Raw genomic sequence first — 47,666 nt, 5'->3', positions numbered from 1 at the left:
AGACCGACCGGCAAATGGTGCGGACGGGCGGCGGCCTACAGCTCAGATGCAAGGCAGGCACGGGCCTGAGTGATCATGGAGTTCTCTACGCTCAGTGATCACCGGAGGGCCCGTGCCTGCTGTCCCATCTTGCCTGCTCGAACCCCTGTGGGACCAGTTCGCCGCTCTCCTGCCCGCACGGGACGAGTACGCGCCGACCCACCCGCTGGGCTGCCACCGACGCCGGATTGCCGACCGCATCGTCTTCGAACATGTCGTCCAAGCCCTGGTCCACGGCTCCGGATACGAGCGGCTCTCCAGCCCCGGGTGCTCGGACCGCACGATCCGGCGCCGCGTCAAAGAGTGGGCCCAGATGGGGATATCGGAGCAGGTCCACGCCCTGGCGCTGGAGGCGTACGACCGAATGATCGGCCTCGGACTGGCTGAGATCTCCGTGGACGGCTGCATCACCAAGGCTCCCTCCGGCGGTGAGAAGGCCGGCCGCTCCCCGGTCGACCGCGGCAAGCAGGGACTGAAGCGCTCGGTTTCCTCCGACGAGGCCGGGGTACCGCTGGGGATCGTCTCGGCTGGCGCCAACCGGCACGACTCACCCCTGCTCGGCCCCACCCTGCAAGCCACGAAGGATCAAGTCGGCGTCCTGCCAGACATCGTGAACGTCAATCTGGACCGCGGCTACGACAGCACCAAGACCCGCGAACTGCTGGGTGAATTCGGCTTCACAGGCGAGATCGCCCGCAAAGGGATACCCGTCCCGATCCAAGCGGGGAAGCGGTGGGTCGTCGAGCGCACCCACTCGTGGATGAACGGCTACGGCAAGCTGCGGCGCTGCACCGAACGGGACGGCAAGGCCGTGGACTTCTACCTCTACCTCGCCGCAGCCCTCGTAACGCTCCGCATGCTCATCCGCCGCGCGACCAGCCGCTACCGCTGGGACGACCGCCCCACCACCCGACGCCTCAAGTGATCCATTCGCCGGTCGGTCTAAGCGTCCTCACCCTCTCGGCATCACATGATCAAACCGAACGAGTCAGGCAAACGCCGGGGCCCTGCGGATTCCGGTACGAGGCCCATGCCGATCTCCGCAGATGCAGCAGCCCGCGAAGCGTCCCGCTGGGGCGGGTCGAACCCGCAATCCGGCGGAACCACCGTCCCCGACCTGCGGATTCCGGTGCCTTGTTCGGCTACACCACCCGGCGGGATGTCATCCGTACGACCTCATCTGTCCAACCACGTACGACCTAACGTGTCCACTTCGTAGCGTGTCGGCTGCTGATTTTGCGCGGCTGATCGGCAGGCTGTCGTGCGACCGGTCGGGGTGGCACCCGAAGAGGGCTGTTCGTGATGCGTGGCGGACGCGGCGAGCGTCGGGGCGGCCGGAATCGAACCGGGCAGTCGACCAACACGGGTTGGAAGGTGCTCCGAACTGCACACGCCCCGTCTGTTCACGCCCCGGTGCCGGGGCCGTTTGGTGAGGAGTCCAAGGGATCCCGCAGGTTCCCCCGTCCGGATCTCGACAGCTGTGCGCAGTAGACCCCAACGAGGATCAGACAGCCACCGATGACCTGCCAGCGGTTCGGTACCTGGCTGAGCAGAGCCCAAGCTGTCAATGTCGCGAAGACGACTTCGAGGATTCCCATGAGTGAGCCGCGGGTCGCCCCGAGGACGGAGATCGCGGCGACACCGCTGAGGTAGGCCAGAAAGGTGGAAACCAGAATCAGTACGGCCGCGGGCACCAGCCAGCTCACGTTCTGCCCGGCCACGAGGATGCCACCAGGAGAGAAGTCGACTGTCATCGGCAGCGCCCCCAGGGCTCCCAACACGGCCACGATGAGCGCCCCGACCGCGGTTCCCGCGGCAAGGAGGGCGACCGGGTGAGTCCTGGTGTCCGCGCTGTCCGAGATGAGGAAGTATCCGGCCTGGCTGACCGCGGCCATCAGCCCCCAGACCACCCCCTCCCATTTCAGATCGACGCCGAACCACACTTCAACCACCACGGTGAGACCGAAGAGCGCGGTGACTCCGCCCATGAGGCTCATCACGGTGGGGCGTTGGCCTCTGACGAGCCAGGCCCAGAGAACCACGAGCAGTGGTGCGACGTACTGCAACAGGAGAGCGACGCCGACCGGGAGGAAACGCACTGCATTGAAGTAGCACGCCTGCGCGCCGGCCATCGCCAGCAGGCCGTAGAGCAGCACCCTCCGTGCGTCGTCGCGAACCATTCGCCACAGCGCCCCACGCAACATGACCAGGGCGAGGACGCCCAGCAGAAGGGCGGCGCCGGCGAGACGGACGAGAACCACGGAGCCGGCTGTCCAGCCCGAGTCGAAGAGCGCCTTGGCGAACGGCCCGGAAACTCCCAGCGATCCGGCGGACACGAGCGACAGGAAGATCCCTCTCCCCACCGGCTGGTCCGGTTTCGCGGCCGTAATGCCTGTGGTGTCGTCAACAGCTGACGAGGACATGCAGTAAGCCCTTCTCAGGCAAGGACGAGGGATTCGCGACCAACCGTGCACAACAGGGACCTGCTGCGAGCACCGCGGGCGATACCGCTGAAGCGTAGAGAACTTCCCAATGACGTTGTCAAGCCGTTGCCGTGACTGGTGGTGTGGCTTGGTAGCACGCTCCGTCGCGGATCATGGCCCACAGGACGTTGGCCCGGCGGTGGGCGAGTGCCAGCAGCGCCTGTTTGTGCCCCTTGCCCTCGGCCCGCTTGCGCTCATAGAACTGTTTCGAGGCGGGACAGTTCCGCAGGCTGGCGAAGGCCGAGAGGTAGAAGGCGCGGAGCAGGCCGCGGTGGTAGCGGCGTGGGCGGTGGAGGTTGCCGCTGACGCGTCCGGAGTCGCGGGGGACGGGTGCGAGGCCGGCGTAGCCGGCCAGGCGGTCGGCGGTGCCAAAGGTGTCCATGTCGCCGCCGGTCGCAGAGAGGAACTCCGCGCTCAGCATGGTGCCCATGCCAGGCAGGCTCTGAATCACCTCGGCGTGCGGGTGCTCGCGAAACCGGGCCTCTATCAGGGCTTCGAGCTCGGTGATCTCCTCACCGAGGGCCATCACCCCCTTCGCCAGGCGGGCCACCATGGTGGCCGCGAGTTTCTCGCCGGGCAGTGCGGTGAACTGGGCCTCGGCGGCCTCCACAACGGTCCGGGCCAGGGCCGCGCTGTTGCGGACCTTGCGGTTCTTCAGCCACGTCGCGATCCGGGAGGCGCCGGCGCGACGGATCGCGGCCGGGGTCTGGTAGCCGGTCAGCAACAGGACCGGCCCCTTCTTCGTCAGGTCCAACGAGCGTTCCAACACAGGGAAGATTTCCAAGAGTTGGGCGCGCAGGCGGTTGATCTGCCGAATCCGGTCGCAGACCAGATCGGTGCGGCGGGTAACCAGCGTGCGCAGGTCGACCGATATCTCGTCGCCGGGCCGCAGGACACCGAGGTCGGTGCGCATGCGGGCCTGGTCGGCGATGACGAAGGCGTCCTTCGCGTCGGTCTTGGCCTGGCCCCGGTAGCCGGCCGATGCACGGTGGATGGCCAGGCCGGTGATGTAGGTGATGTGCTGGTCGTGGCTGACCAGCAGACCAAGCAGGAGTGCGGCCCCGCCGTGGTTCCACCGCCCATAGCACATCCCGCGACAGCTCCAGTACGTCAGCGATGAGCTGGAGCAGCTCAGCCTCGTCGTTCAGGATCCGGCGCGACAGCAGTCGCTTGCCCTGGGCGTCGATCACCACGCAGTGGTGATGTTCCTTGCCGATGTCCACTCCGGCCCAGATCTCGGGCACAGCCACCTCCGTCAGCTCGTCGTACACCAACCCAGCAGACGACCTCGCCGACGTTGTCCTACAAAGCGATCGCGTCGCGTCTCCCAATTAGCGGTCGAGTCGTCGCGGGGTTCCGGGCGGCCAAGTTCTCTGAGCCATCCAGCGGCGACTCCATGACAGCCATATCCGGAACCCCTGGGCCTCGCCGATCTTACGAATGACCAGCTCAGACCCACATCAAGAAAGTAGGACCACCATGCCGTTCGCCAACTTCAAGGTCCCTGCCGGCACCCTCGACGAGAAGCAGAAGGAGAAGACCGTCACCCGCACCACCGAGCTCTACGTCGAGATGTACGGCGAACGGGCCCGCGCCAACGCCATGGTCATCGTCGAGGAGGTCGCCGACGGCGGCTGGGGCATCGGCGGCAACGTCCTGACCCGCGCGATGCTCGAGCAGTCACCCGAGAGCTGACGCCTCCGCCCGGCAGCCGCCTCAGCGGTGATCATGACCACTGGTTGAGCACTTTATGAACACCGCAACACCTGTACGCGGCTCCGCGATACCCCGATGCTTTGAGGGGTCATGCACTGTCTGCACTACGTCGGGTTCCGGTCATGCTCATCCCTCAGACCCTTGACGAGCCGATGGATTTATCGTCGGCCGGCCCAGGAATGCCAGGCCCGGTCGACGCGGTCTTCTCGATGCAGCGGGACGCAACAGCAGCCTTGCTGCGCGAGATGAGGAGCCAGCACATCATGCCGACGTTCCCCCAGCCCTGGGGATCGATCGGCGCCTACCTCTCCCTGCTGCGCCGGCCGCGCCCCCTGGCACTTCTCGAGGTGCCCGACCTGAGCCAGGTCCCTGACCTGCCGCAGCGTGTTCACGTACTCAGCAGGCTGTCCGCGGTCGTCGTCCTGGTACCCGACGGCACCGACTCGGTCGCCCTGCTGCGGGCCGGCGCCGCCAACGTGCTGTCTCGAAGCATCTCGCCCAAGGAGCTGGCCAGCCGCATAGCCGCCGAGCGTCGCTGGCTGGCAGTGCTGTCCCCGCTTCATGCCACGGACGACACCCATGAATTCCCGAAGCTCGGACCGAACGTGAAGCACGGCTCCCAGAAGATTCTCCTGGAGCTCATCCAAGCCGTGAGGCACTCCTGGTGCTGCCACGACCTGTGCCTGCTTCTCGGCGACGCGCGGCATCCGCTCAGCCGGCGTGCGCTGCAAGCTCGAATGACGCGACTGACCCGTCGTATGGCGGAGTGCGGTACGTCGTTCACCCTCACCCATCAGTGGGGCCGCACCACCTTCAGCCGGGCTCGCCCGGACTCGGACAGGTCGGCACCCGCGGAATAAGGAGCTCCAGCTCGGGCCGGTCCCACGCCACAGCGGGCGGGTTCGCGGACGCGGTCCCGGTGTGCACCGCGCCCACGCTGCGGTAGAAGCCCTCGGCGGGAGGGTGCGACACCACCCGGACCCGGTCGAGCCCGGCGGTGCGGGCCTCGGACTTCATGTGCGCGACGAGCAGCCGCCCGATGCCGCGTCCCTGTGCTCCGTCGGCGACGAACAGCAGGTCGAGCTCCGGCGGGGCGAGGACGAGTGAGTAGAACCCGAGGACACGGCTTTCGTGCTCGTCGGCGGCGACGGCCACGAAGACACGGTGGGTCTCGATGTAGTCGGGACCGATCCGGTAGTCCGCGACCATGGCCGCGTACTGCCCTTCGTAGGCGCGTGAGCCCCGCACGAGCCGCGTGAGCCGCTTGGCGTCCCGCGCCACGGCACGCCGTACCGTGGTCGGCCCGCCCCAGGGCGTAATGCCTGACTTCATAGGAAGAGTATTACGCACTGGCGGATGCACTCATGCGGCGGGTGCGGCTGAGCAGGTCTGCCCAGGAACGCCCTGCGCCCTCGGCCCGGCGGATGTCGGACGACCCCACCGCTCAGCCACGCGCCGCGAAGGGCGACTGACGGACATCTGCCCTGGTCAGCCGCCCCTCAACGAGGTGAGTAGCCGTTAATCGCGGCCCGACGGGGAAACGCCCTGGGCGGGCTCCAGCTTCACCCACTTCGCGACGCTCGGCACGCCCCGCTTGTCCAGCAGGAACAGCATGTGCCACCCGGGCGGGGCGTCGGCGGCCGTTTCCGGGGTCTGCAGGCTCAGCTGGTTGCCGTCACGGCTGTTGATCTTCAGCTTCAGGTGGCGCTGGCTGGGGTTCGTCGAGTGCGTGGCGGTCGTCGGCGCCACCAGGACGGCGCTGTCCACCCGTCCCGGCGTGGAGGTCTGCACGGTGAAGGCGGAGTCGTAGCGCAGCGCACCGGCCGGGGCCCTGTTCAGCTGGGGCCGGTCGCCGACGTGCAGGTACCACGGCTCGAACATCTCGATGCTGCCGTGCATGTCGTCCTTGATGTCCGGGTCGTTGGCGATCTGCTGGGCCTCGTCCCCGGTGACCAGGATCCGCCCGTCGGGCATGAGGACCGCGTTGGAGTGGTAGCCGCGCGGCAGCCGCTGTACCGGGCCGAGCGTCCAGCTGCCGTTCTCGTCGCGCGCCTCGGTGTGGCGGTACTTCGGCAGGGCGTTCGGGTTGTACAGGCCGTTGCCGTAGTTGCGGATGTGGAAGGAGCCGTTGACCGTGAACAGTTTGCCGTCCGGCAGCATGAGCGTGCTGTCGTTCGCCCGGCCGAAGGCTCGGGCCTCGCGTTTGTTCCAGGACTTCCCCTTGGTCAGCTCGTAGGTGTTTGCGTCGTCCCGGTTGCCGCCGAGGAGCAGGACCGAGTCCGGGCCCTGGAAACCGTTGGGCAGCGGCACCGCGGAGCCGTAGATGCGCTCGGGGTTGCAGCCCTCGCCGTTGCCGTCCCTCGTGTCCTTGCAGGGAATGTTGGGCCGGTCCGGCAGCTTCGCGCGTGACTCCGTGTTCAGGTCGAAGACGTACTGCTCGTCGAGCTGCCGGCCGAGGCCGTAGACCTTGCCGTCGCGCAGCGTGAACAGCTGTGGATAGTCCTTGGTGAAGGGCGCCTTTGCACGGAACGTGTCGACCGGTACGTTCGCGGGCACGTCGCCCTTCTGCCACGGCACCGGGTGCGACTTGGCGGGGAAGCGCTCGACGATGGAGGTGGGGGTGCCCCAGCCGAGCTCCGACTGGCCCGACATGATGAGCAGCCGGCCGTCGGGCCCCTCCACGACGCCGGGATACCACCGGCCGACCGACATGTCCGCGTTGCGGTGCCAGGTCTCGGTCCAGGGGTCGAAGACGAGCGACAGCTTGGCTCCGCTGCCCCCGTTGCCGCCGAGGTTGCCGCCGAACACCCCGAGCATGCCGTTGGGCAGGAACGCGTGGCCGGCACAGAAGAACGGTGCCGGCCGCGCCTCGTTCTTGCCGTCGGGCATCACCACCATGGGCGGAGCCACGTTCTTGAAGGCGTCGCGTCCCGTGCCCTTGGCCGGGTCCCACAGATACGCGCGGCCGGCGTTCTCCTTGCCGATGACGTCGGTGGGGGCGGTCTCCTTCTGGGGGTTGTCCTCGATCGGCTCGAAGGAGAAGAGCAGCACCTTGCCGGTGGGCAGCATGGCGATGTGGTCGCCGTAGTCCGGTGAGGGGAAGTACTCCGCGAACCGGCCGAACTTCTCGGGCGCGTACTGCTTGTTGGTCTCCGCCTGGGTCTTCGTCAGCTCCTTGAGCCTCGCCGTGCGGGTCGACTGCGGGTACTCGGCCAGGGCCTTGGCCGTGGCCCGCAGGCCGGCATGCTCCTTGGCGTGCGCCTCGCCCAGGACGGCGGCCTCGTCGTCTCTCATCTCCTTCTTGATCTGCCGGTCGGTCACATGGACCTTTTCGGAGTCGTCCGCGTCGGCGACTTCGCTGTGATGGGCCCCGTCGTGCGCGTATGCGGAAGGCGCGGTGAAGACCGTCGTGGCGGTCACCGCAGAGACGAGTGCGCACGCCAAAAAGGCCGCGGAAATCTTTTGTGGGGACATGGCTCTCCTAGCCGTCCGAGGACATGAGGGAGGGGGAAAGCGGTGAAGGGAAAGCAGGCAGCAGAAAGGGAAGGAAAAAGCGAACGAGGGTCGCGGCGGATGCGCCTGAAGGGGTATTCCCAACCTTTCCATCAATCGATCCGTTGTAACATCCGAAAACACATACGAGCTGTCACTCACTCCTTGCGCAGCGGTACGTCACGCCGGCGCAACTGGTAGTGAATTGGGTCATCGGGGCAGGTAGACGAGCTCGTTAAAGACGTGCGCTCCGCCAACCGGGTGAACACTACGGCTTTTTATGTATCCCCATCAGGCGCGTCCCTATGGTCAATTACGACGGGGTAGCAGGAGCCGACACCATTCCGCCGCATCCTCCGGAGGAACCGCACGCATGGCCACAGCAACGACCGACCCCCACAACCTTTTCCTGCGCGAGGACGCCGAGACTCAGGGAGACGTGCTCGCCGGGTTCAAGAAAGACCACATGCAGCTGCTTTTCCTGCGGTTCGAGGACCAGCAGCTGGCGCGCACGTGGTTGAAACAGTTGCGGCCGCTCATCGCCACGACCAAACAAGTGGCGACCTTCAACAAGGAATTCTCCCGGGCCCGCTCGTATTCGGGCGGAGACGACCCGAAGAACCTGAACGCGCTGTGGTACGGCATCAGCCTCACCTTCGAAGGGCTGACGTTCCTCGCCGGCCACAGCCCGCTGCCCGGCGTCGACAGCAACAGCACCGACGGCCCGCTCAAAGCCTTCTTCGAAGGCCCGGCCAAGCGGGCGCCGGCACTCGGCGACGCGGGTCAGAACGCCCCGCAGAACTGGCTCTTCGGCAACTTCGGCGACGGACGGGTCCACGCGGTGCTCACCCTCGCGGCCGACCAGCCGCACGCACTGCGGGCCACCCTCGGAGACGTCCGGCAGGATCTCGCCCGCGCCAAGATCGTCACCGTCTACGAGCAGGAGGGCGCCACCCTCGAGGGCCCCCGCCGGGGCAGGGAGCACTTCGGCTTCAAGGACGGCGTCAGCGAGCCGGCGATCAAGCACCTTGACGAGCCCGATCCCAAGAACCCGGTCTACGAGAAGGGCCATCCCGGCACCATCCTCGTCAAGCCCGGCGAGTTCGTCGTCGGGCTGGAGCGGGAGCGCCCGCACCCCCTGCCCTACCCGGAGTGGGCGCAGCACGGCTCGTTCCAGGTGGTACGCCGACTGGCCCAGGACGTCCCCGGCTGGTGGGCCGGCGTGGCCGCGCAGCTGAAGGTGCTGAAGGAGGCGAAGGCCGCGCCTCCGGAGGCGACGACCGAATGGCTGGCGGCCCGGCTCGTCGGACGCTGGCGCTCCGGCACTCCGGTGGCGAAGTGTCCGCACGCGGACATGTCGTACAACGCGGAGTCGTCGAACGACAACCTGATCTCGTTCCGGGACGACCCGAAGGGGACGACCACCCCGCTCTGGTCCCACCTGCGCAAGACCAACCCCCGCGACGGCTTCCCCGTCAGGGACAAAGAGGGGGAGTTCCACCCGGACACGAAGTTCAACCACCGCCGGATCATGCGCCGCGGCATCCCGTACGGCCTGCCGTTCGACCCGTCCGCCTCGGCGCTCAACGGTCCGGACGCGCCGCGCGGCCTGGTGTTCGTCTGCTATCAGGCCGATCTCTTCCGGCAGTTCGAGTTCATCCAGCGGGACTGGATGAACGACGAGACGTTCCCCAAGCCCAACCCCGACACCCATCACGAGCACGTGGACCCGGGCCCGTTCCCCACCGGCTCCGACCCCGTGGCGGGCGAGGAGACCGTGGTCCGCTGGGAGCGCCCCCAGGGCGGCGAGCCGGTCGCGCTGAACTTCGCGCAGTTCGTACGGACCGAGGGGGCGGTGTACGCCTTCGCGCCGTCGGTCTCGGTGATCGACCAGCTGGCCGAGGGCCGGATGAACACCAACATGGTCGTCTCGGGCTTGACGATCTTCACGGTCAACAGCTTCGACAACACCGAGCGCGACACCGTCGACTCGGGCACGGTGCGGCTGTTCCTCCGGCCCGACGGCAACCTCGTGGTCATCGACAACAGCAACGAGAGGATTCTCTGGGCCGCGAACACCGCCAACCCGGCCGGTGCGAAGACGCAGGCGAGGTTCGCCGACGGTGAGCTCTTCGTCTGCACCGTGAAGGAGGGCAACCAGATCGACCAGAAGCTCTGGACCTCCGGCACCGCGGGCAAACCCGAGGCCAAGCTCGTCGTCCAGATGGACGGGAACGTGGTGATCTACCACCGCGGCGAGGCGATCTGGCACACCGACACCGCACTGCGCTGATGCCCCACCGCGCGCCTCGCCCCCTTCAGCCCACCCGCCTCCCCAAGGGCGGGTGGGCTGCGCAGGTCCGCCGGGATGCGCGAAGACGCCCAGCCGGACGGCCCGGTGCCGCCCCGTGCCCGTCAGTCCTTCGGGCCGATGAGACAGCAGTGCTGCCGCTCCGGCGCGACCGGCGGGCGTACCTCGGCGGCCGGGAAGAGCGATCTCGCGTGGTCCGGGCTCCACAGCACGTCGTACCGCCCGCACGGGCCGACCGGGGCGCGGGCGTCGAACAGCAGGGTGTGGTCCACGACCGCGCACCAGCGCGCCTCGCGCGCCTGCTCGACAACGGCGTCCAGGCGCGCCGGAACCGGGAGCGGCTCCGGCGCGTTCCCCAAGGAGCGGCTGCGCAGCCGCCAGCGCACGTTGGACTCGTGTCCCTCACCCCGCGGCGCCCAGTCCGGGGCGATGAAGGTGAAGGCGAGCACCCCGTCCTCGGTCAGAAGCGACCGCAGTGCGTGCACCAGTTCCACGGTCTCGTCGTCCGGCGTGTGGGTGAAGACCGAGTAGGCGAGGACGTAGTCGAAACGCGTGTCCAGGTCGGGCAGTCGGAGCCCGGGGACACCGCCGGGATTGAACTGCGGGTTGTACCGGTCGTAGAAGATCCAGTGGGCCCGCGGGCTGCGCCGCCGTCCCTCCTCGATCGCGGGCCGCGACACGTCCACACACCAGTACAGCGACGGCTGGACGCGTCCCGCTGCCTCCTCCAGGAACGTGCCGACGTTCCCGCCGAAGTCCAGCACCCGGCGCCCGGACCAGTCCGGTCGGCCGAGTTGGAAGTCGAAGTAGGCGAACTGACCGGTCTTCGTGGAGATGTAGGACGCCTGCCGGGGCGAGGCGTCACGGTGGGCCGGAGACGGAATGGTGCTCACCAGGTGACGGGAAGGGCGGCGATGGCCTGGATGCGCTGGTGCCCCTTCCAGTCGGCGGACGCTTCGGGGGCCGCCGGCCGAAGCGTGGGAAAGCGGGTGAGCAGCGACGCGAGGGCGATCCGGAGCTCGGCCCGCGCCAGGTGGGAGGCGAGGCAGCGGTGGATGCCGTGGCCGAAGGCCACATGTGGATTGGGGTCACGGCCCAGATCGAGGCGCTCGGCGTCGGGGAAGACCTCCGGGTCGTGGTTCGCGGAGTTGATCGAGACGACAACGGACTCTCCGGCGCGGACGCTGACCCCGGCGATGTCCACGTCCTCGGTGGCCACCCGGATCTGACCGTCCCTCAGCACCAGGTGGTACCGCAGCAGTTCCTCCACCGCGCTCTCCGCGAACGCCGGGTCGTCCCGCAGCCGTGCGAGATCGGCGGGCCGGTGCAGCAGGGTGCGCAGGGCGGAGGTCAGGACGGCGGTGACGACCGTGTGGCCGGCGAACAGCAGACTGACGCCGATGCCGGTCAACTCTGCGTCGGAGAGCGCGCCTTGCTCGTCGTGAGCGGTGACGAGGGCGCTGAACAGGTCGTCGCCGGGGGCCGCGCGCCGGGCGTCCATCAGGGCGGCCAGGTAGTCGCACATCTCCCGCTGAGCCGCCGTGATCCGCTCCAGGGGGCCCTTGCCGTTCATCGTGTCCGCCAAGGCCAGGATCCGGTCGCTGTCCCCGGCCGGAACGCCCAGCCAGGCGCAGATCACCGCCACGGGCAGCGGGCGTGCGAAGCCGGCGACCAGGTCGGCGGGCGGGCCGGCCTCGGCCAGGGTGGCGAGCAGACCGTCAGTGATCTTCTGGATCACCGTCAGTGACCGGTGGACCTGCCGCGCCCTGAACTCCGGCATGACCAGCCGCCGCAGCCGGGCGTGGTCCGGCGGCTCGGTGTCCCGGATGAGGGTGACACCGGACGGGAACGGGGTGGTGAACAGCCGGGGCGTGTCGGGACCGCTGTGGGCCGTGACACTGAAACGCCGGTCGCGCAGCACCTGACGTACGTCCTCGTACCGGGTCACCAGCCACACCTCGTGGCCGCTGGCGACGACCACACGGGTCGCGGGTTCGTTCTCACGCAGCCGGGCCAGCCTCTCGAACACCTCGGCGTGGTCACGGGTGTCGAAAGGGAAGGCCACGGGCGGGCTCGGGACGGGCATCGAAGCCACTCCTCACGCGACTCAGGGTTTGTGGAAGGACGGGTCGTGGTCGTCGCCGAGTGCGGCGCGGCCGATGGTGGCGAGGATGTGGTCGTCGTTGTCGTGGCGCTGGTAGAAGGTCAGGTCGCGCAGGATCCGCTCCACCGGGCTGGGGCGCACCAGGCTGCGGGCGCCGCAGGCACGGATGCAGTGGTGCACGGTCTCCTCCGCCAGGTGCTCGATGACATGCCGGGCCTTGCTGCCGGCGATCCTGGCCTCGTCCACCCGGCCCTCGTCCCACAGCGCGGCGACATGGCGCAGCCACAGGCGGGCGGTGTCCACGTTGACCGCCATGCTGCCCGCCCGCTGCCGCACGTACGGGTCGGCCCCCTTGTCCTGCTTCTTGATGTACGCCAGCCCGTAGGCGCACGCGGCCTGGGCGGCGCCCAGGAAGCTGGAGGCGTAGTGGGGGACGAACGCGGACTGCCACTGCCCGCTGAGATAGCTGCCGGGTGCGCCGATGAGGTGGTCCCGGGGAATGAACGTGTCGTCGAACCGCACCAGGTGGCTGACCGTCGCGCGCATGCCCACCGGGTCCCACCACGTGCTGTCGACGCTCACGGTCGGGTCCGACAGATCGCAGGCCAGCATGAGCAGTTCACTGCCCGTGGCCCTGCCGCTTGCGGCTGCCCGGCCGTTCGGGGCGGGTTGCGCGTGGCGGGCTCCGCCGGGTCCGGCCGGGTCGACGAACAGGATGGCCCACTGGGCGCCGGTGGCGCTGGTGGCGAACGCCTTGGTGCCCCGTACGGTCCAGCCGCCCTCGACCGGGGTGAGCGCGGTGCCGAAACGGCTGGTCTCCCCGGGCTTGGGGGCCCGTGGCTCGCCGCTCCAGGCCACCCACTTCTCCCCGCGCCTCACCACGCCCGCGAACCAGCGCCGCTTCTGCTCGGGCGTTCCCAGGGCGTCGATGAGGACCAGGGAGTTGGCGTGCCCCTCCCAGCAGCGCGCCAGCGACAGATCGGCCGAGGCGAGGGTAGTGGTCAGTTCCCACAGCGGCAGCGTGTTGCGCTGCTGCGGTCCGAAGCCCAGTCCGCCGTACTCACGGGGTACGGCGGCGGCCAGCAGCCCGGCCGCGAAGAGGTCGTCGAAGTCCTCGGCCGGGAAGGCGGCCCTGCGGTCGTAGTCGTCCGCGCGGGCGGCGAACGTCTCGGCGGCCAGCTTCCGGGCACGGTCGAGGGCGGCATGGTCTCCGAGAACCGGACCGTGTGGATGGTGAGGGCCGTGCACCAGGTCGGCGGTCATGGGAGGGGTGCCCCTTCCGGTGGTTCGGGCGGCTGGGCGAGTCCCGGACGGTAGTAGTGGGCGCGGTACATCACGGGCGGCACCCGCTGGTCGTCGGGGTGGGCCGTGTGAATGTCGATGGTCAGCAGGCCGCGGTTGAGATAGCCGCACAGGATGGCGGTCCGGGCGCCGAGCCGCCCCTCGGCGAGGAAGCCCACGGCCGGGCCGTCGCCGCCCGCGTCCACCAGCGGCGTGGCCGCGAGTGCGGTGTGGGTGTCGGGGACGCCGGGGCCGCCCTCGGCGATACTCAGCGCGAGCCCGCCCTCGTCCGCCACGGCGTCGACGAGCCGGATGCCGAGGGCGGTGGTGTCGAAGTTGACCCACCCGCCGGTGAGGTCGGCCAGGTCGGTGTGCGATGCCGTCGTCATACGGCCTCCTCCGCCCGGTGGAAGAACGAACGGGTCCACCGGCCGGGGCCGCCGCCGTCGAGGGGCACGCTGGAGGCGGTGGTCACCAGGATGCCGGTCTTGTAGTAGGCGGACAGAACCGTGCGGAACCCGCCGAGTTCGTAGACGGCGGAGAACGACCAGGCCACCGTTGGCGCGCCGGGCGCGGTGTAGACGGCCGCCGGTACCTCGCCCCAGTCGCGCGGCTGCCCACCCGCCGCGGAGCGGCCGTCAGCGGGGGTGCTGCCGAAGGCCCGTACGGTCAAGCCCGTTCCGCACTCGGCGACGGTCAGCCGGAGTGGGCCCTTGGACACCGCTCCGCGGTCGGTGTTGAGCCAATCACCCAACAGGGCCGATATGTCAGGGACGTCCGGTGCGGGCGGCGCGGCCGATGGTGTCGCACCGGCCGCCGAGCGGATGGTCACGAGGTGCTCTCCTTTCCCGGAGGTTCGCCCCGCGGTCTTCCGCGGGGGGCTGTCCTGGCCGTCATACGCCGGGCGCCAGTCGTAGGCCGTCGGCCGGACCAGGGGAGGCGCCGGGGCCGGTCTGTCCGGGCGGGCCGACCGCTGGAGCCCGCGCACGGCCGGCGCACAGGGCGCGCAGCACGGCGGGAGGCATCGGATGCCCCGTCAGCAGCCGGAACTGCTCCTGGACTTCGACGAGCAGCACCTCCCAGCCGTCGATGCCCAGCAGACCGCGGGCGCGCGCCGCCTCCATCAGCGGGGTGGGCGGGTCTCGGTACGCCATCTCCAGCACGGTGGCATCGGGGTCGGCCGACGCGACGGGAAAGGGCGGCCGCTCCACCAGCGGCGTGGCCTGTACCAGCACGCCGTAGCCGGCCGCGCTGAACCCGGACAGCGGTACGAAGGGGACGCCCATGCGCCGTGCGGAGTCCCGGCCCCGCGCGTCGCACCGGTTGACGAGGGTCACCTGAGCCCCTGCCCTCAGCAGGGCCACTGCGACCGCGCGCCCGGCCCCGCCGCATCCGACGACCGCCGCCCGCAGGCCCGCCGGGTCGATCCCGGCCCGGGCCAGCGACTGCAGGGCCCCGACCGTGTCCGTGGTGTCGGCCCGCCAGAGCCCTTCCTCCTGCCACAGGAGATTCGCCGCCCCGCACTGCAGGGCCGTCGGGCTCGCCATGTCCGCCAGCGCAAGGGCGGTCTCCTTGTGGGGGGCGGTCACAGTCAGCCCCCGCACGGGCAGTCCGCTCTCCTCCCCGAAGCGGACGGCGGCCCGCCAGAACGGCGCCAGAGCCTCCGCATGGAACGGGAGATACAGCGCGGGCAGGCCCAACGTACGCAGCGCGGCGTTGTGCAGGCGCGGCGACAGCGAACGCCCTGAGTTGCGGCCCGCGATGCCGAAGAGGCCGCGCAGCCGGGGCAACTCGGGCAGCCCGTAGTCGGTCACCAGTTGCCCGACGCTCGGCATGCCGTCCGGTCCCGGCGCCGAGACCCGGCCGAACACCACGGGCGCGCCCAGCCAAGGGGCCAGGATGCGGGTCCAGGTACCGGCGGGTCCGGACGCGAACGCGGTGACGTCCCCGCGCCCGAGGCCGGCCAGCAGCGACGGAGCCGCCGTGATGCCGAACTCGCCCGCGTGCTGTGACTGCGGGGCCGGGGAGCGGGCATCGACATCGAGGAGATACAGCGCCGCGGGTACGGCCCGCAGGGAAGCGAACTGTTCCCTCAGGGCCGCGTGGCCGTCGGTGCCCCGCCCGGCGGGAAGGGTCCTGTGCCAGGAGATGCGCCGCCGCCGCGGGGGCACGGCGGCCAGCAGCTCCGGTCGCGCCGGATCGTCGGGCCACTCCAGATCGACCACGTCGTAGTGGTCCGCCGCGCGCAGCAGCCGCGTGAACCGCTCCGCCGGGACGAGGTCCCCGCCGCCGCCCTGCGCCCGGGTGGGCAGACAGTACGTCAGAGTGCCCGTGAAGTGCTTGCGCAGCTGGGCCGGATCGGGGTCGCCGAGCAGGTCGGCCCGTACCTCAAGGGAGTCGGCCACCCCGTCGAGGGAGCGCAGGCGGGCGTTGCTGAGGTCGTCGGGTTCGGTGGCCACAGCCACCAGCCGGGCCCGGCGCACCGCACCGGGGCGGCCGCCGCGCCCCTCGGTCAGCTCCAATGAACGTACTCCTCAAGGCGAGCCCGCTGCGGGACGAACCGGTTCACCGGGGCCGCCTCGTCGGGGTACCCGACGGCCAGGGTGCAGACGATGAGCCGGTCGGCGTCGATGTCCAGCTTCCGGCGCAGCGCGTCCGCGTAGCCCGCGACGCTGAACTGCGGGCAGCTGCCGAGTCCTCGGGCGACCAGGCCGAGCATGACGTTCTGCAGGAAGAGGCCGGCTTCCAGGAAGGTCCCGGGTACCGCGTCGCCGGGGACGTGGCAGACCAAGGCGGCCGGCGCGCCGTAGAAGCGCAGGTTGTCGCGGAGGTGGGCCCGGGCGGCCGAGGTGTCGTCGGGGGCGTGGCCCTTGGCGCGCAGCACTCCGGTCAGGGCCGCGCGGGCGCGTTCGGCCGCGGTGTCGTCGAGCGTCGGCGTCCGGTTGGCGCAGTCCGGCCGTGGAGGTTCTCCGCGGTCGAAGCCCTCACAGAGCGTGCGGGTCAGCGCGTCCAGCGGGCCGCCGGTCACCACCGTCATCCGCCACGGCTGGATGTTGCGGCTGGAGGGCGCCTGGCCTGCGGCGAGGAGCACCTCCGCCAGGACGTCCCGGGGGACCGGCCGATCGAGGAAGGCGCGCTTGCAGTGGCGGGACGCGATCAGGGACAGGCCGTCACAGGGCAGGTCGCTGTCCGCGCTGCCGTCGTACGTCACGAGGTCCTGCGTCAGCTCCTTCGCCAGTTCCTCATACGCGGGCTCGTCATGGACCGTCATGGGTACGTCACTCCCTCGCGCCTCAACTGAGCCCGGCCGTGCGGACGTCGGGGCCGGGACCGCTGCCGAGGAACTCGTGCAGACGGGTGCGGACCAACTCCTGGATGCGGTGGGCGCACTGGCGGTAGGCCTCGGGCGGCTGCCCCTCGGGGTTGGGGACGTCGCCGTGCGGATCCAGGCAGTGGGTGCGGTTCTTGGCGTCGGGTGCCAGGGCGACCACGGCGTCGCGGTGCGAACGCGTCATGCAGTAGATGACGGAGCTGTCGCGGCACAGCCTGGCGGTGACCGGCCGTGCCCGGTGGCGGCGGGGGTGTGCGGGCCCGGGTACGCGCCGTATGCCGAGCTCGGCGAGAGCGGTCCGGGCGGCGGGGACCAACGGCGCTCCGGGCCGTGCGGGGGAGACTCCCGCGCTGGTGAAGCGCACGCCGCGCGCGCTGCCGCCCGCCTGCGTGGCATGGGCGCGGGCGATGACCTCCGCCATGGGCGAGCGGGAGGTGTTGCCACCGCAGACGAACAGCACCTGCCGCGTGCGGGTGCCGCGTTCCCGCCACCAGGAGACCACCGCGGGGTGGGACAAGGACGCGATGGCGGTAACGATGAAGACCAGCGCGAGAAGCTGAGCGTTCCCCGGCACCGGCAGCCCGGCCAGCCCGGCCAGGGCATAGGAGGCGACCAGGCCGGACAGCAGACTGGCGCACCGGTTGGCCGGGACACACCAGGTGTACACGCGGCGGTCGAGGTAGATCAGCGTGCCGAAGACGAACAGCACCTCGTACGCCATGCCGATACCTACGGCCGCCCAGGCCGTCGAAGTGCCGAGGAAGGTGGTGAACCCGGCGCGCAACTCCGCTTGCCCGCACAGGGCCGCCGCCGCCAGGATCCCGACGAGGAAAACCGGTGCGGCGGCGTGCTCCTCCACGAAATATCGACGATCGGTTTCCTTCACTCCGGTTTTTGCCACGCGGCTCATGATCTCGAACCGCCCCACGTAACCCACGAGATAGGTGAGCACGCTCAACACCGTCGCCAGGGTGAGGTGGTAGCTGTTCACATCACCGAGAGCCACCGAAACCGCCATCAGGCTGAAAGCCAGTCCAGCCCAGGCCGAACCGGGAACCTTCCGTTTACGCGCCGAGTCGACCAGCGGCGAAAGGATCAGCACACCCCCGCGCATCAGAAGCAGCACAAGAAGGATGGAGACACCGGCGAAGGTGAAATTCAGCGTGGTGGTGCCGATGATGAGCGCGGTGAAGAATCCCGCCACCAGCGTTTCCCTGCCCGGCAGGCGGACGCGGCCCACTCCGGGAATCTCACGCTGCCCCGCGTATCCCCACCATCCGCTCGCCATCAGGAAGAACGGCATCACGACGAGCTGGCCCAAGGCGGCCGCCGGCAGGAGCACCAGACCTTCGACCGGTTCTCCGGCCAGCGGTGAAACTCCGCTGGACACCGCTTTCACGAGCATGGCGTAGGGAATATAGGCAAGAAAGTATCCAAGCGCGAGCCAAGCCATTCGCGTGACCCTCCGGGAGTTCCCCAGCAGTAATGCCGGTAATTCTCGGCGAAATGTACGGAAGGAACTGTGCTGACGATCTACACCCCCGCCGGTCCACGCGTCGACCAATGCACCGACCTTGATGAGTGTGCAGGGATTCCGTGTCCCGCGCAAGTGCCTCAACTTTCCGCCGGCGCAGGAAGGTTTCCTTCAGGCCACTGCAATCGGCGTATTATCCGACGTCGCGCGGGCGCACGATTTATGTATTAGGGCGTGCGCCCCTCTGTGCGCCGGTCGAATGCGTCCATTCTCTGCTTGTGCGACTTGCAGGCCTGCTGAAAAGGCCGTAGCGCGTGAAAAAGGAAAAGTGTTGCGCAGGTTGAAATCGGGGCGTTCGGTGGTCCGATCGCGTGGTGTTGCATGGTCAGTGCGGTCGCGCAAGGACCGACTGCGTGGATGAAGACGGCGGCCGGATCGTGGGGGACGCCGGCGCCGGAGCTCGCGCACCACGCGGCCGAACAGTTCGATCACGAGCCGGAACGTAGGCGTGTGGGTGAGGGCCGGGAGAGGCGAGAGGGCGGGACCGGGCCCGTGAAGTGCCGGTGAAAACCCTGTGGAAGTGGTGTCGGTGGGGCCGTTTATGCTGCACCGGACGATCACGCGGGACCAGGGGAGGGCGCGGCATGTTCGGCAAGCTGTTCGGCAGGGGAGCGGAGAGACCGGCGGCGGATCCGTACGCCCTTCCTGTCCCGCGCAGGGAGAAGAACGGGATGTACACGCTGCGCGCGCTCGGGGACGCGCGGGTGCTCGCGCTGGTGGAGGCGGCCGGCGCAGGTGACTGGGAGGCGGTCAAGGCGGCGCTGGCACCGTTCGATCTCGGCCGCGACCACCAGGTCCTGGGTGAACTCGCCGACGTGGACGGTGTGCAGGACTGGATCGGCCGGGCCGTCGAGGAGGACAAGGAGCACCGGGCGACGGCCCTGCTGATATCCGGGGCGCGCCACATCATCTGGGGCTGGGAGGCGCGCACCGCCGAGCGTGCCGTGAACGTCACGCAGGAGCAGTGGCGCATCTTCCACGAGCGGCTCCACATCGCCGAAGAACAGCTGCTCGAGGCCGCCGAGTTGCGGCCGGACTGGGTCACCCCGTGGCGCCGCCTCCTCACCTCCGGTCGCGGCATGTCGCTGGGCACCGCCGTCAACGAGACCCGCCGCGACGCCGCCCTGCGCCGCGACCCGCTGGATCTCGAGACCCACCTCGAGTGGCTGTCGCAGCTGCAGCCCCGCTGGGGCGGCGAGCCGGGCCAGGCCCTGGCGTTCGCCCAGGAGGCGTCGGCCCGCGCCCCACAGGGGCACCGCCTCGGCTGCGTGATCGCCATGGCGTACATCGAGGAGTGGGTCGAGTCGGAGCGCGGGGACTACCTCGAAACCTCCGAGATCCAGGCGCAGTTGAGGGAAGCGGCGGACCACAGCATCCTCCACCCCGGCTACGTGTGGCGCCCGGGCTGGCAGCACGACTTCAACATGTTCGCCATGGCCCTGTCGCTGGCCGGCGAGCGCCACACGGTCCGGCGCGTCTTCCAGACGCTGGACGGCGCCTACACCAGCTGGCCCTGGACCTACTTCGCGGAGCCCGAGAAGCAGTTCGCCCGCCGCCACCGCCGCGCCTGAGCGCACGCCGGCTCGATACCGCCCGCCACCCCTCGCACCCCGGACTGCCCGATGACTCTGCCCGACACCGCCGCGAACGCGGCCGGCGCCGACCGCACCTTCCAGGTGGATCTGCGCGGCCTCGTCGACCTCCTCTCCCACCACCTCTACTCCAGCCCCCGCGTCTACCTGCGTGAACTCCTGCAGAACGCGGTCGACGCGCTCACCGCCCGGCACGCCCTCGATCCGGCCGCCCCCGCCGACGCCCTCGGTATCCGCCTGTACGCCGACGGCTCGGTGGTACGCGTCGAGGACGACGGCGTCGGTCTCACCGAGGCCGACGTGCACACCTTCCTCGCCACGATCGGCCGCAGCAGCAAGCGTGCCGAGGGCATCGCCGAGCAACGCGGCGACTTCATCGGCCAGTTCGGGATCGGCCTGCTCTCCTGCTTCCTGGTCGCGGACGAGATCCACGTCCTGAGCCGCTCCGCCCGCACCCCCGACGCCCCCGCCGTCGAGTGGCGGGGACGCGGCGACGGCAGCTACACCGTCCGCACCCTGCCCGCCTCCGCCCGCCCCCGGCCCGGCACCACCGTCACGCTGACGCCGCGCGCCGACGCGGGCGAGTGGACCCGCCCGGCCCAGGTGCACGCGCTGGCCCGGCACTTCGGCACCCTGCTGCGCCACCCGGTGACCTTCGACGACGGCACAGGCGGCAGAGGCGGTCCGGGTGGTCCGGGTGGTCCGGGGGCGTCCGTCAACCCCGAGCCCGCACCCTGGGTGCGCACGTACCCCACACCGGGTGCCCGCTCCCGCGCGCTGGCCGCGTACGGCCAGGAGGTGTTCGGGTTCACGCCGCTGGACACCATCGAACTGGACCTGCCCGCCGTGGGCCTGAAGGGCATCGCGTGCGTGCTGCCCGAGACCGTGCCGGCCGGGCGCCGCCACGGCCACCGCGTGCACGTCAAGGGCATGCTGCTGTCCGAACAGGCCGAGGAGATCCTGCCCGAGTGGGCGTTCTTCGTCCGCTGCGTCGTCGACGCCGAGAGCCTGCGACCGACGGCGTCCCGCGAGTCCCTCTACGAGGACGACACCCTCGCCGCCGTCCGTGACGCACTCGCCGAGCGGCTGCGCGCCTGGATCGCCCGGGCCGCCGCCAGCGACCCGGACCTGCTCGCCCGCTTCCTCCAGGCCCACCACCTGGCCGTGAAGTCGCTCGCGGTGCACGACGACGAGATCCTGCGGATGCTGCTGCCCTGGCTGCCGTTCGAGACCACCGACGGGCACACCACCCTCGACGAGTTCGCGCGCACCCACCGCACCGTGCTCGTGACGTCGAGCGTGGAGGAGTTCCGGCAGGTCGCCGCGATCGCCTCGGCCGCCGGGCTCGGCGTCGTCAACGGCGGCTACACCTACGACCGCGAACTGGTCCACCGGCTGCCCGAGATCAGGCCCGAGGCCACCGTCGCCGACCTCGACCCGGCCACCCTCACCGCCCACCTCGACCCCGTCGACCGGGAGACGGAACTCTCCGCCGCGGCGTACCTCGCCCAGGCCCGCGACGCCCTCGCCGTCTTCGACTGCGACGTCGCGCTGCGCACCTTCCAGCCCGCCTCCGCCCCCGCCCTCCTCGTCGACAGCCGCGAGGCCCGGCACGAGCGCACCCGCTCCCAGCTCGCCCGTGAACAGCAGGGCGGCGTGTGGGGCGACATCCTCGGCGCCCTGCGCCAGGAGGCCCCGCGGGCCCAGCTGATCCTCAACCAGCTCAACCCGCTGGTCCGCGCAGCCGTCGCCATCGACGAGCCAGAGCTGGCCCGCACCAGCGCCGAAGCCCTCTACGGGCAGGCCGCGATGCTGTCCCGGCGCCCGCTGAGGCCCGCCGAATCGAGCCTCATCAACCGCTCCTTCCTCGACCTTCTCGCCCACGCCCTCCGCAAGGACAGCTGACGATGCCCACCGCACCCCATCCCCAGAGCACCGACGAGCTGTACCAGGCGCTCAAGGAGAACGACCGGCGCCCCTACGGCCGCACCCGCACCGTCACCGCCGAGGAACTCGTCGACGCCTCCGAGCAGTTCGCCGATCCCGTCCCGCTGGTCCACGCGCTCCTCGAACTCCAGGAGGCGTACACCTACGGCTCCGAACCCCGCAAGTCGCCCGTCGTCTTCGCCCGCCTGCTCACCCTCTTCGACGAGCAGCCCGACGTCTTCGACGAGCGCCTGCGCCACATGCTGTTCTGGCGGTTCAAGTGGGTGGCCCACGCCCTGCGCCAGCTGCCCGAGATACCGCTGGCCAGTCTGCGCCAGTGGCTCACCGAGATGCGCGACCGGTACGAGAAGGCCGGCCTCGGCCTCCAGCCCTACTACGGACAGGCGTACGTCCTCGCCGCCCACGTCGGCGAGGACACCACCCTCGCCTACGAACTGTGGGCGAGCCGCACCCGCACCCGGCTCAGCGACTGCGAGGCCTGCGAGATCTGCGAGCGCGCCCTGTACCACCTCGCGGCGGGCGACGACGAGCGGGCGCTGAGCACCTGGGAGCCCGTTCTTGCCGGGAAGGAATCCTGCCAGGAGGAGCCGGCTCGCTCCGTCTCGCACGCGCTGTTGCCCCTCCTGCGCACCGGCCGCGCCGACCGGGCCCGCGAACTGCACCTCGCCGGCTACCGCAGCTGCCGCCGCAACCCCTCGATGTCCCAGGAGGTCGGCCGCCACCTGGAGTTCTGCGCGCTCACCGGCAACGAGGCACGCGGCCTGGAACTGCTCGCCGAGAACCGGAGCCTGTTCGACGAGGTCGACTCGCCGCTGGACCTGCTCGGCTTCCTCACCGGCGCGGAGGTCCTTCTCCAGCGCGTCGAGTTCCTCGGCCGTGGCGAACTGCCCGTCGCCGGGTACGCGGGCCGCACCTGGACGGTGGCCGGCCTGCGCGCCGAGGTGCGCGGCCGCGCCGACGACCTCGCCGCCCGCTTCGACGCCCGCAACGGAACCACGGCCCACACCGACCGCCGCAGGGCCCGCCTGGACCGCGCTCCCCTGCTGGACGCGCTGGAACTGACCCTGCGCCCCCGCAGCCTCGACGACGTGTCCTTGACCGCCCCGGTCGCCGCGCCCGCCGCCCGTACGGCCGCCGCCGTCCCGGAGTCGCTGCCCGAACTCATCGCCCGGGCACGGGCGTTGGACGAGCAGGGCCACCCGGACGCACAGGCCTGCTGGGCGAGGCTGCGCACGCTCGTCCTCGCCCGTGACTACACCCACCCCGACGACCCGGCCGTGGGCCCGCTCGTACAGCTGCGCGCGGACCTGCTGGCCGACGAGGCGGGCCGGGCCGGCGAGAAGGACGAGTTCGCCGTCGCCGCCGACCTCTACGAGGAGGCCGCGGGCCTGTACGAGGACGCCGGACTGCCGGGCCACGCGGCGCTCGCCCGCGCCAGTGCCCTGCTCGCCTCCGCCGAGATCCCCGCACAGGGTGGAGCCGACGCGACCGAGGCGAAGACCGCCGCACTCACCGCCGCCCATGCGTCCATCGTCCGCCTGCAAGAGGAGACGCCCGGCCTCGTCCCGTACCAGGAGGCCCGCCTGCTGCGGCTGCGGGCGACCGCGCTCGGCCTGCGCCTGCAGACATCGGGGAGCGAGGAGCACGTCGCACCGGTCTTCGCCGAGGCGGACCTGCTGCACGCGTTCGCCACCCGGCACGATGTCGTCGGGCAGATCGCCGGCGCCCTGCTGCTGCGAGCCAGCACCTACGCCCTCTCCGGCGACCTGCCCACCGCGGTCACCGAGATCGACGCCGTCGTCGACCGGCTGAAGGCGCACGGCCCCGCCTGGCACCTGCCCCGCACGCTCGGCCTGCGCGGCCGGCTCCAACTCGGCCTACGGGACGCCCAGACCGCCTACGGGGACCTCACCGAGGGCCTGCGACTGGCCGCCGACTGGCCGGCCGACGCGGTCGACACCAGCCGCCTCCACGGTGACCTGGCCGAGGCCTGCATGCACCTGGGCCGCCCCGACGAGGCCCTGCGGCACCTGACGCGCTCGGCGGAGGTGGACCTGCGTCGCGGCAGCCGGACGGACGCGTTCTGCGCCTACAGCAACGCGGCCCAGCTCAGCCTCGACCTGGGGCGCGTCGAGGACTGCATCGCTCTGCTCGACTCCCTGCTGGCCGAACCGGACGTCGCCGCCGGAGAGCTGGACGACCGGATCGTGGCTCAGCTGCGCCTGACCCGCGCCCGCGCGCTGCACGCGGGGGAGGACCTCAAGGCCGCCACGGCGGAGTTCGTCGCCCTCGCGGCCGAGTCGGCCGGCTGGGACGACGACCCGGGGAGCCACGCCATGATCGCCGCGGAGACCGCCGTACTGCTCGGCGAGTCCGGCGAGTTCGGCCGGGCCCGGGAGGCGGCGGACCAGGCGATCGCCGCCCATGCCCGGGCCCCGCGCTACGAGCAGCTCAGCAACTGCCTGCGCGAACTCGCCCGCCTCCAGGCCCAGCAGCAGGGAGCCGACGGCCTGGCCGACGCCCGCGCCTTCCTCGCCGACGCCGGCCGGATCGCCGACGAGGCCCGCGCCGCCGAGTACGAGCCCCACGACCGTCCCCTGGAGTCGGCCCTGGCCTACGAACACGGGCGGGTCAACGCCTACGCCGGCGAGTACGAGGACGCCCTCGCCGCCCTGGAGAAGGCCCTCGCCCTGCTCGGCGAGCCGGGGCCGGAGAACGACCGCGCGGGAGAGTGGGCCGAGTGCGTCCGCCTCGCGGGCGCCGTGGAGGGCATCTACCTGGAACGCCCCGACCCCGCCCTCACCCGCCTCGACGCGGCGGTCTCCCGCCTGACCGCCTTGGGCCACACCGAGGAGACCGAGCCGCTGATCTCCCTGGCGGCCCGGCTGCGCGACGAGGAGTGACGCGACGGTGCCGGGGCGACAGCCCGCTCCGGCACCCTTTTCTGCGTCTGGAAGATACGAGGTCGGCCCCGCTCAGCCGACGCGGAAGACGTCCAGCGCGGTCAGGGCTACGTGCAATGCGGTGCGCTGGTCGCCGGATTGGAGGTCGCCGTCGAGCAGGTGCTCGAAGGTACGCACGCGTTGATAGAACGTCTCGCGGGACAGGCGACCGCGGCGGGCGGCGCTGGTCTTGCTGCGGCGGCGTCCAGGTAGTGGCGGAGGGTCGTCAGCAGGTCGGTGCCGTGTCGGGTGTCGTGATCGAGGAGGCGGCCGAGTTGTTGTTCGGCGTATTCCTGGATCCGGGTGTCCTCGCGGAGCGCGTACAGCAGGCGGCGCAGGTCGACATCGGCGAGTTCGTGGAAGGAGCGGCCCGGGGGGGGAGGGGTTGGTCGGGCGGGGTGGCCTCGGCCACGCGCGGGCAGCCGTTGGGCCTCGGCGTCGGCCCAGGCGGCGGGTGGTGATCTCCGCCGCCGTGTCGGCGACCAGTCGGCCCAGCTCGGGCAGTCGGCCGGGGCGTACCGGGAGTCGGGCATCGAGATGGCCAGCGCCTGGAGCGGCGTGCCGCCTTCGGCGAGGTGGAGACCGCGCGGCTGCGGGTCGACCTGCTCGCCGACCCCGAGGAGATCCACGAGCACGCCCTCTCCGTGCGTCTGGCCGTCGACGAACTGGCCGGGATCTGCCGCCGGGGAACGGTCGTGGTCGAGGAGTTCATGTGACGGTCCGGGAACGCGGCTCGGTGCAGCACCGACTGCGGCCACCTGGCGATGTAGGGCATGCGCGAAGCCCGCGACACCGCACGTGGCCACCGGGACCGCCCTTTCACGCTCGTCGTCTGCGCCTCCTGCGCCGACGCTGCGTGTACGCCGCCGTGCAGCCGTGCGAGGCGGACCGCAGGCCCACGGGAGCCGTCGTACGTCTCGGCCCCCTCGTCACCGAAGCGGACGTCGAAGCGGTCGGGGCGTGGCTGCGGGCCGGAATGCCGGATGGCGGCACGCTGCACGACCGGATGCGCGCGGCACCCGTTCCGCGGCAGGTTGCCGGCTTGGACTGAGGGACAGGCCGGGGGAGGGAGCGGCGGCTGACGGACATGGCGGGTCGGCCGCCCACAGCAGCCGCTTTTCACGGGCTCGCCCGCGTTATCGGACGGCCACGACCACGTAGCTCTCGCCGTACTGCCACACCGGCCCCGCCTGGCCGAAGCCGGCCTCGTGCAGCAGGCTCAGGTGGCCGGAGAGGGGCAGGGCGCGGCCTTTGCCGGTGCCGGTCGCCGTCCGGCGGCGGCGCTCGGCGAGCAGGTCGGTCAGTTCCGGGTCGTCCGCGACGGCCGCCCACCAGGACGTCCAGTCCTCGTGGGCGAACGCCTGCTGCCGGTCGGCCCGCAAGCGTCCGACGTGGGCGGTGAGGCCGGCCGGGCCGGAGTGGTCCTGCGGGAGATGGTCGCCGTTGACGAGCACGCCGCCGGGCCGCAGCAGTGCGGCGAGCTGCCGGTACGTACGGCGGAGGGTGTCGGTGTCGAGGTAGTGCAGTGCCGTCGTCGTGACGGCCGCGTCCAGTGGACGGTCCAGGTCCAGCGCCTCGGTCCAGCCGGTCTCGCCGATCACCGCGTCGACGTAGCGGGCCGCGTCGGCGTGGTGGGTGCGGGCCAGCTCCAGCAGCAGGGGGTCCATGTCCACGGCCACGATGTCCGCGTCCGGCAGCCGCTGGGCCAGTCTGGCCGCCAGCGAGCCGGGGCCGCAGCCCAGGTCGGCGATGAAGGGCCGGGCCGCGCGGCCCGCGGTGATGTGCTCGACGACGTCGGCGATCACGGTGAACCGTTCCTCGCGGTCGACGGCGTACCGTTGCTGCTGCCGTTCCCAACGCTCCACCCACCGCGCGGCCGTAGCCATGCTCAGCCCCATCCGGTCGTGCCACCTCGCCGTCTCGCACCTGTCGTTCCTTGCCTCTCAGAGGCTACAGGTGAAAACGGTTTCCATTCTCCCGGATCGTCCATTCGGATCGTCCATTCGGATTGATCATCCGCATCACTGGAGTCCGTTGAGAACGGACAGCAACCGGTCGATCTCCTCAGGTGTGTTGTACGCGTGCAGGCTCACGCGCACGGAGTCGGTCTTCTCGCCCGCGCTGCCCTGGCAGTGGCTGTCGGACCGGACCATGAAGCCGTGGCTGAAGAGGATGAACCCGAGGTCGCCCGAGTCGATGGCCCGGTGGCGGAAGGTGACGATGCCCTGGCGGCGTTGGACGGTGGAGTCGGCGGCCAGGCTGAGCGGACAGCCGAGCACCTCGTAGGCGTCCAGGTGGCGCAGTCCTTCGGTGAGCCGGGCCGCCAGGGCGACCGTCCAGCGTTCGACGCGGTCGAGGCCGGTGGCGTCCAGCCAGTCCAGGGCCGCCGCCAGGGAGGCGATGCCGGCGGTGTTCGGGGTACCGCTCCAGCCGCCGGGAGCGAAGGCCGGCCCGCGTGCCTGGCGGGACCAGACCGCGCCGGTGCCGGGCAGGGCCAGGGCCTTGTGCCCGGAGAAGACGACGAAGTCGACGTCCAGGTCGGCCACGGACACCGGCAGGTGGCCCACGCTCTGGGCGGCGTCCAGGCAGATGACCGCGTCCGGGCCGACCGCCCGGCGGATGCGGTGCACGTTCATGTCGCCGCCGTAGACGTGGTGCACGTGGGTGGCGGCGACGAACCGGGTCCGGGAGCCGGCCAGTTCGGCGAGCGCGATGTGGTCGTAGTCTCCGGAGCCCGGCTGGTAGGGCATGGGCCGGACGCGGACGTGCACACCTTGGCGGGCGAGCAACTGCTGCGTCTCCAGCCAGGGGAGGATGTTGGCCTGGTGGTCGGCGACCGGTACGACGATCTCGTCGCCGTCGGAGAGGAAGCCGGCCAGCCAGTCGCGCGCGATCGTGCGCAGGCCCTCGGTCGTACCGCTGGTGAAGTGGACGGCCGAGCGCTCCGGGTGCGGGTCGCCCAGGAACTCCTTGACCCGGTCGCGGGTGCGCTCGACCAGGTCGGTGGTCCGGTTGGCCCAGGTGTAGGTGCCCCGCCCGGCGTTGGCGTTGGTGGTGGTGAGGTACGTCCGCACCGCGTCCAGGACGGCCAGCGGCTTCTGTGCCGTGGCCGCGCTGTCCAGGTAGGCAGGCTCAGGGGAGCCCGGGTCGGGCTCCCCGGAGAAGATCGGGAACTGCGCGCGGACCTCGCGCTGCCAGGAGCGCAGGTCCTCCAGGTCGGTGCGGCCGTGGTCGCGGGTCGTGGGTGCGGTCATGGCGGTCAGTCCCGTACCAGGGGCGCGCCCGCGTCGCGCCACGCGATGATGCCGCCGGCCAGGCTGCGGACGTCGGGGTGACCCATCCGGGTCAGCAGTGCCGCGTACCGGGCGGACTGCTCGCCCACCGGACACGCCAGCAGCACCGGCTGCCGTCTGCTGAACGGCAGGCCGCCCTGGACCAGTTCCCCGAACAGTTCGTCGACGATGTTGACCGAGCCGTCGATGTGCAGCGCGGCGTACGCGTAGGGGCTGCGCAGGTCGACGACGAGCGGGCGGTCGGTGGCGATCCACGCCTGCGCCTCGCTGACGCCGATGGCCGGGGCCGTACGTATCTCCGCGTCGGACAGGTCGGCCGGTGAGTTCTTCCGGGGCGGCCGGCCCAGCAGGTCGGGCCGTCGCTGCCGCACATAGCTCAGATAGCTCTCCACGCGGTCGCAGACGATGAACACCGCGACCTGACGTTCCGTCAACTCGGCGTCGAGCTGTCGCAGATGACGTACGGCGCCGAAGTACGCGGCCCCGCCGGTCGGCCCGGCCAGGATGCCGCACCGGCGGTTCAGGGCCAGCATCCCCTCGATCGCGTCGTCGGCGCTCACCGACTCCATCGTGTCGTACGTGTCAGGGTCGAACAGGCCGACTTCCTGCACCTCGTCGATGGTGCGGATGCCGGGGATGAAGTCGGACTTGGCCGCGACCAGGCCGAGGACCCGCACGGCCGGATCGGTCTCCCGCAGGACGCGGGCCACACCCGTGGAGGAGCCCGCGGTGCCCACGCAGGCGACGAACCAGTCCGGAGCCCGGCCGTCCAGATCCTTCACGATCTCCGGTCCGGTGCCGGTGAGATGGGCCTCGGTGTTGCGCGGGTTGAAGTACTGGTCGGTGTGCAGATAGGCGCTGCCGGAGGCGGACAGGTTCCGGTGGAAGAGGGTCAGCGGATCGTCGGTCGCGGTCGGGTCCAGACACTCGCTCTGGCCCGGCAGTTCCTCGATCTGAGCGCCGAGCAGCAACAGGAGGTCCTTTATCTCCGGCACTCGCATCCGGTTGGTGACGCTCTTGAAGGTCAGCCCGTGCATGCCCGCGATGACCGCGAGCGCCTTCGCCGTGTTGCCGCTGGACAACTCGACGACCTGGCTGCCGTGTTCGACCGCCTCACTCAGCTGCGGGCGCGCCATGTTCCAGGCGGCCCGGTCCTTGACCGAGCCGAAGGGGTTGAGCAGTTCGAGCTTGGCGTACAGGTCGATGTTCCGCAGTCCGTGCACGTCCGGGTCGATGCGCACCAGCGGGGTGTTGCCTATGGCCTCGGTGATGCTGTCGTACCTCAATGCGGTTCTCCCGGGAGCGTGATCGGCCAGTACTGGTCGTCCAGGCACCAGCGCCAGGCGTCGCCGTCCTGCCAGACGGCGGCATGGCGGGCGACGGGCTGGAGCTGGGCGCGGGTGGCGTGGAAGTCCATGGCGTAGCCGGCGGTGTTGGCGAAGACCATCAGGTCGCCCGGCGCGGGACGGCGCGGCAGGAAGACCGTACGCCGGGTGATCATGTCCGTCTCCAGGCACAGGCTGCCGAACAGGTGCACGCCGACGGGCTCTCCGCCGGCGTCCGCACCCGGCCCGGTGCCGCTCCTGGGGATCACGACGGGATCCATGAGCACGCCGTGCTCCTCCAGGGCGACGTCGTTCGCCTTCAGCGCCAGCCGTACGAGCAGCTCGGCACCGGTGTCCGGGGAGCGCACCTCCAGCACCTTGGCCACCGTGATCCCGCACTGGTCGAGCAGTGCCCGGCCGGGCTCCGTGTACAGGTCGTAGAGGTGCTCCAGCAGCAGTGCTGCCAGGGGGCGGCCGCCCAAGGAGGCGGCGGGCTGCGTCAGCAGCTCGTCGAGGTACCGTGCCCCGGCCACCGGCCGGTGGGCAGGGTAGAGCCCGAGGGCGCCGCGCAGCGTACCGGCCTCGTTGCGCAGTCCGTAGCCGTGCCCGCCCCAGGCCAGGGGCGGGCGTCTGCCCAACACCGCGGCGGTGAGCTCGGTGGTGTACCGCTCCCACTGCCCGCCGTCGGCAAGGTAGTTGACGCCGAATCCGCCGCCGATGTCCACGGCCCGGGGGCGCAGGCCCCGGCTCCGGCACACCTCCAGGGCTTCCAGACAGCCTTCCAGGGCCGTCGCCTTCTCCGCGACGCTGGTCGTGTCCAGGTGGTAGGCGACGCCGGTCAGGTCGACCGCGCCGGCGTGCCGTTCGACCGCTTTCAGCAGGAGGTCCAACTCCCGTACGGGCGCGCCGAAGCGACTCGGCCGGCTCAGCACCTTGACGCCGGACGCCTCGAATCCCGACAGGCGCAGCAGGATACGTACGGGGGAGAGCCGGTGCCCGCGTACCAGCGCGGCGAGCTGGTCGAGTTCGGATCCGCCGTCGACACTCACGGTGACGCCCGTGCGCGCGGCGAGCCACAGGAATTCGGGGTTCTTGGGGCCGGTGGCCGTGATCCGGTCGGGTGTGAAACCGGCGCCGAGAGCGTGCTGGAGCTCGCCCAGGGACGCGACGTCCACCCCGGCGTCCGTGGCGGCGAGCCGGCGCAGCAGGGCGCTGGAGCGGTTGGCCTTGTGGGCGTAGAAGACCTGGCCCGAGAGATGGTGCTCGCGGTACACGGACCGGAACCGCGCCAGGTTCTCGGCTATCTGGTCCGGCACCACGAGGTTGAGTGGCGAGCCGAGCGCGTCGGTGAGCATGTGCAGGAAGTCCGCCGACTCCAGCAGCGATCGAAGCCGCGGCCCGAGCCGGGGTTCCAGATACAAGGGCCCTCCACCCACACGCGGTACCCCTCCTACTGAGGCCGCCGCGCCCTGATCCGGGCACGTCCGACACTTCCCGCGGTTTTGCCGTATACCCCCTTTCCATTCCTCGGTCTGTTTACGCCCTGTGGCGCATGGGCCTTACCTTCGCTTTACGAGTGAACAAGGTTTGTAGAGGGCACGTCGAACCGGACCGTTCAGAGACTGAGGCACATCAGGATGTCGTCACGGTCGTCGCCAGGGGCCACGCGCAGCGCGCCCGGCCATCGACCCACTTCGGTCCATCCCAGGCTCCGGTAGAAGTGCTCGAGCCCAAGTCCTCCTCGCGCACTGAGCTGCAGCTGCTCCAGTTTCATGTCCTCTGCGGCGATCTCTCGGACGCGGGTCATGAGCGCGGTGCCGATTCCTTGCCGGCGGAAGCGTGGGTGGGTCTGGACGTGGTTGACCACCCCACAGTGTGCGATCAGCGGATGAGGGTCCCGGCGAATGATCAGCCAGCCCGCGAGTGTTCCGCCGGTGGTCGCGACGAGCAGTCGGCCGCGCTCCGGATCGAGCCCGTCCATGAGCCGTTCCGCCGCCGGACCGACGTCCCGCACGCTGACGGGAGGCAGGGGAATCCCGGGCGCGAGCACCGCGCCGCCCGCGTTGATGACGGCTGCCCAGCAGTCGACGAGCTGCCTTCTCACCTCCGGCGTGATCTCGTGCGGCCGGGTGATCTGCAGGAACTCGGGGGAGTCGGACACAGTCATGGCGATCAGCTTCCCAGGCGAGCCGGCGGACCAGGACGGCGGTGTCGTCGTGGGCCGTGTCGTCGTGGGCCGGTGGGGTGCCCGCGCTTGCTTCAGCCCGCGCAGCCGTGGGCCTGCGCCGACGCCCGGCACCAGCAGGCCAGTTCGACGGTGTGCTCCACCGCGGCGAATCCGAAGTCGGAGGCGATCCGTCCGGCCCACTCCTCGACGACCTCGGAGTCCACCGGCCGGCTGTGGCCGCAGGCGCGGCAGATCAGGTAGTGGCGGTGGCCGTTGCCGGGCCGCCACCGGTACAGCCGTTCACCGGCGCCGGCTTGGACGACGTCGACCTCGTCCGGGGCGCGGGCACCTGCCGGCCCCGGCGGTGGGAGCCAGGAGAACGGTTCCCGAGGCCGGCTGATCGGCACGCGTGCAGCCTCCCGTGAGGCAGGGTGCCGTTAAGTCGTCACCCAGGCGTCACAACAATCTCATTGCCTCCTCATTTGGAAATGATTATCATCTTGTTGTGCCCGAGCGGGCATGGGCATGACCTGGGGGGTCTCTTTTGCGTACGCGCAACCGCTTGTCCGCCTTCGCGGCCACCCAGATCGACAGGGGCCATGTCGCCGTCCTCAACGCGGAGGGGGACTCCACGTACCTGGATCTCAACGTCCGCGACGACACGAACGACATCGCGTACCAGCCCGCCGACGTCGTCTTCTCCGTACCGGCGGCCGCGAAGGTGGCCAATCCGGGTTACGGCTTCCTCGGCACCGGCAGCCAGGTCTGGGTGCTGCCCGACACGGAGACGGAGGCCTCCGCGGCGGGCGTCCTGGAACCGACCGTGTCGACCGAGGCGATCCCCACCGGGATCCTCAGCAACGACGCGGTCACCTACCGGCTGGTCAGCGCGACGCGCAACGGCGCCGCCACCGAGGACTTCAGCGTCTTCACGGCGAGCGGCAGCCGCTGGTTCGACAGCAACACCGCCACCACGAGCTTCAAGGCCAGGACCTTCGCGGTCGGCACCCATGCCCACGCCAACTGGGCCTTCGAGGAGCCCGGTGGCTGAAGCGCGAAAGACGCTTCACTCCATACCCACCCTTTCTCATGATCCTTGGGGGATCACCATGCGTACTCTTGCCCGCACTCTGACCGTCTCCGGTTCCCTCGCCGCGGCAGTCGCGCTCGGCGGCCTCGCGGCCACGCCGGCGCTGGCGGCCACCACGCTGTCCAGCGGCCACGTCGACGTCCTCGACGCCGAGTGGGACGGCGCCGACCTGCACCTGCACGTCCACGACGAGGAGACCGACACCGAGTACGAGCCGGCCGACGTGACCCTGTCGGTGCCCGCGGCCGCGAAGGTCGCCAACCCGGGCTACGGGTTCCTCGGTTCGGGCAGCCAGGTCTGGCTGCTGCCGGACACCGAGGCCGAGGCCGACGCGGCCGGGGTGCTCTTCCCGGGCATCTCCACCGAGCACCTCACCACGGGGGTCTTCGCCAACAACAACGTCACCTACCGGCTGGTCAGCGCGACCCGCAACGGCGCCGCCACCGAGGACTTCAGCATCTACGCGGGCAGCGGCAGCCGTTGGTTCGACAGCAACACCGCCACCACGAGCTTCAAGTCCAGAACCTTCGCCGTCGCCACCCACAACCACGCCAACTGGGCCTTCGAGGAGGCCGGCACCTACCAGCTCACGTTCCGGGTCCAGGGCACGGTCGGCGGCGTGACCGAGTCGGCCACCGAGACCTTCACCGTCGTCGTCAGCTCGTGATGCGGGCCCTGACGCGCGGCAGACGCGCCTACACGGCCGCGGCTCTCACCGCAGCGACCGCTGTGCTCCTGAGCGCGGCAGGGCTGGTCGCCGGCGGCAGCGGGAACGCCCGCGCCGCCGGCGGTGCCGTCGTCCTGGACGAGGGCGAGCTCGACTTCACGCCCCGACTGGCCGACGGAAAGCTGGAGTTGCAGATCGACGACCGGAGCAGTGGTACGACGGCCGTGCGCGAGCCGTCCCAGGTCGTGCTGCACGCCCCGGCGTCCTCCCTGCAGTACACCCCGGACCCGGTGGCCACGGCGCTCGGCACGAGCAACATGGACTCCTGGCAGCTGGGCGGCTGGGAGGCGGAGAACATCTTCGCGCCGGAGCCGGGCTGGAACGGCTCCGAGGCGGGGGGTGACACCGAGATCACGCTGTCCGGATACGACGGGCCCGGGGACTTCGGTATGGCCACGTACACCCGCGAAATGGACAACGCGGACGCTCCGGCGATCCCGTATCTCGGCAGTGTCGAGTCCGTTCAGCGCAGCTTCACGCTGCCCGGCGACGAGGAACGGCTGCTCCCCGTCTGGCAGTTCACCGCGGAGGGCGTCCACCGGCTCACCTTCACCGTGACGAGCGGCGGCTCCTCGGACACCGAGACTCTCGCCGTGGTCGTCGGCGACGACGTCGACCCGGCCGACGTCCTGCCCGGTGACGGCTCCACTCCGACGGCTTCCCCGACGGATTCGCCGACCGGCTCGGCGACCGCGAGCCCGTCGCCCACCGCCCCGGCGGCGCACGTCATCGCCGAGGGCCACGTCGACATGGCAGCCCGTCCGACAGGCGGCGACCTGGAGTTCCAGCTCAAGGAGGGCACCGAGCTCAACCACGAGTGGTACGAGCCGGGCGAGGTCGTCATGCACGTACGGCCCGCCGCCAAGCGGAAGATCCCGGACGGGTACGCGTTCCTCGGTACCCCGGGCGACGCGGTGTGGTGGCTGCCGCTGCAGCAGAACGCCGGCATCGTGTGGCCTGGCTGGAACACCACGGAGTACGCCAAGGCCGACCTCGACGGCCGCGTCGCCTTCCGGCTGGACTCCGTGCAGGGCCCCGGGAACATCGCGATGTTCCACAACGACGCGATGGGCGTCCCGGTCGTCTCGCTCAACAGCGGTGACGGTCTGCCCGACGCTCATACCCTCGGTGCGGGCACGCACAGCCACTTCGACTGGGTGTTCAGCGCCGAGGGCGTCTACCGCACCACCTTCACGGTCAGCGCGACGCTCGCGGACGGCACGAAGGTCAGTGACACGGAGACCATCGCCTGGGTGGTCGGGGACGACACGGATCCGTCGACCGTGACGCCGGGTGAGGGGGACGAGCCGACGGCGACGCCGACGGCCACCCCGTCGGGGTCGGCCTCCGTGACGCCGACCGCGACCGTGTCCCCTTCGCTGTCCGCGTCCGGCTCGGCGTCCGCCTCGGCCCCGGCAACGGACCCGGGCTCCGGCTCCTCCGGAGCCGGCGGGGGTTCGTCGACCGGCGGCGGCAGTGGCACCTCGGTGTCCGGCGGGCTTGCCTCCACCGGTGCGCAGGTCGGCACGATCGCGGGCATCGCCGTGGCCGCTGTGCTCATGGGTGGCGGCGCGGTGTTGTTCGTACGACGTCGCAGTACCGCCCAGTGAAAGCTCCGCGTACGACGGACCGGCGCCTGGCAGCCCTCCGGTCCGTCGTACGCGGCATTGTCGTGTTCGAGAGAAGGAGGAGCCCCATGCGGGGCCACCCCAGACGCACCACCACCACCGCCGCGCTGATCGCGGCGAGCGCGTTACTGTCCGGGTGCAGCGGGCTTCAAGCCGGCTCGTCCGATGCCGAGTTGACGGTGTCGACGACCACCGCGATCATCGCCGACCTCGTCGAGCAGGTCGGAGGTGACCGCGTCGACGCCACCTCGATCGTGCCGCACCACGGCGACCCGCACTCCTACGAGCCGAGTCCCGGCGACGCGGCCGAGGTGGCCGAGGCCGACATCGTGTTCAGCAACGGGTTGCTGCTCGAAGAGCCCGGAATCATGAAGATGGTTCACACCAACGCCCAGAAGTCCGCCCCGAAGATCGAGATCGCCGAGAAGCTGGAGGAGTACGGCGGCACGGTCATGAAGCTGAAGGAGGATCTCGGGCTCGACGTGCTGTGGCTCGGCTGGGCCGTCGAGGGCGAGGTCGCGGGAGACGGCTCCCAAGTACGTACGACCGCCACGAAGCTGGACGGGCCCGGCGAGCTGCGCGTGTATCTCACCGACACGCTCGGCAAGCCCAAGGTGTACATCGACTCCGCCGACGGCCTCGACGACGCCGACTCCTTCACCCTGCCGCCCGAGGCGCACACGCACGTCAACTGGGCGTTCAGCGAGCCCGGTACGTACCGGCTGACCGTCGAGGGACAGACCGAGACCCTCGACGGGAAGACCGCGGAGATCGGCACCGGCACCTTCACCTTCACCGTCGGCGACGACACCGAGGCACCCGAGGGCACGAGCGTGCTCGACGGCGGCCACGCCGACGTTGCCCTCAACGCCGAGACCGGCAAGGTGTACGTCCGCGCGGACGACGACAAGAGCGGCGAGCCGGCGCGCCTCGCGGCCGACGGCGTGGTGCTCAACGTGCCCGACCGGGCCAAGGCGGCGGTACCGAAGGAGGAGCCGTATTCCTTCCTCGGTGAAGCGGGCGACCCGCTGTGGGTGCTGCCCCAGGCCGTGATTGGCAAGCATGTCCACGGCGACATGGATCCGCACGCCTGGGCGGACGTCGCCAACGCCGGGGCGTACGTGCGGCGGATCGAGGCCGAGCTGATCAAGGCGGACCCGGAGGGGAAGGCGACGTACGAGAAGAACGCCGCCGCGTATCTGAAGACGCTCGGCGCCCTCGACGAGGAGGTCGCGAAGAAGCTCGCGACCGTGCCGGAGCAGAATCGCAAGCTGATCACCACACACGACGCCTTCGGCTACCTCGCCAAGGCGTACGGCATGGAGATCGCGGGCTTCGTCGTGCCCGTGCCGAACCAGGAGCCGAGCGCGGCCGAAGTCGAGGAACTCGGCAACACCATCCGGGGGAAGAAGGTCCCGTCGGTGTTCCTGGAGCCGAACCTCGCGGCGCGCGCGGACGTGCTGCGCCGGGTCGCGGAGGACGAGGGGGTCGGGATCTGCACGATCTACGGCGACTCGTTCGACGACAAGGTCGACGACTACGTATCGATGATGCGGCACAACGCGACGGAGCTCGCCAAGTGCCTGGGGGAGGACGCCCGATGAGGGGCATGCGAAGAGTTCAGCGGGTCGCCGTGGCGGTGGTCCTCGCGGCCACACCGGTGGGACTGGCGGGAGGCGGGGTCGCCGTAGCGGACGACACTTCGGCACGTACGGCAGAACCCGGCCTCGGCCGGATCGCCTACGCGGACGGGGCGTTGACGCTGGATCCCGCGGACGGCGCCCAGGTGATAGACGCCGACGTGGCAGACGCCTCGGCACCCGGGTGGGACACCACCGGCGTATCCGAGGGCGCGGTGGCTGGGGACACCGTGCGGTGGTCGCTGACCGGGCTCGACGGCCCGGGCGATCTGAAGGTGTACTCGGACGAGGACGAGGACGAGGACGAGGACGAGGCGGAAGGCGACACCGCCGAGGGCGCGCTGCTGTTCGACAGCGCGGACAACCTGCCGGACGAGCACACGCTCCCAGTGGGCCAAGAGGGCGAGACCCGCTGGGAGTTCAGCGAGGACGGCACGTACCGGGTCATCTTCTCCGCGGAGGCCACGGCGGCGGACGGGCGGCTGTTGTCCGTCGGGACCGTGTACACGGTGGTGGTCGGGGACACGACGGCGGACGGGGAGGACACGGCCACCGAGGAACCGGTCGCCGAGGAGACCCCCACCGAGGAAACCTCCGAGAAGGCGCAGACCCCGACAGCGGCAGAGAAGGCCGTGACGGAGGCGGCCGCAGCCGAACGGCGCACCGCCCTGGCCGCCACCACGGCTGCCACCGACGTCGTGTCCGAGAGGAAGGTCCTCGACGAGGGCCACGTCGACTTCGCCGCCCGCGTCGTCGACGACAAACTGCAGATCCACATCAAGGACGGCACGGTCTCGGGAAAGACCACCTGGCGCGAACCCTCCTCCGTGGTCCTGCACGTCAAGCCCGCGGCCAAGAACACCCTGCCGGACAGCGACGACTTCGCGTTCCTCGGCAAGGGCGGCGACCCGGTGTGGCTGCTCGACCAGGTGCAGCAGGAGGGACTGCTGTGGCCCGGCTGGTCGACGGACAACATCAAGGCCGGGGCGACCAAGGGAGGCGTGGAGTTCTCACTCACCAAGGTCGACGGTCCGGGGACCTACGCGCTCTACACGTACGACGCGATGTCGGGCGCGAACGTCCTGTTCAACAGCAAGGACGGGGTGCCGGACGCCTTCGACGTCGCGCAGAACACGCACGCGCACGGCGGGTGGGCGTTCACCAAGGAAGGAACGTACCGGCTGACCTTCAAGATGAGCGGCACGCTCGCGAACGGCACGAAGGTCTCCGACACCGAGACGGTGACGTTCGTGATCGGCGACACCGACCCCGGCACGGTGACGCCGGGCGACGGCTCCGGCAAGGGAACCTCCGGGACGCCCGGGACGTCTGGTTCCTCGCCCTCATCCTCGTCCTCGGACACGGCAGGCTCCGCGTCCGACTCCGGCTCCACGGGCGGCTCTTCGACGGACGACACCGACGGCACGATGGCCTCCACCGGAGCCGGTCAGGCCGTACTCCTGAGCTCGGCCGCCGCCGCACTCACCGCGGTGGGCGCCGCGTCCTACCTGGCCGCCCGGCGCAGGAGGACCGCACATGGCTGACAGCCTGACCGACGGCGCGGGACCGCTGCTGCGGGTCACGGGCGCGACCGTCCTCCTCGGCGGCAGGACGGCCCTGGAGAAGGCCGACCTGACCGTCGACGCAGGTGAACTGGTCGGCCTCATCGGCCCGAACGGCGCCGGCAAGACGACCCTCCTGCGCGCCGTCCTCGGGCTCGTTCCGCTGGCCGCGGGCGAGGTGGCCGTCGAAGGACACACTGGGCGGCGGGCCGGGCAGCGCATCGGGTACGTGCCCCAACGGCACGAGTTCGCCTGGGACTTCCCCATCGACATCGCGGGCGCGGTCCTCACCGGCCGCACCCGGCAGATGGGCTGGCTGCGCCGACCGGGCGCGGCGGACCGGGCGGCGGTGGACGAGGCGCTGGAGCTGACCGGGCTCACCGCACTGCGCCGGCGGCCCGTCGGTGAGCTGTCCGGCGGCCAGCGGCAGCGGGTCCTGGTGGCCCGCGCCCTGGCCGCCGGGCCGCGCATCCTGCTCCTGGACGAGCCGTTCACCGGAGTCGACGTCCCCACCCAGGAGTTGTTGAACGAGTTGTTCGGCCGGCTGGCCGCGGAAGGCAGGGCGCTGCTGATGACCACCCACGACCTGGCTGCCGCCGCCCGTACCTGCCACCGGGTGGCGCTGATCAACCGCACGGTCGTCGCCGAGGGCGGCCCCGAACTCCTCGCCGACCCCGACCAGATGCTGCGGGCGTTCGGACTGGACCGCGCGATCGGAGCCGTAGCGTGATCGAGTTGCTCACGGATCCCTGGCAACTGCCCTTCATGCAGCGGGCGTTCGCCGTCGCCGCGGTCATCGGCCTGGTGTGCGGAGTGGTGGGCGTGTACGTCGTGCTGCGCGGCATGGCCTTCATCGGCGACGCCGTCGCCCACTCGGCCTTCCCCGGCGTCGCGCTCGCCTACGCCTTCGAGGGCAACCTCCTGCTCGGCGGCGCCGCGGCCGGCATCACGACGGCCGTGCTGATCGCCTTCGTCTCCCAGAACCGGCGGCTCAAGGAGGACACCGTCATCGGCGTCTTCTTCGCCTTCGCCTTCGGGCTCGGCATCGTCCTGGTCTCCACGCGCGACAGCTGGACGACCGACCTGTCCTCGTTCCTCTTCGGCCAGGTCCTCGCGGTCAGCGCGGCGGACGTGTGGACCGTGGCCGCCATCGGGACCGTCCTGATCCTCGTCGTGCCGGCGATCGGCAAGGAACTGGTCGCCGTCAGCCTGGACCGGGAGGCGGCACGCGCCGCCGGCCTGCCGGTGTTCCGCCTCGACCTGGTTCTGTACGTACTCGTCACCACGACGATCGTGATGTCCCTGGAGGCGGTCGGCAACATCCTCGTCCTCGCCCTGCTCATCACCCCCGCCGCCACCGCGCGCATGCTGACCGAGCGGCTGTGGGCGATGACCCTGCTCGCCTCGCTCATCGGCTGCACCGGAAGCGTGGCCGGCCTGTACGTCTCGTACACCTACGACCTGGCCGCGGGCGGCTCCGTGGTCGTGGTCCTCACCGCCCTCTTCGCCCTCACCTGGTGTCTGGCACCCCGCCACGGCCTGCTCGCGAAACTCGTCCGACGCCCGGACCCCACTGCCGCCGTCCCCGTGCCCGCCGGACGATGACGGCCGACGAGCGGTCCCGCGCCCTTGGAGAGGTAACTGCTCACTACGGAGAAAGGCCACAGATGACCAAGACCGTCACGAGTGAGGCCGACCGCGCCGACCAAGGGCTCGGCTATGCCGTCAACGGCCCCTACTACGACGTGATTTTCCCCGAGGCGGTACGGGTATCGCTCACGGACGCCCTGAGGCGGCTGGTCTCCGGGGCCCGCGCGGTTGCGGAGATCGGCCCCGGCACAGGGGTCTTCACCGAGGCGCTCCTGGAGTTGCTCGGGCCGGACGGGGAGATCTTCGCGATCGAGCCGACGCGCATCATGCGCACCGCCCTGGTGACGCGGCTGTCCCGTATACCAACAGCCGCGGACACCGTGACCGTACTGCCCGAGGAGGCGCTGACAGCCGAGGTGGACCTACCGCTGGACGCCGTGGTGCTGTTCAACATGATCATGCACTTCTCGCCTGAGCAGCGCGCCCGGCTCTGGCACAAGTGGGCCGCCGCGCTCCGCCCCGGCGGCCTGCTGATCATGGAGTCGCAGCACCCCCAGACAGCGACTGCGGTCCCACCGTCGGTCATCCCTGGAGGCACGCTGGGACGGCACCGCTACGACACCCTCGCGCGGGCGGACGTCGCGGGAGAGGACCTGATCCGCTGGGTGATGACCTACCGGACCTGGCGTGGCGACGAACTGATCCGGGAAGAGACCGCGGGGTTCGACTGCCATGTCGTCTCCGACGAGACACTGGCCGCCGAGCTTTCGGCGGTGGGTCTCGAACGTCACCCGGCCGGGCCCGAAGGTATTCAGGCATGGCGGCGTCCGCAGGCGGCACAGGCTGTTGAAAACGAATTTCACCACGAATAACGTGGTGTCGGTCGCGGTGCAATCGGGATGCGGTGGAAGGCGGGAGCGGATGGAGATTGATCACGTCGTGCTGGCCGCCCGGAACAGGGTCGACGCCGAGCGGGTGCTCAGCCGGGCCGGTCTGGGTATCGCCCGCGGCCGGACCATTCCGGGTCTCGGACTGTCCAACCTCGTCGTACCGCTGCGGCATGGCCAGTTGCTGGAGATCCACTATCCGAACGGTGAGGCTCCCGCGCCCGGCGCCCCGCCGCTGCTGGAGTTCGACAAGGAAGCCCTCGCCGCGCACCCCTCAATACCTCTCGTCCCGATGGCATGGCTGGTGGCGGTCGAGGACGAGCAGCGGCTGCGCGACCTTGCCGCCACGAACGAGATGTCCGTGGTCGAGGCACCCGCGGAAGGGCCGGGCTATCCGCCCTACACGCTTGCCGGCTTCGGCCAGAACTTCGACCGGCGCTTCCTGCCGTGCCTCATCCACTGGCCGCAGGGCCACGCCGTCCTCAGCGCCGCGCACCGCCGACAACCGGTGGGCATCACCGGCATCGAGGTGGCCGGCCCGGCCGACGTCATCGAGGGCTGGTGCGGAGGAAAGCCCAAGGGTCTGCACACCGTGCCCGGCATCGCGGGTCCCCTGTGGGTGGAGGTCGGCTTCGAGGACGGGGCGCCCCTCATGTTGGGCCTTGCCGAGTAGGTCGGAGTTCGCGGCGGCGGACGGGCGGAACGGGCGAGGAACGGGGCAATGTGCCGCCGACCCTGCTCACAGATCCAGCCCGACTTCGCCACGCTGCGCCGGCCTGGCCTCGATGTGGGCGTCTGGCCGTGCTATAAGAATGGAAACCATTTTCAATAGGTCGAGGAAGGGTGCGGATATGAGTGACGCGGCACGCGGCCGTAGGGGCCGTCCGTTCACCCTCGTCGTCTGCGCGTCGTGTCACGCAGAGACCAACGGGCTGATGGACGGGCTGCGTCGCGCCGTCCGGGGCTGCCCCCACGGGGTCATGGTCTCCACCGGTTGCCTGGAGAAGGTTCTGCACTGCCGGTCGGACCGCGGACTGCACGCCGCCGTGCAGCCATGCACGGCGGATCGCAAGCCGGCCGGGGCCGTCGTACGGCTCGGACCGCTCGTCACCGGGGCCGACGCCGAAGCGGTAGGTGCCTGGCTACGGGCCGGGATGCCCGACGACGGTACGTTGCCCGACAGGCTCCGCGCGGCGCCCGCCCCGCAGCAAGTCGCCCACCTCAACTGAGGGGCGACGGCGTGCAGAAGAGCCTGCTGAGTGTGGTCGCCGGCAGCACTCCCGAGATGCGGGGCGTCGGAGTCGACAAGAGATGCCCGGCGCCGGACTACTCCTGTGCGTGCCGGATGGCGTCCAGCACGATGTGGGCGACGTGTTCGTCTGTGAGGCAGTACTGGATCTCGCGAGCCTGCCGCCGGGTCGTCACGATCCGGGAGTTGCGCAGCACCCGAAGGTGCTGGGAGGCCAGCGGCTGACTCACCCCAAGCGCGGCGACCAGTTCATGGACGTACTTTCCCCCCTGGGACAACTCGCGCACGATGCCGAGACGCACGGGGGACGCCAGCGCCTTCAGGAGGTCACTGGCGGCCTGCAGGTCGCGTAGCGGCTCGCCCGTCAAGGCCGTCGAAGAGGGTGGAGTGTTTGCCACATGCGCATATTAGCATGTGACAACGATTTTCGCTTGACGTTTCGTTTACCGAGGCGAACCCGGCTCAGTGATCGTCCCAGTGTCCGTCGTGGGCGGTGTGGCGGTGGCCGTCGTGCACGTAGTCGACGTGGTCCTCGTGCGGTACGGCGACGTGACCACAGCCTTCGCCGTGCTGATGCGTGTGGCCCTCATGGGCGGCGTGGCCGGTGCTCGCGCACTCGTCGACGTGGTCCTCGTGGGCGCGGTGAATGTGGCCGTCGTGCGCGTAGTCGGTGTGGTCGCCGTGCGGGATGGCGACGTGCCCGCAGCCCTCGCCGTGGGTGTGGGTGTGGCTGGCGTGCGTGCGGTGTTCGGTGGCGGTGGTCATCTCGTGCTCCTGGTCGCGCTCTTGGGGCGCCTGTGGCTCGTGCTCCGCAGGCCGTACATGGTGACATTAACATATGGCGATCCATGCATGTGAGGGGCTGCCATGGAACTCCGCCTTCGGGGTCGCAGTGTGACTGGACCACCGGAGTGGGCGGATTCAGCCGGGCGGTTCCGGGCCCGCCGATGATGAGGTGGGAGCCACGCCACGGGGTACAAGCAAGTCAGGACCCCGAGGTGAGGATGGACGTGATGAACCGGATGCCCCGCTGGGTCGCCCAGGCGGTCGCGGTGCTGGCCGCCACCGCGGTGTTGCTGTTGGCGGCGACCTGGCTCGTGGAGAACTTCTGACCCGGCCGCCCCGCTCGCGCGCCCGGCTCAGCGACGGGCATCTGCGGCGCCTGGTGGTGGAGGCGCTCAGCCACGCCGATCACCGGGTGAGCGGGAAGGCTCCGCACGACTGGCGTGTCGTAGTCGTACGAGGGCCCTTGCACTCCGAGACGACTCGGCACGCAAGGGCCCTGGCAGTGGGCAGCCGGACTACTGCTGGGCGCCGCCCCGGCGGCGTACGACGAACACCACGGCCGCGACCGCGACAAGGACTGCCGCGACGATGCCGGTCCAGGCGCCCGCCGACAGCCCGCCGTTGTCGTCCGTCTCGGTGTCGGCCGCCTGCGGGGAGGGTGAGACGGCCGTCTCCTCGGCGGTCGGTGACGCCGCGGGGCTCTCCGACTCGCCGGCGGAGGGACTGACCGGCTTCGCGCCCGGTGCGGCGGCCTTCAGTTCGAGGACCGGAGCTTCGTTGCCGTGGCCGCCGCCGCTGGACTCGCCCAGTTCGATCCAGCGGTCGATCTTGCCATCGCTGTAGGTCTGCAACGTCTTGAACGCGAGTTCCTTCGCGTCGGGCAGCTGCCGGACGACGACCGAGTACTCGGCGTCCTCGCCGACCTTCACCGCCGGGCCCTTGACGGTGTAGCCGCCGTCGTTCGTGGTGAACCTCCAGCCCTCGGGGCCCTCTCCGTACGTCACGTCGGCGGGTGCCACGCCCTCGGGGAGGACTACCCGAAGCTCGGTGATCCCGGCGGTGGCGGACTCCGACTCGGCCACGAAGGTGAGCTCGGCATTCACGGCGAGTGCCTGGGCCTTGTCGGACTCCACCTCCACGTGGGCGGCGACCGGAACGGCGGTGAGCAGAACGGCGGTTGCCGCGGCGGCAGCGGCGACGGTCAGGTGCCGCGCGGTCCGCGGCAAGGTGATGCGGGACATGGGTGTCTCCAGGCATGGGGATATGGCGGGGCGGCCGTACGGCGTGGGCCGAACCGGTGCCCTGGCGGGGTCAGTTGACGAGAACTGCCCTCGTCGGCGGCGGACCCCGCCGAACCACCGCATGCGCGAGCCCCGGTCCCATCGGCGGTGGCTGGTCGCTCTTCGCCGGTACGAGAATCGGCAGACGGATTCCCCTGGGTGCCGGTGACCGCCCCGCGACCTGTGTCCAGGCGGCGGTGAGGTGCGCCCGTACCCCATCGAGCGTTGCCGTCGCACCCCGGGCCAGCGTCCAGCAGGCCGCGTCCGCGCGGTGCAGCAGGACTGCCACGAGCACGGCGACCAGTGCGTGCGCCGTCGTCATGGCCACGGAGTCGTGCAGGCGCTCGTGCCAGGCTGCGTGGGCGTCGTGGGAGCGCCCACCGTGACGATGTGCTGCAGTGGCCGACATGTGCCGGGCGTGCTCGGTGAGCATCAGCCATAGGTGCAGCCCGGACTGGGCCACGACGCTCCAGGCGACGACCGTAGGCAGGGCGCGTGGGCGGCGTGTGCCGACGAGCCCGAGACCGAAGAGCACGGCGGCCGCGGCCGCGCCCTGTGCCCACGGCACGGGCCCCTCGGCGAGCAGGTGGTGGGCGCTCGCCCCCAGCACCGTGCCGACGATGGCGAACACCGCGGCCCGGAGAACGGGCAGCGGCGCGCGGGGAGTCGTGGCTGGTCGGTGCATGGCTCGCTCATCATGGAACATCACTTGGGTGATTGGCAGGCCGGTCCCGGAAAGACCGATGCCTCATGGGTCGCACCCGGTTCGCCCATGCATCGCCGCGTGGCCTTCATCGGCCTGTTCACGGCAAGGCTCGCTCCCCTATACGGCATCGAGTTCGAACTCGCTCACGGTCCGCCATTTTGCGAGCCGCGGCGGCGCGGGACAGGAACGGCCTGGCCCCGTTTCGACTCGTTGTCCAAGCGGAGGCACAGAAAAGCGCCTGGCGGGCATCTGCCCTGGCCAGGCGCCCTTTCTGGGTCTAGAAGAAGCCCAACTTCTTCGGCGAGTACGACACCAGCAAGTTCTTCGTCTGTTGGTGGTACACGCGCCGCGTCCGCGCTGACCTGCGAAAACGGGACCGCGGTCAGAGGCGGGCCGTGACTTGGTCCGGGAATGGCCCGGACCTTGGTCCCCGACACGTGGCCCGAACCGCCCGGGCGTCCAGCAGTGACAACGGGCGACGCGCTCTGGCGGCTGCTCGGCGGGCGGTGCAGTGTGGGCACGCGTGCCGCTGACCTGTGTGAACAGCGCCCCGGCGAATCGGGCCGCTTCGCCGGCCCGTGGATGGTCCGGGTCAGGCTCCTTACCCATGGACTACTGGCGGTCTGCCTGCGGGGGCAAAGGTCCGGCGGTGAACGGAGAGCATGGCCTCGACGCTCCGTCAGTGGCCGATCGTCGCTGGGAGGACCCGGTCCGGTTCCCGCGTCCTCCATTTTCACGCATGTCGTGGTATCTCGCGAGGTGACTCGGTATCTCTCCGTGCGCGTGCGGGAAATGGCAATCTCGGTACGCTGGATGAAGGACACGTCGATGTCTCGGTGTAGAAGGAGCCCGCACAACGGCGAACCGTGTATACCGGCGACCGTGTATACCGGAAATCGTGTTCACAGGCGACCAGGGCCGAGTCCCGGCCTGGCGCACGGAGAGTTCCCCTTATCTAGCCCGGCCCCCACGGGCTTCTCCGCCGCCCGGTGCCGTTCGCCCAGCTCAGCCGGTCCGAAAAGTGGCCCCTCAGGAGGTTAGTTGGGATGAACGCGCGACTGCGAAGCCAGGCTGCGATGGCCGCCGTCAGTTCATGCATCGTCGTGCTGACCGCGTTCTACTACGTATTTCCGGAAAAACGGCTGCTCTTCGTCGCCATTGGAGCGACCGGCGTCATCGGTATCGTCCTGGGTGTCTTTCTCAACCACCCGGCGCATCGACTCCCCTGGCTGTTGCTCGCCGCGGGGAACTTCGCCTTCGCCGCAGGCCAAGCCACCCAGATCATCCTCATCCAGTTGCTCAACGAGGAGATGCCATTCCCGTCGATCGCCGACGGCTTCTATCTCGCGGCATATCCGCTCTATGCGGCCGGGCTGCTGGGCTTCGTGCACTGGCGCACAAGTTGGCGCGACCGGGCGAGCCTTGTCGACGCGCTGACGCTGACAGTCGGCCTGGCGCTGCTGTCGTGGCTCTTCCTCATCGATCCGTACGCCCGAGCCGCGGGTCTGAGCTGGTGGCAGAAGGCGTTCGCCATCGCCTATCCGCTCGGCGACATCCTCGTCCTGGCGATGCTGCTGCGGCTGATCGTCGGCCGTGGCGGCAAGAGCCGCTCGCTCCTGCTGCTCACCGCGGGCACCGTCGGCCTGCTCACCGCCGACGTGCTGTACGGCCTGATCCAGCTGAACGGAACGTGGCACACCGGTAGCGCGGTCGAACTCGGCTGGGCCGTTCTGTACGGGGCCTGGGCGGCCGCCGCGCTCCATCCATCCATGCGCTTGCTGACGCAGCCGGTGCCCATGCGAGCCGGAGCCGAGACCGGCACGGGCCGGCTGAGCCTGCTCACCCTGGCATCGCTGATCGCGCCGGCCATCCTCCTGACGGAGGCGGTGCGAGGCGTGAGGTCCAACGTCGGCGTCATCGGGGTCTTCTCCGCGGTTCTCTTCCTCCTCGTGCTCTACCGCCTGTCGGGGGTGGTGGCGACCCACCGGCGGGCGGTCAGCCGGGAGAAGGTGCTGCGCAACGCGGTGTCGTCGCTGGGCGGAGCCGGCGAGCTGCGGGATGTGGCCGCCGCCGTCCACTCCGCGGTGACGGAGCTGATGTCGCACGGCCCGCCACGTTCCGCGCTGCTCACTCTGCCGGACAGCACGCTCTGGGTGAACGGGGCGCATGGCGCCCTGCGCGGGCCCCTGGCCACGCGGGCGAACGCACCCGTACGGGAACTGATCGAGTCCGGCGAGAGCCGCCTGGTGACCCTCGACGGGGTGGGGCCCGATCTTGCCGCCCGCCTCACGGGCTCGGACGAGGAGCCGGCCCGCACCGGCCACGCGCTGGTCTGCCCGCTCGCCGCGCAGGACCACCCCTCGGGCGATCCATTGATCGGGGTGCTGATCGTGGCCGGGGACGAGCAGGACCTGCTCGTGCTCCGCGACACGCTGGCGACTCTCGCCGCGCAGGCAGAACTTGCCGCGGCGCGGGTCACCCTCGCCCATGAGGTGAACCGGCGCAACAGCGAGATGTATTTCCGCACGCTGGTGCAGAACGCCTCCGACGTCATCCTGATCCTCGACGACGACGACCGGGTCCGTTATGCCAGCCCCTCCGCCGATCAGGTGCTCGGCCTACCGGACCTGGAGGACACCCTCCTCGTCGATCTGGTGCCACCGCAGGACAGCCGCGCGGTGGTCGAGACGCTCGGCCGGATACGGAGGGGCGAGTACCAGAGCAAGCGCGAGCACTGGCGTATGGTGCGCGCCGACCGGTCGTCCATCGAGGTCGAGGTGAGGTGGAGCGACCTGCGGGAGGAGGCGACCGTCGGTGGAGTTGTCCTCACCTTGCGGGACGTGACCGAACAGCGCAAACTCGAACGCGAACTCACCCACCAGGCGTTCCATGACTCGCTCACCAACCTGGCCAACCGCGTGCTCTTCCAGGACCGGGTCAACCACGCCCTGGCGCAGGCTCAGC

Annotated in this window: 41 protein-coding genes, 1 tRNA gene and 3 pseudogenes (1 of these 45 only partly in view); 21 read left to right on the top strand and 24 right to left on the bottom strand. The window is 70.4% G+C overall.

Annotation, left to right across the window (positions count from 1 at the left end):
* The first annotated feature begins 112 nt into the window (after nucleotides 1-112).
* Nucleotides 113-964: an IS5 family transposase gene (locus tag AC5P09_RS13125; RefSeq protein WP_493874034.1), complete on the top strand. Its 852-nt coding sequence runs from the start codon at nucleotides 113-115 to the stop codon at nucleotides 962-964.
* Nucleotides 965-1,364: 400 nt separating this feature from the next.
* Here AC5P09_RS13125 and AC5P09_RS13120 read toward each other — a convergent pair.
* The 3 genes and pseudogenes from AC5P09_RS13120 to AC5P09_RS13110 all read right to left on the bottom strand — a co-directional run bounded on the left by AC5P09_RS13120 (nucleotide 1,365) and on the right by AC5P09_RS13110 (nucleotide 3,766).
* Nucleotides 1,365-1,437, bottom strand: a tRNA-OTHER gene (locus AC5P09_RS13120).
* Between the two features lie 5 nt (nucleotides 1,438-1,442).
* Nucleotides 1,443-2,513, bottom strand: coding sequence for an EamA family transporter (locus AC5P09_RS13115; protein ID WP_493874033.1), 1,071 nt, complete (start codon nucleotides 2,511-2,513; stop codon nucleotides 1,443-1,445).
* Nucleotides 2,514-2,580: 67 nt separating this feature from the next.
* Nucleotides 2,581-3,766: pseudogene (locus AC5P09_RS13110) on the bottom strand (IS110 family RNA-guided transposase).
* Nucleotides 3,767-4,001: 235 nt separating this feature from the next.
* Here AC5P09_RS13110 and AC5P09_RS13105 point away from each other — a divergent pair.
* Both AC5P09_RS13105 and AC5P09_RS13100 read left to right on the top strand, forming a co-directional pair.
* Nucleotides 4,002-4,217, top strand: coding sequence for a tautomerase family protein (locus AC5P09_RS13105; RefSeq protein WP_493874032.1), 216 nt, complete (start codon nucleotides 4,002-4,004; stop codon nucleotides 4,215-4,217).
* A gap of 284 nt (nucleotides 4,218-4,501) precedes the next feature.
* Complete coding sequence (locus AC5P09_RS13100; protein ID WP_493874031.1) at nucleotides 4,502-5,098, top strand: hypothetical protein; 597 nt, start codon at nucleotides 4,502-4,504, stop codon at nucleotides 5,096-5,098.
* On the opposite strand, the gene AC5P09_RS13095 is transcribed toward AC5P09_RS13100, so the two are convergent.
* Both AC5P09_RS13095 and AC5P09_RS13090 read right to left on the bottom strand, forming a co-directional pair.
* Nucleotides 5,052-5,570, bottom strand: coding sequence for a GNAT family N-acetyltransferase (locus AC5P09_RS13095; RefSeq protein WP_493874030.1), 519 nt, complete (start codon nucleotides 5,568-5,570; stop codon nucleotides 5,052-5,054). The two genes, AC5P09_RS13100 and AC5P09_RS13095, sit on opposite strands and share 47 nt — an antisense overlap.
* 186 nt (nucleotides 5,571-5,756) lie before the next feature.
* Nucleotides 5,757-7,658 carry a galactose oxidase early set domain-containing protein gene (locus AC5P09_RS13090; protein WP_493874029.1) on the bottom strand — a complete coding sequence of 634 codons (1,902 nt, stop codon included), beginning with the start codon at nucleotides 7,656-7,658 and terminating at the stop codon, nucleotides 5,757-5,759.
* A 445-nt stretch (nucleotides 7,659-8,103) separates the two neighbouring features.
* Here AC5P09_RS13090 and AC5P09_RS13085 point away from each other — a divergent pair, with 445 nt between their 5' ends.
* The gene (locus AC5P09_RS13085; RefSeq protein ID WP_493874028.1) at nucleotides 8,104-10,023 is read left to right on the top strand and encodes a Dyp-type peroxidase; all 1,920 of its coding nucleotides are present in this window, start codon (nucleotides 8,104-8,106) and stop codon (nucleotides 10,021-10,023) included.
* Between the two features lie 122 nt (nucleotides 10,024-10,145).
* Here AC5P09_RS13085 and AC5P09_RS13080 read toward each other — a convergent pair whose 3' ends face one another.
* The 8 genes from AC5P09_RS13080 to AC5P09_RS13045 form a co-directional block, all read right to left on the bottom strand.
* On the bottom strand, nucleotides 10,146-10,934 hold the full coding sequence (locus tag AC5P09_RS13080) for a class I SAM-dependent methyltransferase (protein WP_493874027.1): 789 nt from the start codon (nucleotides 10,932-10,934) through the stop codon (nucleotides 10,146-10,148).
* A complete protein-coding gene (locus tag AC5P09_RS13075; protein WP_493874026.1) occupies nucleotides 10,931-12,127 on the bottom strand; it encodes a cytochrome P450 in 1,197 nt (398 codons plus the stop codon). The genes AC5P09_RS13080 and AC5P09_RS13075 overlap by 4 nt, the downstream gene beginning before the upstream one ends.
* A 21-nt stretch (nucleotides 12,128-12,148) precedes the next feature.
* Nucleotides 12,149-13,408, bottom strand: coding sequence for an acyl-CoA dehydrogenase family protein (locus AC5P09_RS13070; RefSeq protein WP_493874025.1), 1,260 nt, complete (start codon nucleotides 13,406-13,408; stop codon nucleotides 12,149-12,151).
* Nucleotides 13,405-13,815, bottom strand: a complete 411-nt coding sequence (locus tag AC5P09_RS13065) for a hypothetical protein (RefSeq protein WP_493874024.1) — start codon at nucleotides 13,813-13,815, stop codon at nucleotides 13,405-13,407. Before AC5P09_RS13065 ends, AC5P09_RS13070 begins: the two co-directional genes overlap by 4 nt.
* The gene (locus tag AC5P09_RS13060; RefSeq protein ID WP_493874023.1) at nucleotides 13,812-14,258 is read right to left on the bottom strand and encodes a hypothetical protein; all 447 of its coding nucleotides are present in this window, start codon (nucleotides 14,256-14,258) and stop codon (nucleotides 13,812-13,814) included. Before AC5P09_RS13060 ends, AC5P09_RS13065 begins: the two co-directional genes overlap by 4 nt.
* Nucleotides 14,259-14,319: 61 nt before the next feature.
* On the bottom strand, nucleotides 14,320-15,948 hold the full coding sequence (locus AC5P09_RS13055; protein ID WP_493874022.1) for a hypothetical protein: 1,629 nt from the start codon (nucleotides 15,946-15,948) through the stop codon (nucleotides 14,320-14,322).
* Entirely contained in the window at nucleotides 15,939-16,697 is a 759-nt protein-coding gene (locus AC5P09_RS13050) for a nitroreductase (RefSeq protein ID WP_493874021.1), read from the bottom strand. The genes AC5P09_RS13055 and AC5P09_RS13050 overlap by 10 nt, the downstream gene beginning before the upstream one ends.
* 22 nt (nucleotides 16,698-16,719) lie before the next feature.
* Nucleotides 16,720-18,321 carry an arsenate reductase/protein-tyrosine-phosphatase family protein gene (locus AC5P09_RS13045; protein ID WP_493874020.1) on the bottom strand — a complete coding sequence of 534 codons (1,602 nt, stop codon included), beginning with the start codon at nucleotides 18,319-18,321 and terminating at the stop codon, nucleotides 16,720-16,722.
* A gap of 554 nt (nucleotides 18,322-18,875) precedes the next feature.
* Between AC5P09_RS13045 and AC5P09_RS13040 the strand changes: the two genes are divergently transcribed.
* The 3 genes from AC5P09_RS13040 to AC5P09_RS13030 are packed head-to-tail and all read left to right on the top strand — an operon-like array spanning nucleotide 18,876 to nucleotide 24,733.
* Nucleotides 18,876-19,862 (top strand): hypothetical protein, encoded by a 987-nt coding sequence (locus tag AC5P09_RS13040; protein ID WP_493874019.1) that lies wholly within the window; start codon nucleotides 18,876-18,878, stop codon nucleotides 19,860-19,862.
* A gap of 51 nt (nucleotides 19,863-19,913) precedes the next feature.
* On the top strand, nucleotides 19,914-21,788 hold the full coding sequence (locus tag AC5P09_RS13035; protein WP_493874018.1) for an HSP90 family protein: 1,875 nt from the start codon (nucleotides 19,914-19,916) through the stop codon (nucleotides 21,786-21,788).
* Nucleotides 21,789-21,790: 2 nt separating this feature from the next.
* Complete coding sequence (locus AC5P09_RS13030; RefSeq protein ID WP_493874017.1) at nucleotides 21,791-24,733, top strand: hypothetical protein; 2,943 nt, start codon at nucleotides 21,791-21,793, stop codon at nucleotides 24,731-24,733.
* A 72-nt stretch (nucleotides 24,734-24,805) separates the two neighbouring features.
* Here the strand turns inward: AC5P09_RS13030 and AC5P09_RS13025 are convergent.
* Nucleotides 24,806-25,187 (bottom strand): annotated as a pseudogene (locus AC5P09_RS13025) (helix-turn-helix domain-containing protein); the annotation flags it as partial.
* Nucleotides 25,188-25,347: 160 nt separating this feature from the next.
* On the opposite strand from AC5P09_RS13025, the gene AC5P09_RS13020 reads away from it, so the two are divergent.
* Together AC5P09_RS13020 and AC5P09_RS13015 are read left to right on the top strand one after the other, a co-directional pair.
* Entirely contained in the window at nucleotides 25,348-25,488 is a 141-nt protein-coding gene (locus AC5P09_RS13020) for a chorismate-binding protein (protein ID WP_493874016.1), read from the top strand.
* A 140-nt stretch (nucleotides 25,489-25,628) separates the two neighbouring features.
* Nucleotides 25,629-25,823: a hypothetical protein gene (locus AC5P09_RS13015; RefSeq protein ID WP_493874015.1), complete on the top strand. Its 195-nt coding sequence runs from the start codon at nucleotides 25,629-25,631 to the stop codon at nucleotides 25,821-25,823.
* 85 nt (nucleotides 25,824-25,908) lie between these two features.
* On the opposite strand, the gene AC5P09_RS13010 is transcribed toward AC5P09_RS13015, so the two are convergent.
* The 6 genes from AC5P09_RS13010 to AC5P09_RS12985 form a co-directional block, all read right to left on the bottom strand.
* Nucleotides 25,909-26,670, bottom strand: a complete 762-nt coding sequence (locus tag AC5P09_RS13010; RefSeq protein WP_493874014.1) for a class I SAM-dependent methyltransferase — start codon at nucleotides 26,668-26,670, stop codon at nucleotides 25,909-25,911.
* Between the two features lie 123 nt (nucleotides 26,671-26,793).
* On the bottom strand, nucleotides 26,794-28,026 hold the full coding sequence (locus tag AC5P09_RS13005) for an aminotransferase class V-fold PLP-dependent enzyme (RefSeq protein WP_493874013.1): 1,233 nt from the start codon (nucleotides 28,024-28,026) through the stop codon (nucleotides 26,794-26,796).
* Between the two features lie 5 nt (nucleotides 28,027-28,031).
* Nucleotides 28,032-29,351 (bottom strand): pyridoxal-phosphate dependent enzyme, encoded by a 1,320-nt coding sequence (locus AC5P09_RS13000; protein ID WP_493874012.1) that lies wholly within the window; start codon nucleotides 29,349-29,351, stop codon nucleotides 28,032-28,034.
* The gene (locus tag AC5P09_RS12995) at nucleotides 29,348-30,826 is read right to left on the bottom strand and encodes a Y4yA family PLP-dependent enzyme (protein ID WP_493874011.1); all 1,479 of its coding nucleotides are present in this window, start codon (nucleotides 30,824-30,826) and stop codon (nucleotides 29,348-29,350) included. Before AC5P09_RS12995 ends, AC5P09_RS13000 begins: the two co-directional genes overlap by 4 nt.
* 179 nt (nucleotides 30,827-31,005) lie before the next feature.
* Nucleotides 31,006-31,557 carry a GNAT family N-acetyltransferase gene (locus AC5P09_RS12990; RefSeq protein WP_493874010.1) on the bottom strand — a complete coding sequence of 184 codons (552 nt, stop codon included), beginning with the start codon at nucleotides 31,555-31,557 and terminating at the stop codon, nucleotides 31,006-31,008.
* A 92-nt stretch (nucleotides 31,558-31,649) separates the two neighbouring features.
* Entirely contained in the window at nucleotides 31,650-31,964 is a 315-nt protein-coding gene (locus AC5P09_RS12985; protein WP_493874009.1) for a transcriptional repressor, read from the bottom strand.
* 155 nt (nucleotides 31,965-32,119) lie between these two features.
* Here AC5P09_RS12985 and AC5P09_RS12980 point away from each other — a divergent pair, with 155 nt between their 5' ends.
* From AC5P09_RS12980 to AC5P09_RS12935, 10 genes are all read left to right on the top strand, one after another.
* Entirely contained in the window at nucleotides 32,120-32,608 is a 489-nt protein-coding gene (locus AC5P09_RS12980; RefSeq protein WP_493874008.1) for a choice-of-anchor M domain-containing protein, read from the top strand.
* 58 nt (nucleotides 32,609-32,666) lie between these two features.
* The gene (locus tag AC5P09_RS12975) at nucleotides 32,667-33,314 is read left to right on the top strand and encodes a choice-of-anchor M domain-containing protein (RefSeq protein WP_493874007.1); all 648 of its coding nucleotides are present in this window, start codon (nucleotides 32,667-32,669) and stop codon (nucleotides 33,312-33,314) included.
* The gene (locus AC5P09_RS12970; protein WP_493874006.1) at nucleotides 33,314-34,984 is read left to right on the top strand and encodes a choice-of-anchor M domain-containing protein; all 1,671 of its coding nucleotides are present in this window, start codon (nucleotides 33,314-33,316) and stop codon (nucleotides 34,982-34,984) included. Before AC5P09_RS12975 ends, AC5P09_RS12970 begins: the two co-directional genes overlap by 1 nt.
* 86 nt (nucleotides 34,985-35,070) lie before the next feature.
* Entirely contained in the window at nucleotides 35,071-36,606 is a 1,536-nt protein-coding gene (locus tag AC5P09_RS12965) for an anchored repeat ABC transporter, substrate-binding protein (RefSeq protein WP_493874005.1), read from the top strand.
* Nucleotides 36,607-36,611: 5 nt separating this feature from the next.
* Entirely contained in the window at nucleotides 36,612-38,186 is a 1,575-nt protein-coding gene (locus AC5P09_RS12960) for a TIGR03773 family transporter-associated surface protein (protein WP_493874004.1), read from the top strand.
* A complete protein-coding gene (locus AC5P09_RS12955; RefSeq protein WP_493874003.1) occupies nucleotides 38,179-38,934 on the top strand; it encodes an anchored repeat-type ABC transporter ATP-binding subunit in 756 nt (251 codons plus the stop codon). The genes AC5P09_RS12960 and AC5P09_RS12955 overlap by 8 nt, the downstream gene beginning before the upstream one ends.
* Nucleotides 38,931-39,809 (top strand): anchored repeat-type ABC transporter permease subunit, encoded by an 879-nt coding sequence (locus AC5P09_RS12950; RefSeq protein ID WP_493874002.1) that lies wholly within the window; start codon nucleotides 38,931-38,933, stop codon nucleotides 39,807-39,809. The genes AC5P09_RS12955 and AC5P09_RS12950 overlap by 4 nt, the downstream gene beginning before the upstream one ends.
* Before the next feature lie 62 nt (nucleotides 39,810-39,871).
* Nucleotides 39,872-40,666 (top strand): methyltransferase, encoded by a 795-nt coding sequence (locus AC5P09_RS12945; RefSeq protein ID WP_493874001.1) that lies wholly within the window; start codon nucleotides 39,872-39,874, stop codon nucleotides 40,664-40,666.
* A 49-nt stretch (nucleotides 40,667-40,715) separates the two neighbouring features.
* The gene (locus AC5P09_RS12940) at nucleotides 40,716-41,354 is read left to right on the top strand and encodes a VOC family protein (RefSeq protein WP_493874000.1); all 639 of its coding nucleotides are present in this window, start codon (nucleotides 40,716-40,718) and stop codon (nucleotides 41,352-41,354) included.
* Between the two features lie 178 nt (nucleotides 41,355-41,532).
* Nucleotides 41,533-41,910 carry a hypothetical protein gene (locus AC5P09_RS12935; protein WP_493873999.1) on the top strand — a complete coding sequence of 126 codons (378 nt, stop codon included), beginning with the start codon at nucleotides 41,533-41,535 and terminating at the stop codon, nucleotides 41,908-41,910.
* Nucleotides 41,911-42,007: 97 nt separating this feature from the next.
* On the opposite strand, the gene AC5P09_RS12930 is transcribed toward AC5P09_RS12935, so the two are convergent.
* A complete protein-coding gene (locus AC5P09_RS12930; RefSeq protein WP_493873998.1) occupies nucleotides 42,008-42,328 on the bottom strand; it encodes an ArsR/SmtB family transcription factor in 321 nt (106 codons plus the stop codon).
* 64 nt (nucleotides 42,329-42,392) lie between these two features.
* Nucleotides 42,393-42,695 carry a hypothetical protein gene (locus AC5P09_RS12925; protein ID WP_493873997.1) on the bottom strand — a complete coding sequence of 101 codons (303 nt, stop codon included), beginning with the start codon at nucleotides 42,693-42,695 and terminating at the stop codon, nucleotides 42,393-42,395.
* Nucleotides 42,696-43,068: 373 nt separating this feature from the next.
* Here AC5P09_RS12925 and AC5P09_RS12920 point away from each other — a divergent pair.
* A pseudogene (locus tag AC5P09_RS12920) lies at nucleotides 43,069-43,152 on the top strand (transcriptional regulator); the annotation flags it as partial.
* Between the two features lie 79 nt (nucleotides 43,153-43,231).
* Here AC5P09_RS12920 and AC5P09_RS12915 read toward each other — a convergent pair.
* Together AC5P09_RS12915 and AC5P09_RS12910 are read right to left on the bottom strand one after the other, a co-directional pair.
* Nucleotides 43,232-43,957 carry a DUF1775 domain-containing protein gene (locus AC5P09_RS12915; protein ID WP_493873996.1) on the bottom strand — a complete coding sequence of 242 codons (726 nt, stop codon included), beginning with the start codon at nucleotides 43,955-43,957 and terminating at the stop codon, nucleotides 43,232-43,234.
* A 70-nt stretch (nucleotides 43,958-44,027) separates the two neighbouring features.
* The gene (locus tag AC5P09_RS12910) at nucleotides 44,028-44,681 is read right to left on the bottom strand and encodes a hypothetical protein (RefSeq protein WP_493873995.1); all 654 of its coding nucleotides are present in this window, start codon (nucleotides 44,679-44,681) and stop codon (nucleotides 44,028-44,030) included.
* Between the two features lie 1,010 nt (nucleotides 44,682-45,691).
* Here AC5P09_RS12910 and AC5P09_RS12905 point away from each other — a divergent pair.
* Nucleotides 45,692-47,666: the 5' portion of a putative bifunctional diguanylate cyclase/phosphodiesterase gene (locus AC5P09_RS12905; RefSeq protein ID WP_493873994.1), read on the top strand. The gene runs 1,268 nt beyond the window's last position; only the first 1,975 of its 3,243 coding nucleotides appear in the window; it begins with the start codon at nucleotides 45,692-45,694; its stop codon lies off the right edge, out of view.

The sequence above is a fragment of the Streptomyces sp. a15 genome (genome assembly GCF_059026085.1).
Note: the sequence above shows the minus strand (reverse complement) of the source record. Positions and strands in the feature narration are given on the sequence as shown.

Excerpts from the sequence above, each read along its gene's own strand:
- AC5P09_RS13105 (WP_493874032.1), top strand. The coding sequence starts at position 4,002 with ATGCCGTTCGCCAACTTCAAGGTCCCTGCCGGCACCCTCGACGAGAAG.
- AC5P09_RS13100 (WP_493874031.1), top strand. The coding sequence starts at position 4,502 with ATGCCGACGTTCCCCCAGCCCTGGGGATCGATCGGCGCCTACCTCTCC.
- AC5P09_RS13095 (WP_493874030.1), bottom strand. The coding sequence starts at position 5,570 with ATGAAGTCAGGCATTACGCCCTGGGGCGGGCCGACCACGGTACGGCGT.
- AC5P09_RS13085 (WP_493874028.1), top strand. The coding sequence starts at position 8,104 with ATGGCCACAGCAACGACCGACCCCCACAACCTTTTCCTGCGCGAGGAC.
- AC5P09_RS13075 (WP_493874026.1), bottom strand. The coding sequence starts at position 12,127 with ATGCCCGTCCCGAGCCCGCCCGTGGCCTTCCCTTTCGACACCCGTGAC.
- AC5P09_RS13070 (WP_493874025.1), bottom strand. The coding sequence starts at position 13,408 with ATGACCGCCGACCTGGTGCACGGCCCTCACCATCCACACGGTCCGGTT.
- AC5P09_RS13065 (WP_493874024.1), bottom strand. The coding sequence starts at position 13,815 with ATGACGACGGCATCGCACACCGACCTGGCCGACCTCACCGGCGGGTGG.
- AC5P09_RS13050 (WP_493874021.1), bottom strand. The coding sequence starts at position 16,697 with ATGACGGTCCATGACGAGCCCGCGTATGAGGAACTGGCGAAGGAGCTG.
- AC5P09_RS13040 (WP_493874019.1), top strand. The coding sequence starts at position 18,876 with ATGTTCGGCAAGCTGTTCGGCAGGGGAGCGGAGAGACCGGCGGCGGAT.
- AC5P09_RS13035 (WP_493874018.1), top strand. The coding sequence starts at position 19,914 with ATGACTCTGCCCGACACCGCCGCGAACGCGGCCGGCGCCGACCGCACC.
- AC5P09_RS13030 (WP_493874017.1), top strand. The coding sequence starts at position 21,791 with ATGCCCACCGCACCCCATCCCCAGAGCACCGACGAGCTGTACCAGGCG.
- AC5P09_RS13010 (WP_493874014.1), bottom strand. The coding sequence starts at position 26,670 with ATGGGGCTGAGCATGGCTACGGCCGCGCGGTGGGTGGAGCGTTGGGAA.
- AC5P09_RS13005 (WP_493874013.1), bottom strand. The coding sequence starts at position 28,026 with ATGACCGCACCCACGACCCGCGACCACGGCCGCACCGACCTGGAGGAC.
- AC5P09_RS12990 (WP_493874010.1), bottom strand. The coding sequence starts at position 31,557 with ATGACTGTGTCCGACTCCCCCGAGTTCCTGCAGATCACCCGGCCGCAC.
- AC5P09_RS12975 (WP_493874007.1), top strand. The coding sequence starts at position 32,667 with ATGCGTACTCTTGCCCGCACTCTGACCGTCTCCGGTTCCCTCGCCGCG.
- AC5P09_RS12970 (WP_493874006.1), top strand. The coding sequence starts at position 33,314 with ATGCGGGCCCTGACGCGCGGCAGACGCGCCTACACGGCCGCGGCTCTC.
- AC5P09_RS12965 (WP_493874005.1), top strand. The coding sequence starts at position 35,071 with ATGCGGGGCCACCCCAGACGCACCACCACCACCGCCGCGCTGATCGCG.
- AC5P09_RS12960 (WP_493874004.1), top strand. The coding sequence starts at position 36,612 with ATGCGAAGAGTTCAGCGGGTCGCCGTGGCGGTGGTCCTCGCGGCCACA.
- AC5P09_RS12955 (WP_493874003.1), top strand. The coding sequence starts at position 38,179 with ATGGCTGACAGCCTGACCGACGGCGCGGGACCGCTGCTGCGGGTCACG.
- AC5P09_RS12945 (WP_493874001.1), top strand. The coding sequence starts at position 39,872 with ATGACCAAGACCGTCACGAGTGAGGCCGACCGCGCCGACCAAGGGCTC.
- AC5P09_RS12940 (WP_493874000.1), top strand. The coding sequence starts at position 40,716 with ATGGAGATTGATCACGTCGTGCTGGCCGCCCGGAACAGGGTCGACGCC.
- AC5P09_RS12935 (WP_493873999.1), top strand. The coding sequence starts at position 41,533 with ATGAGTGACGCGGCACGCGGCCGTAGGGGCCGTCCGTTCACCCTCGTC.
- AC5P09_RS12925 (WP_493873997.1), bottom strand. The coding sequence starts at position 42,695 with ATGACCACCGCCACCGAACACCGCACGCACGCCAGCCACACCCACACC.
- AC5P09_RS12915 (WP_493873996.1), bottom strand. The coding sequence starts at position 43,957 with ATGTCCCGCATCACCTTGCCGCGGACCGCGCGGCACCTGACCGTCGCC.
- AC5P09_RS12910 (WP_493873995.1), bottom strand. The coding sequence starts at position 44,681 with ATGCACCGACCAGCCACGACTCCCCGCGCGCCGCTGCCCGTTCTCCGG.